Raw genomic sequence first — 57,671 nt, 5'->3', positions numbered from 1 at the left:
CCACTACATTTTGTCCTTTTTGCAAGAAACCTTCCACTTGGTTTTGACGCCCGTGTTTCTTAGCTTCTGGTCTAACATAGACAAATGGAAGCCCCATGCTCTCGGCAACAAGCATTCCAATTCCTATTGCTCCAGTGGCTACACCGGCAATAACATCTGGTTTTCCAAATTGTTTTTCTATATTTTTAGAAAATTCATCTCTAACGTAATTTCTTATCGCTGGAAATGAGAGGATTAGTCGGTTATCACAATAAATAGGTGATTTCCATCCAGAAGCCCATGTAAAAGGATTTCCTGGATTCAATTTAATTGCATTTATTTGTAAAAGCAATTCGGCTGTTTTTTCGGCAGTATCTTTATTAAAAATCATAATACAAATGTATAAAGTTTTTGTTAACGACAAACCACTTTTTTTGACAAATATAATTTCAAAAGAAACAGATTTTCAATTGTTCTTACTCGAGAGTATAGACATTGAGCAACTTATCGTAAAAATATTTCAAAATAAAATTCAAAAAGCCTATCTCTATCATCCCGATGAGAAGGAAATTATGAAGACTTTGAAAGCTAAGATTCCTGTTTGTAAGGCTGGAGGAGGGCTTGTTCATAATAAAAACGGCGAGATTTTGTTTATTTTCAGGAATGGAAAATGGGATTTACCCAAAGGCGGAATCAATAAGGGCGAGGCGATTGAAAATACCGCGATGCGAGAAGTAGAGGAAGAAACGGGTGTAAGTAATTTACGAATTTTAAGTAAACTCCAAAAAACATATCATGTTTTTAAACGCAATGGGAAATACAAACTAAAAATCACTCATTGGTTCGAAATGTATTCTGACTTTGAAGGTACGCCTGTAGGTCAAATAGAAGAAGGCATAGAAAAAGTAGCCTGGTTGAAGCCAGACGACATTCCAGAAGCTCTCAAAAACTCCTACGAAAACATAAAATTATTATTTGAAGAAGAAAAACTCCTAGATTAAGAGTTTTTTTGTTAATAAGTTCGGCGTATACTAGATAGTTTGGCGTATTTCGCTTTAGTTTCTTAATTTTTTTTAGCCACGAATTGCACGAATTTCCACAAATTAATTAGTGCTAATTCGTGGCTAAATTTTATCCTAGCAGACTTTCGTCGATATTTCTTTTAGTTTATAAAACGCGATAAATTGGATATTGCAAATGTGCTTTTTCATAATACACAGAATGTTTGTATACCCATTCTAACTGTACTTGTGGATTATTAGCAAATTTGGGGTCCTGTTTCTTTTTCTGATCTAGTTCTGCTTTCAGTTTAGGATTGTCTTTTAGGATTTGGGCTGCTGTATCTTCAAATACATAGTCAGAATAACCTTCTTTTTGTTGTAACATTGTATCGAAGAAATTCCAATTAAAAAAAGAATCAATTCCCTCTGGTTCTAGGGTTTCTAGTAGATATTTGATGCCTTTTTGTTCTGTAGCGACAACATAGTCTCCTTTGGCGAAAGCCAGCTTTTCCTTTTTACTACTTATTTTAGTGTCTCGATGGATGTAATGTCCTTCATAAGCGGAACTCGATGTTTTAAAGTCTGCGATTTTGTAGCTCTCGACTTCGATTAGGGAGTCTTTTTTTAATTGGGTATAAGCGATTTTGTTACTTTTTAGTAAGTCGATAACATTCCAAAATGCCTTTGGGATAATATAAGCCGTTGGTATCGTAATTTCTTTTACAGATTTGTATTCTTTTAGATAGGGAATTTCTTTTTCGAATGGTTTAGCTCTGTCGTAGAAAAGTCTGTCACCGCTTGTCGCCTCACTTTTTTTACGTCCGGCTTCGAAGCCTAAAAATGAAAATTTAGAGACTTTTGTGGTGTCAAGTTGCCATTTGATGGTGTACGATTTTCGTGGTTCGAATTGTTCTTCGTTTTTAGAACGTTTTTGTTTGATTTTCTGGTAATTTGCATCCATAAAGTCAATGGTTGAAGTCATGTATTCGTAGGTAACTTTAACCCTATCAGCATATTTTTTTAGCATATGTGTTTCCACAACAAAGCCAATGGTATTAAATAAGGAAGTGTAGCCTGTGGAATATCTAGGGCTGTCGAAAAATTGCGCAAAACCATTGTCTGGTGTTTCGCTAAAAGCATTCACATAAGGAGTTGTTGGGATGTTTTTTTTCTGTAAATCAAGAACTATAGAAGGCATCATTTCTCCATCTAAATAGGTGCCTAAGACACTTCCTAGCTGGTTTTGCTGTGTCATAATGTAGGTTAGTTTGTACTGATAATCAGCTCCGTTGCTTACATGGTTGTCTATAAAAACATCGGGGTTCAATTTGTGAAATATTTCAGTGAAGCTTTTCATATTTCGAGTATCTGACTTTATGAAATCCCTGTTCAAATCATAATTCCGGCCATTTCCTCTAAAACCATAAATTTCAGGTCCATCTTGATTTGCTCTTGAGTTCGAATTTCTATTTAAAGCTCCGCCAATATTATACACTGGAATCGTGGAAACAACAGTGTTCTTTGGAATTTTAATTTTTCCTAAAGCCAAATCCCGAAACAACTGCATAGTGGCATCAATTCCGTCTGGTTCGCCTGCATGGATACCGTTATTTATTAATAGAACGGCTTTATTCTTCTGTATTTTGTCAAGGTCGAATGACTTTTCGGGATTAAAAATCACAAGATGCAAGGGGTCGCCACTGTCGGTTGCGCCCATTTCTATCATTTTTATGGATGCGAAATCCTTAGCTAACAAGCTGTAATATGCAATGGTTTCTTGATAAGTTGCTGTTTGATTTCCGTTTCCTTTTTCGAAATGTGTGCTGTACTTAGCATCTTTTTGAGCAAAAATTGAAATTGTGAGAAGTAATAGCGGAATAGTGAAAAATTTCATGTTTTAGTTTTTTACAGAAATCAAATATAATATTTTTTTAATGGGGATTTCAACGGCAATGTCAATTACAATTTCAATGGCAATGTCAATTACAATGATAATATCAACGGGAATATCAATTGCAATATCAATAAAAATAGTAATACAAATTACAATAGTAATAAAACTCGTAATTCATAACCTATAAATCATATTTCATATTTACCTTTGCAAAATGAATAAGAGACACCATTCGAATAATATACTATTGAATTTAGGAATCGAAAACCTAAATGAAATGCAGGAAGCAGCGCAAGAAACGATCTTAAATGATAACAATGTACTGTTGCTTTCACCTACAGGATCAGGGAAAACCCTGGCTTTTTTATTGCCAATATTAGAAATGTTACAACCCGAAATCCTTTCGGTTCAATGTTTAATTCTAGTTCCTTCGAGAGAATTAGGGCTTCAAATTGAGCAGGTTTGGAAAAAAATGGGTACAGATTATAAAGTAAATGTATGTTACGGTGGACACTCTATTGATACCGAAATCAAGAATTTAAGCAATCCGCCAGCTGTTTTAATAGGAACTCCTGGGCGTATCGCAGATCATATTGACAGAGGAACTTTTAGAACTGATAAAATTCAAACCTTGATTTTGGATGAATTTGACAAGTCATTGCAACTGGGTTTCCACGAGCAAATGTCGTTTATCATTGGGAAATTGACCAAACTAAACAAACGCGTTTTAGTTTCGGCAACTTCAGATATTGAGATTCCAAAATATACTCGAGTTGTTAACCCAACGATTTTAGATTTTATTCCAGAAAATGAAGAAGAAAATAATCTCTCTACAAAATTGGTTGTTTCTAAGGAAAAGGACAAAATAGGAAGTTTGTTTGCGCTTATTTGTTCGTTGAAATCACAATCGGCTATCGTTTTTTGTAATCATAGAGACGCAGCAGAGCGTATTAGTGACACTCTAAATGAAAAAGGAATTTATTCGACCTACTATCATGGCGGAATGGATCAAGACGAGAGAGAACGTGCATTAATCCAATTTAGAAATGGAAGTGTGAGTTATTTAATCACTACAGATTTAGCGGCTCGTGGTCTTGATATCCCCGAAATGAATCATGTTATTCATTATCATTTACCATTAAAAGAGGATGAATTTACACATAGAAACGGTAGAACAGCTCGTATGACTGCTTCGGGAACTGCTTACATCATTGCGCATGAAAGTGAGAAGAAGTTAGACTATGTAGATTATGGAATGGAAGTTTTTAAAGTAGCAGAAAATGTTTCTTTGCCAAAACCTCCAGAGTTTCAAACCATCTATATTAGTGGTGGAAAGAAAAACAAATTGAATAAAATTGATATAGTAGGTTTCTTTTCTCAAAAAGGGAAGTTAGAAAAAGGCGATTTAGGATTAATCGAAGTGAAAGATTTTATTTCTTTTGCGGCCGTAAAATTCAATAAAGTAAAAGACTTGCTTCACAGCATTCAAGATCAAAAAATGAAAGGCAAGAAGTTTAAAATTGAAGTGGCGAGGAAAGTGATTAAGAAAGAAGAAGAGTCTTAGTTTATAGTGATCAGTCTCAGTGTTCAGTTATTGAATGCGCTGAAAATGAAAAGAGTCATTTGATTTTATAAATAGAATGCATAAAAAAACGTTAGCAGAAAATGTACCGCTAACGTTTTTTTTATGTTTTTATCTCGCTAATCCTGTTAACGGAGACTGAATACTTTTTCAGCCCAAACACTTTAAACTGAGACTGATTACTATATTTTCTTCACGTATTGTGTAATAATCACGATCGTTTGACCATCTACTTTACCTTCAATGAATTCGGCATTTTCATGATCTAGTCTGATGTTACGCACGGCAGTTCCTTGTTTTGCAACCATACTAGAACCTTTTACTTTTAGATCTTTGATCAAAACTACTGAGTCACCAACTTCTAGAATAACTCCGTTGCTGTCTCTGTGAACAACTTTGTTTTCATCGTCTTCTCCTTCACCTGTTGCTTGTGCCCAAGCTAGAGTATCTTCATCAAAATACATTTGGTCGATTAATTCTTGAGGCCAACCTGCAGAACGCAAACGGCTCAAGATTCTCCAAGACACAACTTGTACTGCGGTATGCTCGCTCCACATGCTGTCGTTAAGACATCTCCAATGGTTTAGATCTTCATTACCCGGAGTTTCGATTTGGTCAATACAGGTGCTGCAAGCCATGATGCTTTCGTCTATTCCACCTTTTTTAGTAGGTAGTACTTCGTATACTTTTAGGTTTTCAGTTGCTGCACAAAGTTCACATTTCGATCCGCTTCTTTTGTTTAATTCTCTTTCTATACTCATTGTTGAAATTTGTTATGATTGTGCGAAAATACGCTTATTAAGTACTTCCTGCAAGTTTGTAATATGCGGTATTTAGTTTATTTTTCAATAATTAGTGATGCTATTTTTTAACCACATCCATTCATAGATTTTATAGGTGTAAAAAGGCATTTCATTTTGATTAGAATACAAGGCTAACTATGTTCTGAACAACTATCTACTGACCCCTGAATACTACTTAACTCGCACCGCTTTTGGAACTAACATTTGGTATTCGCCGCCATTACGGAGAACGTCTCTCACGATACTCGAACTGATGTAAGAAGTACGCGCTGCAGTTAGTAAAAATACGGTTTCTATTTTTGATAAATGTCTGTTCGTGTGGGCAATGGCTTTTTCGAATTCAAAATCGGCGGGATTGCGCAAACCACGCAGAATAAAATCAGCTTTGATTCTTTGACACAAATCAATGGTTAAACCTTCATAAGTAATCACCGATACCTTTGGTTCGTCTTTGAAGGTTTCCTCGATAAAACGCTTTCGGTCTTCTATAGAAAACATGTATTTTTTATCGGCATTAACACCAATAGCAATAACTATCTCGTCAAAAAGAGAAACGCCTCTTTTTATGATGTCTTCGTGTCCTAATGTTATAGGATCAAACGATCCAGGAAATATGGCTTTTCTCATTATACTTTTTTCTATTTTGTCATTTCGACGAAGGAGAAATCTCTTAATATGGGTTTTCTCCTTCGTCTAAATGAAAAGTTTGTGTTATATGCAGTGAGGATATAGTCCCTTATTTTAATGCCAACTCAATCGCATTTGCAAACAAATCTTCGAGTGAAATTCCTGCCGCAAGTGCTTGTTGTGGTAATAAACTTTCGTTAGTCATTCCAGGAACGGTGTTCATTTCTAGCATAATAGGTTCGTCGTTTACAATGATAAACTCGCTTCTCGAGAATCCTTTCATTTTTAGTAATTCGTATGCACGCTTTGCGATAGCTCCTACTTTTTCAGTCATTTCATCAGAAATACGGGCTGGGGTGATTTCCTGTGACTTTCCAAGATATTTAGCTTCGTAGTCGAAGAAATCATTTTCGGAAACAATTTCAGTGATGGGTAAAACTGTTATTGTGCCTTTGTAATTGATAACACCTACTGAAACTTCAGTTCCGTCAAGGAAACTTTCTATGATGATTTCGTTGTCTTCTTTATAAGCCATTTCAATAGCAATAGGCAACTCAGCTTCGGTTTTTACTTTCGAAATCCCAAAACTTGAACCTGCTTTATTGGGTTTTACAAAACAAGGCAACCCTACTTTTTGTACGATTTCATTGGTGTCGATTTTGTCTCCTTTGTTTAAGTAGTAAGAAATGGCACTTTTAATTCCGTATGGTTTTAAAACAGACAGTAGATCTCTTTTGTTGAAAGTAAGGGCCGCTTGGTAATAATCACATGATGTTTGCGGAATCCCTAGCAATTCTAGATAGGCTTGCATGAGTCCGTCTTCACCGGGAGTACCGTGTATGGCATTAAAAACGCAATCAAATTTGATTTTGTCGCCGTCAATCGTTACTGAGAAATCATTTTTATCGATGGGAAATTCATTTTCGGCTTCGTCTACATAGACCCATTTTTCAGGTAGTATGTGTACGCAAAATCCCTTGTATTTGGTTTTGTCCAGGTATTGGTTCACAACATTCCCGCTGATTAGTGATATTTTATATTCGCTGGAATAACCGCCCATGATAATGGCAATATTTTTCATTCTTTGTTGTTTAAGGTTTTAGGTTTAAATTTTTAGATTTAAACTCAATTTTAAGGTTTGTTGTTTTGAAAACAAATGTGTTTTAGCCCCGGTAGAAGCGACATCCTTTTTCTTTTTTCGTTTTTTAACGAAAAAAGAAAAAGATATAGCGGATAACGGGAAATAGCTCCTAATTAATATCAACTCTATAAAAGTTCCACTTTTGGCTGAACCAGTGTTGCGCTAACTTAAATGTAGCTTCATTTCTTATTAATCAAAAATAGAAATGTTTTCGCACTTTCTCTAAAGTCCGACGTTAAATACTATTAAACAAAATTATCATTTTTTTTGAAACGAATATGCTATATCTTTGTCGTATTATAAAAATAAATTTATGAGTTTACGTAAGTATCTTACCAGCCGTGTTTTTCTTGTTCAAGTATTTCTAGCCGTTTTGATTATTGCCGTTCTGGGATATCTCTTTATGCATTGGTTGACTTTTACAACTGATCACGGAAATGAAATTACAGTTCCTAATTTAAGCCGATTAACAGAGGAGCAAGTCGAGGAAAAACTGGATGCGTTAGATCTTCAATATATATTACTGGATAGTGTAAATTATAGAAGTGATTATCCTAAGTTCTCTGTCGTACAGCAGGATCCATTGCCAGGAGAGAAAGTAAAAGTGGGTAGGAAAGTCTATATTAAAATTAATAGTTCCGGTTTTTCATCAGTGAAAGTCCCGGATTTAGTAAATAGAACGTATCGCGAAGCGGTACCTACCTTAAGAGCTTTAGGACTAGAGGAGGGAACAATAACGTACATACCAAATCTTGGAAAAGACATGGTGCTCGAAATGCGTTTTAAAGGAAGGAACATACAAGCGGGGGATAAAGTCTTGAAATCTTCTAAAATCGATCTGGTTTTAGGTGATGGAAAAGCAAGTTATGAAGAAGATACAGTAACGGATAGTATTGCTAGTCCAATAGAAGAAATGCCAAATGAACAATAATGTAGAGTCGATTGACTTAGAAGAAGAATTATACGAACACTTTAAATTTGAAGTTCCAAAAGGACAAGCGCCTTTGCGAATTGACAAATATTTGATGAGTCTGATTCAAAATGCCACCAGAAACAAGATTCAAACTGCAGCTACTGAAGGGAATATTTTTGTAAATGACGCTATTGTAAAGTCGAATTATAAAGTAAAAGCTTTTGATGTGGTGCGTGTGATGTTGACGCATCCACCGTATGAAAATCATATTATACCAGAGAATATCCCTTTGGATATTGTTTATGAAGACGATACCTTGTTGTTGATTAACAAACAGCCAGGAATGGTAGTTCATCCCGGACACGGAAATTATACTGGAACTTTAGTGCATGCCTTGGCTTATCATTTTGATAATTTGCCAATGAACAGCAGCGAAAGACCAGGATTAGTACACCGAATTGATAAAGACACTTCAGGATTATTAGTGATTGCCAAAACCGAAGCGGCGATGTCGCATCTAGCCAAACAATTTGAAGCCAAATCTTCTGAAAGAGAGTATGTAGCTTTAGTTTGGGGAAATGTTGTGGCTGATGAAGGTACAATTGAAGGAAATGTGGCACGTCACGTAAAAGACCGCATGCAAATGGCCGTTTTTGCTGATCCTGAAATAGGGAAGCCAGCGGTAACGCATTACAAGGTTTTGGAACGTTTTGGTTATGTGACTTTGATTTCGTGCCAACTGGAAACAGGAAGAACGCATCAAATACGCGTTCATTTAAAGCACATAGGTCATACTTTATTTAATGACGAGCGTTATGGCGGTCATTTGATTTTGAAAGGAACTACGTTTACTAAATACAAACAGTTTATTGACAATTGTTTCAAAATATTACCAAGACAAGCTTTACATGCTAAAACCCTTGGATTTGTTCATCCTACAACGGGCGAGATGATGCGTTTTGATACTGAATTACCTCAGGATTTTCAGGATTGTATTGAGAAATGGAGAGGATATTCTAAAACGAATTTAACCGAAGAAGGAGAATAACCGCCTTACTTAAATAGTCTAATTTACAACTAATAAGCCCTCTTGATAGCAATCGAGAGGGCTTATTTGTGAAGTTAAATACCAATGTTTTGGATCTAACTTATTTTCTACCTGCTCTAGTGTTGCAACTTATTAGAGAGATTAGATTCAGTATTTCTTTTATTGTGGGCACAGATTTCCGTGCTATCAGGTTCTTAGCTTTTAGTCGCAGTTAATTTTTTGTTTTCATGATAATCAATCCAGTTTTTTATTCTTCCAACAAACATTTTCAGATAGTTTTCTGTTAAAAAAATATTAGACCAATCAAATCGTTGAGCCTGTACGCCAAGATAGAAAATGAAAATTGATGCTCCAGCTTCTGGAATTAAACTTATCTCTGTATCTGATAATTTTCTAAATTTTTTGTAGCCATCAATAAAGCTTTTGGCTTTAGATTCATATTGCTTTTTGTCTTGTTCGATAAAAAATAATTGTTTGCAGAAATAGCCAATGTCTAAAATAAGATTTCCATTTCCACAATTATCAAAGTCAAATAGTGTGATTTCATTTTCTGCAGTTATGCTAAAATTATCATACCAAATGTCAAGATGAACTATTCCTTTTTGATTTTCGGCTAAATTGGTTTCTGCAAAGGTTTTTTCTATTTCTATTCCTGTTTCTTTCAAAAAAATCATTTCATTTAAATCTTCAGAAAAGAAGGGTTTCAAATAATTATAAGATTTTTCTAAAAGTATTTCAGAAGTATAATTTATTCTATTGATTTTTTTGTTTTCTGTTAGATTATGAATCTTTGCTATAATCGAACCAACTTTAAAACAATTCTCATTGGTCATAAATCGTGTCTTTTCCCCTTTTGCAAATGAAAAAAGCACAACATAACGAACTCCTTCGGGAGCATTAATTTCCTGGATTAATTCATCATTTTTATCAGAAATTGGGTATGAAATCGAAAGATTATTGTTTTTAAGTATCGTTAAAAGTTGCAATTCTTCTATTATTTCTGTTTTGCTTCTCCAATTATAGCAGTAAACTCTAACAACATATTTTTTGTCTGAGTCTGAAATAAAATAAGTGTGATTTACTCCAGTTCTATATAATTTACATTCAAAACTGCTATTTAAGTTGTATTTTTCTATTATAAATTTACCTAAATCTTTTTCTGATAATGTGGAAGCTAGTACGGGAAAAGTTGTCATGTGATTGGGTTGCGTGATTAATTTAGGTGGTCGGTTTGATTTAATATTTCTTTTATTGTGGGCACGGAAAAGATTTCCGCGCTATTGGGTTTTCCAATACTATATTCAATTTCAATTTCTTGTTTTGTTGCAGAACTTCTTAAAAATTCTTCATAAACAAATCTTTTAAATTCTTCACTATATCGATCATGTCATTTTGATGATGATTTTTCAGAAAACCCTTCCATTTTGTTAAATCTTTGTGTAAACCTATTTCAGGACAAGACATTGAGCTTTTAACTAAAACGCCTTTACTTAATTTGTTGCAATTCGACTTTTTTGTTATTAATAAACATCCTGCAACTCACGCGAAAGAAACCAGAGAGATTGGTTTTAATATCCATTTGTTCTCCATTTTTAGCTATTAGTTTTCCAGTCATTTGGCTTGGTGTAATGAAGTTTAATTGCTCGTCCTGCAATTCATTATTTACAAAAAGTTTTTCGCCAGAGAACCAGCTATTGGTTACTTTTATTTCAGATCCTTCGTAGTTTGTGGCCCATTCACTTTTCATAGTTGGTTTTTTTAGTGGTTGTTTAGGTCTAATATTGTTTCTTAAAAATAAAAGCTATTATCGAACATTAAAAAGCCGTTTTTTTTAGGGTATATAGATAGTAGTAAAGAAACACTTTAAATTCGAATAAGACAATACCTACTTTTAATGATATCTTAAATACTTTTTTAAAGTATAAAATCTTACTTCAAATCAATTGTTCTAAAAGTAAGATTCACTCTAGGCGTAGTAACACGTGTAGTGGGAGGGAGGCGGTGCAGCCAGTGGGTTTGGGTTTCGCCTTTCATAACCAGTAGGCTTCCGTGGGCTAAGATTTGCGATACGGTTTCTTTAGTTTCTTTGTGTTTAAAGGCAAATTTTCGTTCAGCACCAAAGCTTAGTGAAGCAATCGCACCGTTTTTCTTTAAATCTTTTTCGCCGTCACTGTGCCAAGCCATGCCTTCGCTGCCGTTATGGTATAAATTAAGCAGGCAGGAATTGTAAGTTTCGCCGGTTTTTTCTTCCACCATTGCTTTTAAATCTAGTAATTCCGGAGTCCAGATTAAGGCGTGCTTCGTTGTATTAGAATAAGTGTAGTTAAAATTTGTATTTCCGTACCAGGCGACTTTTCTTTTTGTAATAATGAGTTTGCCAAAAATTATAGCTTCGTCGTTTTTCCAAGCGATGGTTTCCAGTAAATTCTTCAGGTAGAAGTTGGCTTGCTGCACAGTCATAATATGGCCGTAATAGTTTACGACGCCATCTTTCGGGAGCAGGTTTTTATTTTCTCCAATTTCAGTGCTGAATAAATCCATTAGTTGCTATGCTATTTTAAGGAATGACAAGGTCGGAAAATGTTTTGAATTGTTTTTGGCTAAAGTAAAAATAAAACGATTTTTAATTGCGGTGGATTTACGGATATTTTACATGCTGTTGTCTTTTTGTTTAGCATACGTGCTGTGATTGACTTTGCCTTGCGTGAGGGGTTGTCGTGAAAATCCTCTCTTGTATTATGTTGTTTTTGGTACTAGACGTGATAAGAGAGATTGTAACAGAAAACCCGACCCATAGGGGCATGCCCAAAAAATCATAACAATTGTTAATTATAAGTTAAAATATTAGATAAAAACGAGAAAGGATGGGGTTAAAATTATTTTTGAGCTTGATTAATCAATTAACAACCTACAAATGAAGAAATTATTCATTTTGACCACTTTGGCCGCCTTTATGTTGGCTCCAAATACTCAATTTGCGCAATCGAAGCGTAAGAAAAACAAAAAAACGGAAGCAGTTACTCCGCCCGAAAAAAAGCCTGAAGTTACTATTAAGGACTATGATAAGGTAATTACTAAGGGCGCCATCACTGATGATGGTTTGTTTAAAGTTCATAAAGTAGATAAAAAATATTATTTCGAGATTCCCAATCGCTTATTAGATAAAGACATGCTTCTTGTAAGTAGGATATCTAAATTACCATCTAATCTTGGAGGTGGTTATGTAAATGCAGGTTCAGAAACTAATGAGCAATTGATCGTTTGGCAGCGTTTTCAAGATAAGATTCTAATCAAATTAAAGTCCTATAATGCAGTTGCCAATGATAGTTTACCTATTAGTATTTCAGTGAAAAACAATAATTACGAACCGACCTTATTTGCATTTGATATTGCTGCTTTCAGCAAAGACTCTGCTAATACCGTTATCGATGTAACTAAATTTTACGGAACTGATGTTAAGGCTATCAGCGGATTATCTGCTAGTATGAGAGAGACGTACAAGGTAAAAGGCATGGATGATTCTCGTAGTTTTATCACTACGATGAAGACTTTTCCAATGAATATCGAGGTAATTCAGGATTTTACCTATAATGCGAGTAAGCCGCCAGTGCAGGAAGATACAGAGACGATAAGCATGCAGATGAATCAATCGATGATTTTGCTACCTGAAAAATTGATGCAGCCCCGTCTTGCTGATCCAAGAGTAGGTTGGTTTACAATGAGTCAGTACGATTATGGTAGTGAGGAATTAAAGTCGGATCAAAAGACTTACATCCGCAGATGGAGATTAGAGCCGAAAGATCCTGTGGCTTACGCCAAAGGTGAACTCGTAGAACCTATTAAACCAATCGTGTATTACATAGATCCGGCTACGCCAGAAAAGTTGCGTAAGTACATTAGACAAGGAATTGAGGAATGGCAAAAACCATTTGAGACCGCAGGTTTTAAAAATGCGATTATTGCAAAGGATGCTCCCACAAAGGAAGAAGATCCTGAGTTTAGTCCAGAGGATATACGTTATTCGGTAATTCGTTATGTTGCTAGTACGACTCGTAATGCAGTTGGTCCTAGTGTTTCTGATCCACGAACGGGAGAAATAATCGAGAGTGATGTTATCTGGTACCACAACCACCTGCGTTCGTATCGCAACCGCTATTTGTTAGAAACAGGCGCTGCAAATCCTTCTGCAAGAACTTTAAACACCAGTGATGAGGAAATGGGAGAGATGATGCGATTTGTTATTGCTCATGAGGTGGGACATGCGCTTGGTTTTCCACACAATATGGGAGCGAGTTGCGCTTATGATACAGAGAGTTATCGAGATGGTGCTTTTACACAAAAAAACGGAATTGCAGCGAGTTTAATGGATTATGCTCGTTTTAATTATATCGCTCAGCCTGGCGATAAAGGAGTTCGTTTCATTCGTCAAATGGGACCTTATGATCACTATGCACTAAACTGGGGGTATAGAGTAATTCCAAACTCGGTTTCTCCAGAATCAGAAGTTGCTACATTAGACAAATGGATTCTTGAAAAAGCGGGCGACCCAATGTATAAGTTTGGGAAGCAAAGCAGTAGTTTTGATCCAAGTTCACAAACAGAAGATATTGGAAATAATTCGATGAGAGCCAGTAGCTACGGACTTAAAAATCTAGAATATGTTGCGGCACATTTATCAGAATGGACTAGTGATGTGACTAATAATTATGAAGACTTAAGTGAATTGTATGACGAACTTTTAAGTGTGTGGAGTCGCTATGTTGGTCACGTTGTAACCAATGTAGGAGGTGTATATGAAGACACTAAAAAACCAATTCAAACCGGAGTTGTTTATACGGTAACACCCAAAGCACAACAGCAAGAAGCGATGAAATGGTTGCAAGCAAATGCTTTTACTTCGCCTACTTGGTTAGTAAATCTAAAAACGCTTAAAAATATCGATTACGCTGGTTATACAGAGCGTTTTAGAAATTTACAGGCTAGACATCTGAATAGTGTTTTGAGTTTTGAACGTATCGGTCGATTGATGGATGCTGAAATTCTAGGCGCTACTAATTACAGTGCTTTAAATTTATTAAGTGAGCTACGTAAAGGAATCTGGAAAGAAGCTAGTGCTGCTACTCCAGTTACTATTTATCGCCGAAACTTACAACGTGCTTATATTGAAAGAATGGAATACTTGATGAAGGAAGAAATAAAACCTAGCCGCTCTGGCGAATTTTATAATGTAGCACAATCTGACGTTAGGGCATTAGTAAGAGGAGAATTAACGGCTTTAAAATCAGTATTAGCAACAGCAAGAAATAGTGCTGCTACTACAGAAACGAAATACCATTATGCTGATTGTATTGAAAGAATTTCTTTGATTTTAGATCCTAAATCTTAAATAAATCAAATTACACACACATACATAAAAAAGTCTGCTCTCGAGCAGACTTTTTTTATATTGAATTCACAGGATACCTTTCAAGTATCTTTCTAGGTATTGGGGAGACGAACGGGACTGCGACTTTATATTCCTTGGAAGGAAACTCAAAACTATAGCTTTTACCAGTGAGATAGACCAGGCCATGTATTATCGATTCCGGCAGAAAACTGAATTTGTCTAAAAAGTAATCATAGGTTTTATTACAATAATTAGTAATCAGAAACGGAAATGAGTTTGGCACTAGATAGAGATCTTCTACATATTGCTTATCAACAATAACTTTTTTATTGAATTCATAATAGTGGATTTCTTTATTTTCTTTTTTCAATTCCAGAAGTTCAAAAACAGATAAAGGTACTTTAGAATTGGTATGGTAAAAAAATATAGATTTGGATACGTCGATTAGAATCCACTTCCGAAATTCCTTTGAGTATACTTCGTTAAACGAATGCCCACCGCGGGCCGCTTTGTTAGTGGTTGTCACTTTAATGCCCCACTCTTTAACTTTTAAATCGTTGATGACGCAAAAATTATTATAGATCTGCGAGAAATCACTACAGACACCGCCTTCCCCTCTTAACATTTTACGAAGTGCATTATTGGATGATTTTCCAAGTCCTGGACCTCCTTTAATATGGTTTCGAAGCCATTTTGCTATCTTTTTTGCTTTCTTAAGATCACTTAGTTCTGTCTTTGATTTCGGCAAAATCATACTGTTCAATTGAAAATAAATGGGCGGAATGTCATACTTTGGGTTTATAGTATTGTAACAAAAATTTTCAATACGATTCACAGATGCTTTCCTAGAAACCATTTTGAAACGTATCTTATATAATAAAGAATGTCTTCTAAAATACCAAAGTAAAGGTTTACTCATTTTTTATTTTATTAGAGGATTATACCATCTAAATTTAGATAATAAAGAGTTAAAATAATTAACTAATCGGTAAATGCCTGATAAAGACGATAAAGAGCGGAATTCGTAGTAAGGACTAAATTAATGGATCTCATTAAATAAATATATTCTCACATAAAAAAAAATGTGGTCAAGAAGTGTTTCGATTGGTAGTTTTTTTATTTAGGAAGTCGACTAATTATGACCTTGAGATTCAGTTTTAAAAACAGCAATAAACTGATAAAAAAAATCAAATAAAAGATTGCGCGAAGCGTGTGGATTGTAGGAACTAAACAAGTCAATATAATTGCATAAAAAGTCTGCTTAAGAGCAGAATTTTTATGCATATGTTTAGAAAAACTATTTTTGTACTACCTTTTTTGGCTGCATTTTTTTGAAGGCTTTAAGAGGTCTTCTGTATAGTTCAATATCTTTTTTAGCTAATCGTTGTTGTAGCCATAAAGTCATTTTCTTTGTATATTCGTTTTCTAGTGGTGCTTTACTAGTGTAAATTAGTACAGGCACCGTAGTAGTACTGTCTGAATTTTCATTAAAAGTATGATTGGACATTGAAATGTTATCTACCTCAGGAAATAAAATTTTTATTTCAGCCAGTAAGGCTTTGTTGTCATAAGTATTTGCAGCCAGTTGTTTTTTTAGGTTTAAAATCGAAACATCCTTTTGACTTAATTTTGACTTGTTAAAGTTGATTTCGTTCAGAATATCGCTCTTTAAGTCGGTTGTGTCCTGAATTACAATAAGCTTGGTGTCTTTAATTTCATACTCTTTAAGACTTTGGTTTAGCTTCTTAATTTCGTCTGGCTGGTACCTTTTCGAAAGAAATCCAAGTTCAAGTTTTTTTGGTTTCTCAATGAATTTGGTTTTCTTATAAACAACCGTAATGCCTTTATTGGTAAACTCATTATGAATAAAGAGATCAATCTGCTGTTGGTATTTTTTTTCTTCGATTAATTGATAAGCAAAATAGATACTTGGCAGTATTAATACTATGATTAAACCTGTTATTATGTATTTTACTCGTTTTTGTAATTTCTCATCTAGTTGTTTTTTCGTAGGATAATCTAAATATTTCACAATGAAAAAAGTCGAAATACAAATAAAAACACAGTTGATAGAATACAAGTAGATCGCACCAAAAAAGAATTTATAACTCCCCATTGCTAATCCATATCCTGCAGTACAAAGTGGTGGCATAAGTGCTGTTGCAATCGCCACACCCGGAATTGGGTTTCCTTTTTCTACTCTTGTTATTGCAATGGCGCCAACTAAACCACCAAAGAAGGCAATAAGGATATCATAAATATTGGGTGCAGTTCTGGATAGTAATTCAGGTTGGGCTTCTTTAAATGGGCTAATATAAAAATAGATGGTAGATACTACTAACCCTACGATGGTTGCAATCAACAGATTTTTTAGTGATTTTTTCAATAAATCGAAATCGTAAATACCTAGTCCAAAACCGGCTCCAATAATAGGACCCATTAATGGAGATATTAACATCGCACCAATGATTACTGCAGTAGAATTTACATTTAGCCCAACCGATGCCACAACAATGGCGCAGGCTAAAATCCACAAATTTGCCCCTCTAAAGGAAATACTAGATTTTACAAAATCCAATACTTTCGTTTTTTCTTCCTCGCCCTTACTAAGGTTAATGTAGGTGAAAATGTTATTTAATACTGTTCTCATCAATACTTTCTTTTAATGTGTTTTTCAAAAACATGAAGCCTAATAAGCCCGCAACTAAAGACGAAAGTAAAATAATGAATTTGGCGTTGCTAATAATGGTTTGGTCATCGAAAGCAAGCAAGGTAATGAAAATAGACATTGTAAATCCAATACCTCCTAAAAATCCTACACCTATGATCGTTTTCCATGTTAAGCCCTTCGGAAGTTTACAAATTCCTAGTCCAACAGCTAGAAGACAAAACAGAAAAATACCTAATGGTTTTCCTACTATTAATCCTAAAGCGATACCGATACTGTAATGTTGCGCAATCGTTGCTCCTATGTCTGAACTAACTACAATTGCAGTATTGGCTAAAGCAAAGAGTGGAAGTATTAAAAAACCAACTGGTTTGTGAAGAAAGTGTTGTAAAATGTATGAGGTAGAATTTTTCTCTCCATTTCCAAAAGGAATAACAAACGCTAATAATACTCCGGTAACGGTAGCGTGAATTCCTGAATTTAGCATAAACCACCACATGATTACTCCACCAATAAGGTATGGAATAAGACTTTTAACTTTCATACGGTTAAGCACAAATAAAATTAGCATGGTACCTAAAGCATAAAATAGATTTGCCCAAAGAATGGTTTTAGTGTAAAAAACGGCAATAACTAAAATAGCTCCTAAATCGTCTATTACAGCAAGTGCTGTTAAGAATATTTTTAAACTTAATGGTACTCGATTTCCTAATAGTGATAAGATTCCTAATGCAAAAGCAATGTCGGTTGCCATAGGGATACCAGCTCCAGCTTGTGCAATAGTTCCGTGGTTTAGTAAAAGATACAGTCCTGCAGGAACTAACATTCCTCCTAAGGCAGCAAATATGGGAAATAAAGCGTCTTTTATGTTTGACAATTCCCCTTTATAGATTTCTCTTTCTAATTCTAAACCAATTAGTAAAAAGAAGATGGTCATTAAACCGTCATTAATCCAGTATTCTACACTCTGTCCTCCCAGATCCATGTGCCAGGTGTGAATGTATTGTGAACCGAAGATTGAATTAGCCATAACCAATGAAAATAGGGTACAGGCGATAAGTATAAGTCCGGTTGATTTTTCATTCTCAAAAAATTCATTGAATAAATCTGAATTGTAAATGCGTTTTATTGTTTTTTTCATTTTTGTATGCTGTATTCTTTTATCGAATAACAGGAATTATTCCCGTTTTGGTTATTATTTTAAGATTCACAAAAATAGATAAATTGTTACTAATCTCCTCCTAGAAATTGATATTATTATTGAAACAAGGAACGCTAATTAGTTTTTAAGATTAATTTACACGCTGGTTTACTGCGGTTTTTATTATTTATTGCCCTTTCTTTTTATAAAAATACAGCGTTTTTTTTTCGAAAAGTTATGCTAATAAAAGTCAATAAATTATTTATTTTTCGAATGCTATACCCTTGAAAATTAAATGGGTATAAAAATCGAGATTTAGACAGTAATTAATGGATCACATTTCTATTTTCTATATCAGTATTAAACAAATTGATGTGGATTTATCAGTTTATTGTTTTTCAAGTAGTACTTTTGATTTTGTATTAAAAAAAGAACCTGAAACAGGATTATTTATGAAAATTGTTATATCGCCAGCCAAATCTTTAAACTTCGAAACAGCATTACCAACTTCAAAATATACGGAATCTGAATTCTTAAAAGAATCACGACAAATCCAGAAAGTATTGAAACAACAATCCCCAAATGACCTTTCTGAGTTAATGCATATTTCGACAAAATTAGCCGACTTGAACTGGCAACGCAATCAAGACTGGAAAACTCCTTTTACCGCTGAGAATGCTCGTCCTGCTGTTTATGCATTTGACGGAGATGTATATACTGGATTAGATGCATATTCAATCCCCACAGAAAAATTAGAAAACTTACAACATAGCTTACGAATATTATCAGGTTTATATGGAATACTTAAACCCTTGGATTTAATTCAGGCCTATAGATTAGAAATGGGTACAAAGTTGCCTATTGGCGACGATAAAAATTTATACGAATTTTGGAAATCGAAAGTTACAAAAGCGCTAAACAAAGAATTGGAAGAAGACGAGTTGTTTGTTAACCTAGCAAGTAATGAATATTTTTCGGCCGTAGATGCTAAAGCTTTGAAAGTCCCAGTAATCACTCCTGATTTTAAGGATTATAAAGATGGAAAGCTTAAAATAATCAGTTTTTTTGCTAAGAAAGCTAGAGGAATGATGGTGCGTTACATCATCGATACCGAAGCAAAAACGATTGACGATTTGAAAGGATTTAATTATGATGGCTATCAATTTGACGCCACGCTTTCAAAAGGGAATCATTTAGTATTTACCAGATAATCTTAGTTTAAGCAATAAAAAAAACTCCGACGTTGAGAATCGGAGTTTTTTGTGTTTTAATGCATGGCATCTGCTGGATTGATCTTGTTTTTCCCTTTCTTGATGAAGAAAATAATTGGAATACAACAGAGAAATAGAAGTCCCAAATACATAAAAATATCCATATAAGATAAAACAGTACTTTGTTTTAGAACGGAATAATCAATTGCCTGATATGCTTTTTTCATAGATTCATTGGCAGTAAAACCTTTAGACATAAACCCTTTTTGTAAAAGCAGTAGTCGCTGTTGTACTTCAAATTTAGTTCCATCTAAATGGGCAACTAAATTCACGCGGTGTTCCTGACTGAATCGGGTGATAAAAGTGGTTATTATGGCAATACCAAAAGAACCACCTAATTGTCTCATCATACCGGTAAACGCAGCTCCTTCACCAATATTTTTTCCTGATAAAGTAGATAGTGATAAAGTAGTGATAGGAACAAAAAGTAATCCTAAACCAACTCCTCTTAAAATTAATGCCCAGAACATGTGTTCTTCACCAGTATCTGGTGTCATTTTATTGTGCATCATTAAGGTAAATAAAAAGAATACTAAAAAGCCAAGTCCAATCATGTATCCCTGAGGAACTCCTTTTTGAATCAGTTTACCAATTATAGGCATCATGAAAGCTGTAGTTATCGAACCAGGAATCAGCAATAAACCAGCATCAGTAGCGGTCCATCCTAATACGGACTGTGTATATATGGGAATAATTAATGTGGAACCATACAAACCAAAACCTAAAATGAATGCCATTAGAGTACCAATTCTCAAATTCCCGTCTTTTAGAACGCTTAAGTTAACTATAGGATACTTATAAGTTAATTGTCTCCAGATAAATAGAATTAACCCAAAAAGAGAAACGACACTCAATAATACAATTAAGTTGTTGTTGAACCAGTCGTCTTGTTGTCCATGTTCCAATACAAATTGTAATGAACCAATGAAAGCTGCTAATAGAATGATTCCAGCCCAATCGACTTGATGCGACTTTAGTTTTTCTCCGTATTTTGGACTTCTTACAAATGTTAAAGTCAAAAGTGTGGCAATAATACCTAATGGAATATTGATGTAGAAAATGTAAGGCCATGAAAAATGATCCACAAGATAGCCACCTAATGGCGGTCCTAAAGTGGGACCTACAATGACACCCATTCCATAAATGGCTTGTGCCATTCCTCTTTTTGCAATCGGATAACTTTCAGTAATAATGGTTTGTGCAGTTACCAGCAAAGCACCTCCACCGAGACCTTGAATAAATCGGAAAGCTACTAGCTCCCAAATATTAGTCGCATTACCACACAAAAAAGAAGCAACGGTAAAAATAACTATGGAAACAGCAAAGTAATTCCTTCTTCCAAATTGCTGTGATAGCCAGCTTGTCATTGGTATAATGATCACATTTGCAATAGCATAAGCGGTTATTACCCAGGCCACATCAGTTAATGTTGCGCCAAGGCTTCCTCTCATATTTGTTAGCGCTACATTGACAATAGTGGTATCTACAATTTCCAATAACGCACAGAGTACAGCCGTAATTGTAATAATAACCCGTCTAAAGCCGTATTCGACTAAATCGTCTTCTCCTTGTTCTGTTACCATTTTATTTTATATGTACGTCAACATCCACATTCATTCCTGGACGTAATAATTTTATTTTCTCCATATCGTTATCAGCATCAATACTAATTTTTACTGGTAAACGCTGAATCGTTTTTACAAAATTTCCAGTAGCATTGTCAGGAGGTAATATAGAAAAACGCGATCCAGTTGCAGGCGAAAAAGAGACTACAGTTCCCTTAAAATCATGATCAGGATATGCATCTACTTTTAGAGTTACCTTTTGACCAACCATCATTTTGTTTAATTGGGTTTCTTTAAAATTAGCTACAACCCAGGCTTCATTATTATTAATTATATAAAAAAGAGATTGTCCCGGTTGCACTAATTGTCCCGGTTGAATATCAATTTTAGAAACTTGACCGTCAATTGCAGCAGTGATTGCAGTATAGCTCGAATTTAAAATTGCAGAGTTAAGCAATGCTTTCGCCCGCTTGATATTGGCATCAGCCACATCCGTTTGTTTGTCAGTGGCTTTAGATTTTGCTACAATAACCGATTTTTGAAAAGCACTCGCTTTTTCTTGCTGTTGCAAAATGCGAACTTGATTTTCAGCTTCTAATTTAGTTGCTAAAGCTTGCTCGTATTGCTGTTTAGTAATTGTACGGTTTTTATATAAATTATTATACCTATTGTAGTCACTAGTAGCACGATCTAATCTGATTTTTGCGCTTTCTATGTTTCCGCCGGCCGACTTTACATTGGCTTCAGATACAGAAATACTCGCTAAAAGACCACCGATGTCAGCTTTTGTAACCTCTAAGCTTCCTTCGGCTACAGCCAAATTTGCTGTTGCTTCATCAATTTTCAGTTGGTAATCTTTCTTGTCAATCGTAAATAAAGTGTCTCCCTTTTTTACAAAATCATTGTCTTTAATAAACACTTTGCTAACATATCCGGATACTCTTGGAATAATGGGGTTCATGTTTTTCTCAATCTGTGCGTCATCTGTGCCTTCGTGAGAAAGGGAATGAACGTATTTATAGGTTCCATAAGTAACACCTAGTAATACTAATGAAGTGATTATGATGATAAACTTGGTATTTGTCTTTTTCTTAGTCATTGTAGGTGCCGATTATATTTTTGAAAGATTGAAAGTTTGGTTTAGTTGTCCGCTTACTGAAAGCAATTCGTAGTATTTTTGAATAACATTAGCTCGCGCTAGTGTTTTATTGATAGTAGAACCCAGTTGTTCCACATCAGCTTCAAGAAGATCATTTGTATCAGATAAGCCGTTGTCGTATTTATCTTTTATAATTCTGTAATTCTCTAATGCTTGTTCCACCGCTTCATTGTAAACGAGATCTTGTTTGAGTGCCAAATCGTAATCTTCGATTGCTTTTTGGACTTGTGTTTTAATGTAATCAGTTAAAATCGCTTGATGATTTTGTACTTCAAGTGCTTTGCTTTCTGCTATTTTGACATTTGTTCCATTTTTTAGAATACCACTTAAATCATAAGATACTCCAATCCCTATATTCATAGCATTTTCTACAGTAATAACATTTTTTAAATCTAATGCTGTGTAACCACCAATAATTGAAATAGCAGGGTAGTAGCCACTTTTTGACATTTGAACATGAGCTAAACTTGCTTTTTCTTGCAAACGTATAGCTTCTAGATCTTTACGGTTTTCTAATGCCAGGGCATCATCAGTTGGAACATTATTCATTTGGAAGTCAATAAAATCACTTTCTTTAACCTCTAATTTTGTTTTTGGATCCATTTTCAATAAACTGACAAGCTCAAAATTGACAATGTTTAAATTGCTTATGGATTGGTCTAGTGATAGCTGGATTTTCGAAACTTGAAGTTGTGATTTTAGTAAATCATTTCTTGGAATGATTCCGTTTTTTTCCAATTCTAGAAAATCAGTGACGCGTTGTTGCGCGCTTTTTTGGTTTTCTTTTAAAAGCTCGACTGTTTTTTGTGCTTTATACAAACTGGCATAATAATTAACCACCATCATGGCAACTTCTTCCTTTGTTTGCATCGCACTAGCTGTTTCGGCCTGATATAAATTATCATAGGCTTTAATGCTATTTTTAATTTTAAAACCGGCAAATAAGGGAAGACTAGCATTTACTTGACCTATCATTAACTGGTCTACAACAGGAAGGGCTTCAGCAGTTGTACTTTTGTTAATTTTTAGATTAATAGATGCTTGGGCTAGACGCTGGTATTGACCTGAGATTTTCAAATCGGGATACTGCTTGTTTTTAACCGACTGTAATTCGAATTTTTTAGTGGCTACTTTTGTGTTGGCCAAGGAAACTTCGTTGCTTTGGGTCCAAGCCAAATGAATGGCTTCATCGAGAGTTAAACTCGTTTTTTCTTGCGCTTCTATTGGCGACATTCCGATGAAGAATATCCCAAAGAGCATGAATTGACTAACTTTCATAAATTAGAAGTGCTTTTATTGTTTGTTGAATGTGTTTTGTCAGGTCGACGGTGATATAATTGTTGTATGAATCTTCAGTAGGGAGCTGTAGTATATCCATGAAATACTCCTTGTTCATGTAGAAATGAAAAAAGGTACCCAAAATCGTAGGCGTTAAAAGCGGAATCGAAATGTCTTTTCTAAATACACCTTTATCCTGGCCTTCGGAGATAATGGCTTCAAGCGATTTTAAATTGCTTTTTCGTAAGTCGTAAAAGGATTTTATATTTAGTTCCTTTTTTTGGGTGGCCATCTCAAAATGAAGAATTCTAAAAATCCCTTTATTAGAATTGATTCTATTGATGTATAGGGCGATCAGCTTGTTGATCTTAGCAATGGGTTCTAGATCTTCAACCAACAAGTTTTCTATTTCAATCTTTAAATCTTTGGTTCTATAAAATATTAGCGATTCCAGCAAACGTTCTTTTGAGCCAAAATAATAAGAAACCATAGCGATATTAATCTTGGCTTCTTTTGCGATAGTTCGAATGGAAGTTCCTTCAAATCCTTTGTCGGCAAATAAGGTTTCTGCCACTAGTAGAATTTGTATTTGTTTTTCGGTAAAGTCGAAAGTAGCACACATAGAATTTAAATAGACTACAAAATTAAACAACTGTTTAATTAAACAGCTGTTTAATTAAGATTTAACATAAAATTAACATAAATAAAAAAAGTAGAGTGTATTGTGTTAGGTGTTCATATTCAGTTGTTTAAGATCAATTTTTATATTATAGTAAATTTCTATACTTAGATTAAATTTTATGTTTTATACTATTATTTAGGAACCGATTTTGGTTTTGTAACTTACTTCAAATAGTGATGAAATTGTATAAAACATTGGAATTAAAAACAATAGAAGCCGCTCTAAAAATTGTGAATATCTATTTTATGAATAACCGATTTTTTTTTCTTTAAAATCTATCTTTGGCATCCTAAAAAAGAAAGAGATGAGCACAACTTGGTACGAATGCAAAATAAAATATAGAAAAACAGACGAAACTGGCGGACAAAAGATTACGACAGAACCTTACTTAGTAGATGCTTTGTCGTACACGGAAGCCGAAAGTAGAATTACCGAAGAAATGTCGGCTTATATCAGTGAAGAGTTTAAAATCACGAATATAAAAGTAGCGAATTACGCAGAAATTCATCCTTTTGAAAATTGTGATCGCTGGTTTAAGTCAAAAATATCTTTGCTGGCTTATGATGAAGAAAGCGGAAAAGAACGTAAGAGCAGTATGTATTTCTTAGTACAGGCAAACGATGTAAGGGAAGCTTTTGACAATACCCTTGGAATCATGAAAACTACTATGGGGGAATATACTATTCCAGCAATTTCAGAATCTCCAATTATGGATGTATTTCCTTATTTTTCTGGAGAAGAAGAGGATTTGGAAAAAATCGAAAAATTTAATGCTTTGAAAGCGTCTAAACCAGAAATAGAGGTAGAAGCAGAAGATACCATGGAATTTGCCGTTGAAGCAGAAACGGTTTCCTAATAAAAATAATTTAATAATACTACAAATTCGCAAATTATGAGTTCCTAAATAGGATTGTAATTTGCGAATTTGTTGGTTATAATTAGATGAGGTTATAGCGGTATTGTAAAACCAGACAGTGTGCTATGCAGTGATTTTATCATTTGTTTCCAGAATAAAGTTCATTGTTGTTAAATTACTCTAAATAATTTACGTCAGGAATTGAAATATATTTGTTTTTAATTAAGTTTGCGCCATGAAACTTAGTCGAAAAAATTTTGTTAATTGTATAGTGCTCCTAGTAGGGATGTTGCTTTGCTATAACATTTGTTTTCAACAAAGTGATTCTTCCTCATTAAAAGAGTTAAGTTCCGAAGACGTTTCAATTTCTGATTGTTTTGATGCTGATTTTGAATTAAACGAAGAGGATCCAATTATTTGTTCGGTAGAATTTTCGTCAATTGTCGAAAACAGTACAAATATTGACCGATCTCATTTTAATAGTAGGTCCGTTCGACCTCATTTCCCTGTTTGGCAACCGCCAAAGCTTAGTTAATTTACTCTAATTTATTTTTTAGTGCTTGATTAATTTTCATTCGCTATAGCTGCATTACAGTATCGTAGTGTTGAAAAAATTTGTGTTATATAACTAAAATACAGTAGTATGGATTTTGAAGATTTTATAAATAAGAAAAGTAAGCATCATAAAAAAAATGTGATGCAAAGCTATTCCTCTAATGATAGTTACAAGAAGAAATCTTACTCTCGGAGTAATGCAAGTTTTAATCCAATGATGCTTGTTGAAAGTTTATTAAAGAACAAGAAACTAAAGTATGTTTTAGTTGGTATTTTAATTTTTGTGATCGCTCTAGTTATTGGAATAATAGCACTTGTTTTTCCGTTGATTGAGGGGATAATTAGTTTCATTTTGCAAAATGTTGTGTAAAGAGTAGTAGATGAAGATGTCAAATTTTTAAGCAAAAGATGGTATGGTAGATAATAATAAAATGATTGATTTTCGGATGAGAATGAAAAGATTACAATTACTGAACCGGTATTATAAAATGACACAGTTTTATTCTTTTTTGAAAGATACTGCTGTCAAAGGAGGTATTGTGATTGTAGTATTTGTGACAATTCTATTGGCTTTAGAATACTTTTTGTTAGACTTTAACGAGCTGCTTAATACGCTTGTCGCGACCTATTCTCCCCCTATAATTTTCTCCTTCTTTCTCCTTTCAGAAACGGTGTTGGGCTTAGTGCCGCCAGAGCTATTCATTGCTTGGGCTTCAAAATCAGAAACGCCATGGTTGTTTCTGTTTGTTTTGGCAACAATGTCTTATGTAGGTGGTATTATCGCGTATTTTTTAGGAAACCGATTGTTTTTAATACCTGCAATTAAGAATCACATCGAAAATAAGATCGCAATTCATATTGTCAATTTGCGAAAGTGGGGCGGTTTTTTTGTTTTTATTGGAGCAATGTTACCCTTACCACATTCCATCGTTAGTTTAGCATGCGGGCTCATAAAGTATAATTTCAAACAGTACCTTTTGGTGGCATTATTCCGGTACCTGCGATTTGTAATTTATGCATTTATAATTTTTCAAATATTTTAAAGAATGAATTGGTTACGAGATTTATACGATTGGGTTTTAAGTTGGGCACAAACTAAATATGGTGCAAGTGTTCTTTTCATTCTAGCTTTTGCAGAATCGATATTCTTCCCTATACCACCTGATATTTTATTAATTGCTTTGGCCTTAGGTCACTCAAGCAATGCTTTTAAGTACGCACTTCTTTGCACCTTAGGATCGGTTTCAGGAGCTTTTATTGGCTACTCAATAGGAAATTACAGCTGGCTTACAGCAACTGGAGAATTTTCAGCTTTCGCTAATTTCTTTTTTGATTCAGTTCCTGGGTTTTCAGTTGAGCTATATGAGAGTATTAGAAGTTTATTTGTCGAATGGGATTTTTGGGTAATTTTTACTGCAGGTTTTACTCCAATTCCTTACAAGGTGTTTACCATTACTGCAGGAGCTTTTAATATCAATATAATGATGTTTGCTTTAGCATCTATTATAAGTCGAGGAGCTCGTTTTTTTCTTATTGCCTGGTTAATTTGGAAATATGGAGCACGCATTAAGTTGTTCATAGAAAAATATTTTAATCTTTTGGCTATTGTAGTTACGGCTGTATTGATTGGTGGTTTTGTTTTAATTAAATATGTAATTTAAAAATATATGGTCATAGATGGTTTTGTATGGTTTTGTTTTTTAGGATTTGTCCTAGCAATGTTAGCTTTAGATTTAGGTGTTTTTCATCGTAAATCACACGAAGTAAAAATCAAAGAAGCCCTTATTTGGAGTGGTGTTTGGATATCCCTGGCGTTAATTTTTAATTATGGGATTTATATTTTTATGGGTGAACAGAAAGCAGTTGAGTTTTTAACTGGCTATGTTATAGAAAAGTCATTAAGTATTGATAATTTGTTCGTGTTTATCATGCTGTTTACGTACTTTAATGTTGATACAAAGTTTCAACACAAAGTATTGTTTTGGGGGATTTTAGGGGCTTTAGTAATGCGCGCTGTTTTTATTTTTGCAGGCGTTGCTCTTATTAATAAGTTTCATTGGATTATTTATATTTTCGGTGCCTTATTAATTTTTACAGGTATTAAAATGCTTTTTCATCAAGACGAAAAAATTGAACCGGATAAGAATCCATTAGTACGGTTATTTAAAAAATTATTTCCTGTTACAGAAGAAGAGCATGGTGATAAATTCTTTGTGAAATTAAATGGTCAAACCGTTGCAACACCGCTATTTGTAGTGCTTCTAATGGTGGAATTTACAGACTTGATTTTCGCAGTCGATTCAATACCGGCAATTATGGCAATTACAAATGATACGTTTATTATTTTTAGCTCTAATGTTTTTGCAATATTAGGTTTAAGAGCGTTGTATTTCGCATTGGCCGGAATTACAAAATACTTTCACTATTTAAAATATGGTTTATCGGCAATATTAGTGTTTGTAGGTATAAAAATGACAATTGTTGATTTCTATAAAATACCCATTGTGTATTCATTAATGGTAATAGCAAGTATCTTAATTATCTCTGTTTTACTTTCTGTTATTATTCCAAAAAAGAATGAATTATTAAATAACTAAAAATAAATAATATGAATTGTCCTAGTTGTAAAGTTCCGCTTGTAATGTCAGATAGACAAGGAATTGAAATTGATTATTGTCCGCAATGTCGCGGAATATGGTTAGATCGTGGTGAGCTTGATAAAATAATTGAAAGGTCAGTAAATGAGCCACAAGGAAATTTCCAGAGCAATCAACAGTCTTTTGGAGGTCAGCCTCAACAGGGTTATTACAAGGAACACAAGAAAAAGCATTGGTTAAACGAGTTGTTTGATTAAGCTATTGTAATACCTTTATTGAAGCCGCATTATTTTTATAAATAGTGCGGTTTTTTTTATAAAGATACTACTGTATAACATAGATTAAAACACAATCTTAGTTCAAATACAGTTATTGTCAAAAAAAAGCGGCATTCAAATCAAATTTATAAGCCGCTTATCTTATATAAATACCAACTGTTTTATAGAATCTCTTTTACAAACTCATCGATCTTAGTTGTTCCATTTTCGGTTAGATGGCTAACAAAAGCACTACCAATAATGGCTCCTTTGGCAAAGCGTGTCGCTTGTTTAAAAGTCTCTGCATTATTGATCCCAAAACCTATTACTTGTGGATTCTTTAAATTCATGTCGGCAATGCGTTTAAAGTAGTCTTCTTGCGTGCTTCCAAAACCAGATTGTGATCCGGTAACACTTGCGGAGCTCACCATATAGATAAAACCATTAGAAACACTGTCGATAAAACGAATGCGTTCGTCAGAAGTTTGTGGTGTAATCAGGAATACGTTGATTATGCCATATTTTTCGAAAATAGCTTTGTATTCATCGGCATACACATCGACCGGAAGATCAGGAATGATTAAGCCATCGATACCTATTTCTGCACATTTCTTGCAGAAATTCTCCAGTCCATATTGCAACATGGGGTTAAAGTAGCCCATGATTACAAGTGGAATAGAAACTATTTTGCGAATGTCTTTTAGTTGGTCAAACAAAACTTGAGTTGTCATTCCATTATGCAATGCTTGAGTCGAACTAGCTTGTATTGTTGGTCCATCGGCCAATGGATCAGAAAACGGTAATCCGATTTCGATCATATCAACACCGTTTTTTTCTAAATCTTGAATGATTTGTACAGTATCGTTAAGGTTAGGATATCCAGCTGAGAAATAGATTGAAAATATCTTTTTGTCTGCCTGTAATTTTTGATTTATTCTGTTCATTTTTATTATTTTATCAGATTCTGAATCTGTTATGCATGCTTTTTATTGTTAGTTTATATTTTGGCGCTATAAGCCCATACCGTTTGATTGGATTGCAGGGAAACTTTAATACGGGTATAAGAATTCCCTTCGTAGGTATCCGAAAGTTGGAGTTCTTCATAGGTTATTTCATATACTATTCCATCAATAGAGTCAGCTATATCTTCGGTAGGTGTAATTATCGGGTAGCTTTCTATTCCAAATTCTTCTTCAATTTGTATTTCTCTTACAGCATATCGCAATAATTTCTCTGGAACGCCTTTAAGGATTCGTCCAAAAACAGTTTTTTGTACTTCTTCTTCCCTTAAGGAACCGTAGGCAAATAAATTTTCCATTTTGTTGTGTATTTTACTTATTTTGTATCAGATATTATTGATTTCGATTGCTTTAGGTATGGAATTGGCAACGTGCAAATCTTGCGATCCCTCTAGCCCAGAATTAAATTTAGTATAAAAACTGAAAATTATTCAACATTTACCTTGAAATATAATCTTTCGACCTAGAAAATAATTCCACAGACCCTGAAATAAATTCAGGCAAGCCCAATTTATAATTTAAAATATTCAATATATGTATTTAAATCTTTATCACCACGTCCTGATAGATTTATAACAACAACATCCTCCGGTTTGAATTTCATTTCGTCCAGAACGGCAAAGGCATGAGCACTTTCTATCGCTGGAATAATTCCTTCCATGTTCGAAAGTTTGAGTCCCCACTGCATCGCTTGGTCATCAGTAATTGAGATAAATTGTGCTCTTCCTGATGCATACAAATGCGCGTGCATAGGTCCGACACCTGGATAATCCAATCCTGCTGAAATGGAATACGGCTCGGTAATTTGGCCGTCTTTAGATTGCATCAACAAGGTTTTGCTACCATGAATTACACCTACTTTCCCTAGTACGGAAGTGGCGGCACTTTCCCCAGAATCCACTCCGAGACCTGCTGCTTCCACTGCGATTATATTTACTTCTTCATCATCCAGAAAGTGGTAATAAGCTCCGGCAGCGTTGCTTCCACCGCCTACGCAAGCAATCACATAATCAGGGTTTTCCTTTCCTTCTTTTTCCAATAATTGCGTTTTAATTTCTTGGGAAATGACACTTTGAAAGCGCGCTACCATATCAGGATAAGGATGAGGTCCTACCACAGAACCAATAATGTAATAGGTATCCACGGGATTATTAATCCAGTCGCGAATGGCTTCGTTTGTAGCATCTTTTAAGGTTCTAGAGCCTGAAAGCGCTGGGCGAACTTCGGCTCCTAGCATTTTCATTCTTGCCACATTTGGCGCCTGACGCTCGATGTCAATTTCGCCCATATAGACGATACATTGCAATCCCATCAAGGCACAGACAGTTGCAGTAGCCACGCCGTGTTGACCGGCACCGGTTTCAGCAATAATACGGTTTTTACCTAGTCGTTTGGCTAATAAAATTTGGCCAATAGTATTGTTGACCTTGTGCGCTCCGGTATGACATAAATCTTCTCTTTTCAAGTAGATTTTTGTTTTGTATTGTTTAGATAATCTTTCTGCAAAATAAAGTGGAGTAGGACGACCTACATAATCTTTTAAAAGTGCATCAAACTCAGCTTGAAAGCTAGGTTCAGCAGTTATTTTAAGATACTGCTGGCGTAATTCTTCAACATTTGGATATAACATTTCAGGAATGTAGGCTCCTCCAAATTCACCGTAATAGCCTTTTTCGTTTACGTGGTATGACATTATTTTTTGGTTTAAGGTTTAAAACTGCAAGTTTTCTCGTAGCTCTGTCACTAATTTTAAATTTTTTAATCCCGGCGCTGTTTCAAATTTACTATTTACATCAATAGCGTAAACAGCTAATTCCGTTTTTATTATTTCTTTAACTGCTTCTAATTCTTCGAGTCCTATGCCGCCACTTAGAAAAAACGGCTTTGTGGACGGATAATTTTCTAATACTTTCCAGTCGAAAGTAGTTCCGTTTCCACCGGGTAGTTTCCCTTTGGTATCAAAAAGGAAATAATCACAAACAGCTTCGAATGGCTCTAGAATGCTAAAGTCAAATTCATCTTGAACAGAAAATACTTTAATGATTTCGATGTCTTTTGGAAGTATTTTGCGCAATTCTTCACAAAAAGCAACCGATTCGTGACCGTGTAATTGAACGGCTTGTAAGTCATGTTTTGAGACTTTTTCGAAAATAATAGCTGCTGTTTCATTGACAAAAATCCCCACTTTTTTTATGGATTTTGGTAACTCTGGAATCACACCGTCAAAATACCGAGCTGATTTTTCCCAAAAGATAAAACCCATATAATCGGGTAGGAGTGCCGCTACTTCGAGAATGTTATCAGGGTGCTTCATACCGCAGATTTTGATTCCTAATCCTCTGTAAGGCCTGGGATATTTTGCGTCTTGTATATTTATGGATTCCATATTGTTGGTATTTCAACCCCTTCAGAGTTTTGAACTCTGAAAGGGTTATTCGGTATTATAATTTTGAAATAAATTCCTTTGCTGCTTTTCCAGCATTATCTGTTTTCATGAAGTTTTCGCCTATAAGAAAACCTTTGTAGCCATAGGGTTTTAATTCCATTATCGCTTCGATTGACGAAATACCACTTTCTGAAACTTTTACAAATTCATTCGGAATTTGTGCAGCTAATTGTTTGCTGAAATCTAAACTTACTTCAAAAGTTTTCAGGTTTCTATTGTTCACTCCAATCATATCCAAAGTAGGCATAATTGATTTTTCTAACTCTTCTTTACTGTGTACTTCCAATAGCACTTCCAGACCTAGACTCTTTGCAAATTCCGATAAAGATTTAATCTCTTCTCGTGTTAACACTGCCGCGATTAGTAAAATTAAATCGGCTCCGTAGGCCTTGGCTTCGAGGATTTGGTATTCATCTACAATAAATTCTTTTCGAAGTAAAGGAACATTAACCGAGGCTCTTGCCAAAAGTAAATCGTCTAATGAACCTCCAAAATATTTCCCGTCTGTCAAAACAGATATTCCGCAGGCTCCCGCGTCTTCATATCCTTTTACAACTTCTTCCACCGTAAAACCGTGGTTGATTACTGACTTTGAAGGCGAACGGCGTTTGTGTTCGGCAATAATTCCTGTAGCGCTATTTCTTAAGCTTTCACTTAATGAGATAGTTTTTTTATCGAAAAAAATGGAGGCCTCTAATTGTGAAACCGGAATGATTGATTTTTTGAGAATGACTTCTCTTTTTTTATCATCTATAATTTTATCTAGGATATTCATTTGTTTTAATTTAGAGTTTTCTTTGTTTCAGGTTTGACGTTGAGCAACTAGTAAACAACTTTACACCTTAAACTTTACACATTTTTATCTACTCAATTCTTGCAATTTATTCAAAGCAGATAATCCTTTTCCAGAAAATAAACTTTCTTTAGCTAATTGAAATCCTTCGAGCGGCGTACATTTTGTTACCGTTGCGATAGCCATTCCAGCATTGGCACAAACCACATTGTTTTGGGCTGCTGTTCCTTTTCCTGAAATAATATCATTAAACATTTGCGCTGATTCTTCGATTGTTTTTCCACCTTCGATTTCACTTTGTGCTAAGAGACTAACTCCAAAATCCTCTGGGTTTAGTACTCCTTCCATCGAACTGGTAATAATCTTTGTTGGTCCAGTCAATGATACTTCATCATAGCCATCTAATGAGTGTAGAATGGTAACATTCACATCGGTATTTTGATATAAATAGGAGTAAATTCGAGCTAGTTCCAGATTAAAAACCCCAACTAATTGATTTTTTGGAAAAGAGGGGTTAACCATCGGCCCGAGCATATTAAAAAAGGTTTTTACCGCCAGTTCTTTTCGAATAGGACCTACGTTTTTCATTGCAGGGTGAAACAAAGGAGCATGTAAAACAGCAATACCAGCTTTGTCAATACTTCTTTCTAGGAAGTCAGCATCATTGCTGAATTTAATTCCGATTTTTTCCATCACATTACTGGACCCAGAAATAGAAGAAACACCGTAGTTACCGTGTTTAGCAACTTTTATTCCTGCTCCCGCAGCTATAAAAGAGGCTAGTGTAGAAATATTAAAAGTGTCTTTTCCGTCACCGCCAGTCCCACATAAATCGATGGTGTTATACTCTGATAGATCCACACGGATACACAAATCCAGTAAAGCTTCTCTAAAACCAGAAAGCTCTTCAATACTAATGCTACGCATCATGAAGACCGTCAGAAAAGCAGAGATTTGACTTGTATTATAACTACCGTTGGAAATATTGACCAACACCTCTTTTGCCTCCGCTGCGGTGAGTATTTCGTGATTGATCAATCTGTTTAATATATTTTTCATTTTTTATATGTTGTAGTGTTTATCCTCCCCCGGCACCCTCCGAAGGAGCGGGTGACTGGGTGTGAAAACTTTGTCTAGAAACTTTGTTTGTAAATTTCGTCTGTAAACTAAGACCGTAAATAATTATAAGTAATCCATATCCGTTTTGGCTCCCCTTCCTTCAGAGGGAGTCGGAGGGAGGATATTTATCCAGTTTTCTAATATCTTTTTCCCATTTGGTGTCAACACGCTTTCTGGGTGAAATTGTACTCCGCGAACATCAAACGTTCTGTGACGCAACGACATTACTTGACCATTTTCATCAAAGGAAGTAGCTTCCAGTATTTCCGGTAAAGTTGCATCTACAACCCAAGAGTGGTAGCGACCTACTTCAAACTCTTTTTCTAAACCATCAAACAAATGTTCGTCATTTACAGATTGCGTTACCATGGTGGCAACTCCGTGATATACTTTATCTAAATTTGATAGTGTTCCTCCAAATACTTCACCAATTGCTTGCTGCCCTAGGCAAACGCCAAGAATACTTTTGGTAGAACCATATTTCCGAATCACCTCTTTCAACAATCCGGCTTCATCAGGAACTCCGGGACCGGGAGAAAGTAGAATTTTATCAAATTCTGCAATGTCGTCGATATCAAATTCATCGTTTCTATATACCGTCACTTCGCAATCTAAATCTTCCAGATAATGGACTAGATTGTAAGTGAAACTATCGTAATTATCTATAACTAATACTTTTTTCATTTGGTTTTGTCATTGCGAGGCACGAAGCAATCTCACGTTACTATTATTTTTAGAAACAACTCACAAGTTGTTATTACTTTATATGGTCTCCGCCAAGTCCAGTGCTTTATTCAGCGCAAGGAGTTTGTTGTAGACTTCTTGCATTTCACTTTCTTCATCTGAACTGGCCACAATTCCGGCTCCTGCTTGGGAATGTAATTGATGATTTTTGCTCAAGAATGTTCGAATCATAATCGCATGATTAAAATTCCCTTCAAAATCCATAAAACCGATGGCACCGCCGTAAAAATTACGATTTGTTTTTTCATATTCTTCGATGAGTTGCATCGCTCTGTGTTTTGGTGCACCGCTTAGAGTTCCTGCTGGAAAAGTATCGGCGACTACCTGCATGGTGGTAGCTTTTTCATGTAAATGCCCAGTTACTTTAGAAACTAAATGAATTACATGCGAGAAAAACTGTACTTCTCTGTATTTTTCTACGTTAACATGATGACCATTTCGACTTAAATCATTTCGGGCTAAGTCGACAAGCATCACGTGCTCGCTGTTTTCTTTTTTGTCTTCGGATAATTGTTTCGCTAATATCGCGTCTTTTTCATCATCACCTGTTCGTTTAAAAGTACCAGCGATTGGATGAATTTCAGCTTTTCGATCTTTGACAATAATTTGGGCTTCGGGTGAAGAACCAAATATTTTAAAATCTCCATAATCAAAAAAGAACAGATAGGGGGAAGGATTAATGCTTCTCAATGCTCTGTAAACATTAAACTCGTCTCCTTTAAAACCTTGGGTAAACCTTCGAGATAATACTAACTGGAATACGTCACCGCGGAAACAATGCTTTTTGGCCAAAGCCACATTATGTTTGAACTCTTCGTCAGTCAAATTTGAAAAACCGTTACCTTCTTTCGAAAATTTATAGGAAGCAATATTTCTAGATTGCAACAGTTGTTCGATTTCAGAGATGTTGTTTTTTCCGTCTACACTATGGCAAAAGATATATGCTTCATTTTTAAAATGATTGATTGCGATGATGTTTTGGTACACCGCATAATATACATCTGGAATTGAAATACTATTGTCTTTTTTGGCAATGCTTACTTTTTCAAAATAACGAACGGCATCATAGGAAATGTATCCAAACAAACCATTATTGATGAATTTAAAGTCGTTTTTCTCTGACTTAAACTGTCCCGAGAATTCTTGAATTAGTTCAGGAATATTCGTGTTAGCATCAATAATTATCTTTTCGGAAGTGCCATCGGGAAAGGTTTTAAAAATCGCTTCGTTTTCTATTTTGATAGAAGCGATTGGATTGCAACAGATGTATGAAAAACTGTTGTCACTCCCGTGATAATCACTACTCTCTAGAAGTAGGCTGTTTGGGAATTTATCGCGTATTTTTAGGTACACACTAACGGGAGTAATGGTGTCAGCGAGTATTTGTTTGTAATTTGTATTAAATATAAATGGTCTCAATTTGTAAGTTTTTAAGGTTTAAAGTCTTAAGTGATGTTAAAAATAAATTAGCACAAAAAAAAGGCTTGTCGTGATGACAAGCCTTTTATATTTATAGTAAATAGTACCATAGGAGCTTAGTTCACGACGTTTGACGTAAATTGTTCCACCACCAAGTATTGTTCATTGTTATTTTCATATTACAAATATATAAATGTAATTTGGTTATTCAAATGGAAAGGAATAAAAAAAAACTAAAATTTCAGTCTTTTTTGTTAGATTACTTTACAGAGAGCAATAAAAAACCCCAACAATTGCTTGATGGGGTTGATATACTAATTTGAAAAATATTAGAATTTTAAGGCTACAGCCAATTCAAATTCATCTGAGATCGCTTTGTCTCCTAAGTTGTCAAAGAAACTTCCTGAGCCATATTTAATGTCATATTTAGTTCTGTCAACATTGAACGTTGTTGTAGCAGTATTTCCTTTTACAGTAATATCAAATGCTACTAAATTTTTTGTGCCTTTGATAGTTAAGTCTGCAGTTATTGCATATACATTTTTAGCCTTAGCTGCAACAGTTTTGAAAACTAAAGTAGCAGTTGGGAATTTTTCAGTTCCAAAAAAATCTTCTGATTTCAAGTGACCGTTTAATTTTCCTTGGGATTCACCAGAAAGATCAGTTGTATTTAATGAAGTCATATCAACAGTGAAAGTTCCACCAGCTAATTTATCTCCTTTGAAGATTAAAGTTCCCGCTTTTATGTTTACAGTACCACTATGCTGTCCTGTTACTTTTTTCCCAACCCAGTTGATTGTACTTTTTGAAACATCTACTTTTTTCGTTTGTGCAGATACTGATAGTGTAGAAAATACTACTGTTAATGCTAATGCAATTGCTTTTAAATTTTTCATGTGCTTAATTTGTTTAATTTGTTTAATTTGATTTGAAATAATAATTATAGTGTAATAAATAAATCCTCGTTTGATTTTCTAACTTTTTTGTAATATTGAGTAGCATCTTCATCATGTCTGTATCCCAAAGTTGCTATTAAAGAAGCGTTAAGCCCTAGTTTCTCTAAGCCTAATATTTCGTTTACTAGTTCAGGTACAAAACCTTCCATAGGAGTAACGTCAATTTTTAGTTCAGCAGCTGCATTCAATAAGTTACCCATTGCTAAATAAGTTTGTTTTGACGACCAAATATTTTTTGAGTCATTGTCAAGGGTTACTATTTTTGACTTCATGAAGTCGGAGTATCCGCTTAATGAATCGAGAGGGATGTTCCTAGTTGTACTTATGTTTTCTACGAAATTATCAATAGATTGCTCTTCTATTTTAGTTTCATTTGCAAAAATGATAAGATGTGAAGCTTCAACTATTTGTGATTGCCCCCATGCGGCAGGCTGAATTTTAGCTCTTAACTCTGGATTTTCAACAATAATAACTTTGTATGGCTGTAATCCATAAGAAGAAGAACTTAAACGAATCGCTTCTTTTAAAGTATTTAAATCTTCTGTATTTATTATTTTGCTAGCATCAAATTTCTTTGTTGCGTATCTCCAATTCTGATGTTCTAAGAAAGTACTCATAACTTATATATATTGATTTCTGTATTTTTCTAATAATGTGTTTAATTGCTCTAATTCTTCGTCATTTAAATTCTTCGAAAAATAATTCCCATGTTCAATTACTTTAGGATCTAATTCGTGTAAAACATCCAATCCTTTTTGAGTAATCAATACTTCAATTTTTCTTCTATTTTCTGGACAAACCTTTCGGGTAACTAATTCTTTTAACAATAACTTGTCTACTAATCTGGTTGTGTTACTCGTTTTGGCAATCATGCGCTCTTGAATTACACTCATATTAGCGGGATTTCCTTTTTGACCTCTTAATATGCGCAACACATTGTATTGTTCTCCTGACAAGTCGTATGGTTTCAAAACTTCATTGAACTTCTCATTGACTACATTTTGAGCATACATTATATTTAGTATAATTCGATTTGAATTACTCAAAACAGCAGTAGTTTTTATAATGTCTTCAATTTTCATACCAGCGTTCGTTTGTTTGTTGGTACAAATGTAACACTTTTTATATTTGTATATACAAGTATAATATTATTTTTTTGTTAAAATTAAATTAGTTGTTTCGAAATAGTAGGTGTTTGCTATTTTAATTAATTTAAAATCAGTATGTTGTAGTTTTATTTCTGAGTGCTTATAGCAGTATTATAGTGTTTTAAATAAGAGTAGCTTTTGTTTATAGCTGATTATGATAGTAATTATTGGCTTTATAATTCAGTTTTTTCTTTTCTATCCAAATTTTATTTGCAAGATCGTACCAATACAATTTAAACTCGCAGTACACCACGGAATCCTCTGGCTGCATAATAGGAATCGGCGTTATTGTGATACGCAAATACGGTATTGTATCTAAAATCACAAAATAGTGCACCTCCTAAAGTTCTAATTTCTGCGGGTGTTTGTATCCAACTTGATGTTTTGGTATCGAAATTTCCAAGTTGCTGTAATTCGCGATATTCATCTTCTGTTAAAAGGGAAATTCCCATAGCAGTTGCCACATCAAGAGCATTGTTTTCTGGTTTGAATTTTTTTCTTGATTCGAATGCTTCTCGGTCATAACAATAACTTCTTCGACCTAGCGGACTTTCGGCAGTACAATCATAAAAAAGAAATTCGTCCTTTTTTGTATCATAAGCTACAATATCTGGTTGGCCGCCCGTACTTTCCATCTTATAGAGTGACCACAGTTTTTCAGGATTGGCTTCCAGCTTAGCTTGGACCGTTGTCCAATCCAGATTTTTATGGCGGTTTTTGTTTTTCTCAAAACGCGTTTTTAGTACGTCAAATAGTTCTTTATTTTGTTGGTTTGTCAACTCTTTTTTGGTGTTGTTCGTCATAATGCCCTTTTTTTAGTGGAGAATCTTGCAATAAGTTAGCGCTGACTATTTAAAAGTTCATAGATAGAATTAGAATCATTGTTTTGATCTTTGCGGTTTTCCATAAAGTGAAAGCCATTTTTTTCTAATAATTTTTTAGAACTCTCATTTTTATGATGTGTGAATGCCTCAATCTTATCTAGTTCTAATTCGTTAAACCCAAATTTAACAACGCATTTTAACGCTTCAGTCATAATTCCTTTGTTTTGGAATGCGGGATTTAGGTCGTAACCCACTTCGGCAATTGTATTGTTCTCAGAAAAATTCCATAAACAAATCGAACCAATCAGTTGCGGTTCGTTTTTATACATGATCCCCCAAGTCAGTGATTTACTGTTTCGGAAGTTTTCTGTTATTTCACTAATAAATTGGATCGCCTGAGCGACAGTCTTTGTTTTTCGGTGTTCTGGTCTTTCTATAAATTGATTGATTGTTTCGTCAGATCGTAAATAGAGGATAACGGCAGCATCAGATTCTTCAATTTTTCTTAGTATTAGACCTTCTGATTTTATTTCCGGAAAAGATTCGAAATTCATATTATTGCGTTTTGTGTGGAACTAATTTATGAAATAAACGGGTATAATTAAAATATTGATTTTTGGTAACCGTATTTTATAAATGTAAAAACTTTTGCTTTCGACGAAAGAGAAACCTGAACTAGATTTAGGTGTACGTTTGGTGGTTTTTCAGCAGTCATTTAGTTAGATTGTAGAGAATACACGACAAAAAAAAGAGGTTTGAGTTGACACCCAAACCTCTTTTAATTTTTATAATCTTAGTTATTAATCAATTAATGTAACTAAATCTTCTTTACTTTTTCGCACTTTGGTCAGGTTAACTAACCAGTCATTTTCAGTGTCTCTATAGCCCAATGGCAGCATAACGCAACTTCTAAGTCCTTTGGCTCTTAATCCTAATATTTCGTCTAGTGCATTAGCATCAAAACCTTCTAGAGGCGTACTGTCAACCCCTTCAAATGCAGCAGCAGCTATGGCTTGAGAAAAAGCAATGTAGGCTTGCTTAGCGGCATGGTTAAAGTTTTCTTCGGCGTCCTTTTGTGGGTAGCTATTTAAAAGCATTTGACGGTAATTTTCCCAGCCTTCATTTTTAAATCCACGAATGGTATTTGTCAAATCAAACATTTTGTTGATACGGTCAGCTGTGTAAGTATCCCAGGCAGCAAATACAAGCAAGTGTGAACAATCTGTGACTACAGATTGATTCCAAGAAATAGGTCTAATTTTCTCTTTTATTTCTTGATTTGTAATTACAATTAGTTCAAAAGGTTGAAGGCCACTTGAGGTTGGTGCAAGAGACACAGCTTCGATTATACGGTCTATTTTTTCTTGTGATACTTTATCACCATTCATTGCTTTTGCAGCGTATCTCCAATTTAATTTATCTAATAATTCCATTTTGTCTATATTTATTAATTGTATTTATTTTAAATTTTTGTCGTTCTCTGTTAGTATTCTGATCCACTCATTTAACATGTCTTTTAACTGTATGACATCAGATAAATTAATGTTTTCAGTAAGTAATATTTTGATGAGGTTCTCGGGTATGGGTCTAGCTTGGGCTTTTAGATTTTTTCCTTTTTCTGTCAAGTGTACAATAACACTTCTTTCATCTTCAGAGGAACGATTGCGATGCAATAGCTCCATTTTCTCCATGCGTTTGAGTAAAGGCGATAGCGTATTAGTGTTAAGAAGCAGTTTTTCAGTAATTTGATTTACCGTAAGGCCATCGTTTTCCCACAATACCATTAGTACCAAATACTGTGGATAAGTAATCCCCATTTCCTCTAGATAAGGGCGATATGCTTTAGTGATAAGACGAGAAGCAGAATAGATTGGAAAGCATACTTGGCTGCTTAATTTTAATTGAACGTCTTCCATTAGTTTTCTTTTTTATTGTTTTTCCAAGCTTTAAAAGATCCCGCTGACCACAAAGCCCAAACTATAAGTACCGGTTGAAAGAACAGACGTATAAAACGCGCTCTATCTGAATTTAAAACTCCAAAAGCATCTTTGCCGTCTAAATATTGAGCGATATTTCCAGGGAAAATTAAAACGAAAAATAAGGCAAGTGCCCAACCGAACCTCGCTCTTTCCTTTTTCCAAATCGCTAATCCTAAACCTAGCGCCATTTCTACTATGCCTGATAATAGTACTACTAGATCTTTATTTAGCGGAATCCAATCTGGTACTTGTGCCTGAAAGTCAGCTCTATTAAAAGTCAGATGACTAAAACCAGCATAAATCATGAATAGGGCTAATAGTATTCTGAAAATATTTTGCGTTAATGTTGTTTCTAGCTTTTGTGTCATCTATTTAATTTATATCGCAGTCATTAATATCGTGCACGATGCAAATGTAAGTATTATTAACTATTCGATAGTCTATTTAACGAATATTTTGTATTTGTGTTATCGCGAGATGATTATTTGCATGTTGCAACCTTATACATTGCTGTTCATTGTAAATCAGTTGCAATCTGTGTTTGCTGGAGGTAGGAGTAATTAGGATATATTCCTTTTTGTTAGTTTTAATTTTTTTTTCAACTGCTGCAGAACTAATCTCATTTGAAAAATTAAATAATTCTTTTGTAACTTTTTTTGACTATTGATATTGTTTTGTCTTTCTTTTTTACGAAATATAAGTTCTGATTTCGATAGTTTCGCTTTAATTTTCTTTTTTAGATTAGAAGGAAAAATTGAAACGATTGTGCACTTGCAACAGAAGAAGTGTCGCAATACAACAATTGTTAATTTCTTTTTTAAATAGGGGACTCTTATCTTGTATCTAATCATATATTGCTATATTTAGCCTTTACAAGTGAAAGAGTAATTGATAATTATCTGCGTTTATGAGTATGAATGAAGCCAAGCCAAGCTATGAAGATTTACTCAAGGTTATAATAAATCAAGAGGAAGTAATAAAGAAACTTAGAAAAGAACCGTTAGAGTTAGGCAATTTTGAATTAAATATTAAAGAATCCGAGGATCTGGATCTATTGTGCATTGCAGGAATGGATGGGGTTTTTAAAGAGGTTAATACATCCTTCTTAAAAAAGTTAGGATATACTGAAAAGGAATTGACCAGTACTAGTTTCACTTCTTTTATTCACCCAGAAGATGTTGCAAAAACAAATCGTGAAATAGAAAGATTGTCGAATGATCATACTTCTATTAGTTTCGAAAATAGATATATTAAAAAAAACGGTGCCATTGTATATATTCATTGGACAACTAATGTCGATTATGGAAGAAAACTTATTTACGGAATAGGAAGGGATTTAACCCAAATAAGAGAAGCCCAACAGAATTTAATTACCAGCGAGCGACTCTTAAATTACGCCCAAAAAATAGCTAAGATTGGAAGTTGGGAATTCGATATGATCACTAATAAAATGATTTGGTCGGAAGAATTATATTCTATTTATGAAGTCGAAAAGAAACCGAATGAGGAGTTGTTTCAGTCCTACTTAAAGTGCTTTTCAAAAGAAAATCTTATATTATTTCAAGATAAAATCAATCAATGTATGATTGATAAGGAGCCTTTTGAAATAGAGGAGGCGGCACATTTTTCTAATAATAGAATAAAATGGCTTAATGTAGTTGTGGTTCCTGTAACAGATATAAATGGAGATGTAATTGCCCTTAGAGGAAATACACAAGATATTTCTTCGAAAAAAGAAATAGAAGAAACCTTAAAAGCCAAGGAGCAAAATGAAATTGCTCTTATTGCGAAGTTAATTAAAGAGAAAAGCAACGCTAAATTCAGAAATTATATAGATAATGCCCCTGATGGCGTTTTTGTAGTCGATAGTAAGGGAAATTATTTAGAAGTTAACGCAGCTGCATCTTCAATAACTGGATTCTCAAAAGAAGAACTACTGGCTATGAAATTTGGCGAGTTATCCTCTCCAGAGACTGTCGATAACTCCAGAAAGCAATTCAAAGAGCTGCTGGCAACAGGTAAATTGAAAGGAGAGCTAACAATTATCCACAAAAATGGGACAGTCGTTAATGTGTTAGTTGATGCCGTAAAACTCTCGGCAAATTCATTTCTTGCGTTTGTAAAAGATATCACCCAAAGTAAAGCCGCAGCTGAGCTGCTGAATAATACATTCGAACGGATCAGTGATGCTTTCGTGGCACTAGATAATAATTGGTGTTACACCTACATGAATAAAAAAGCAGCAGAGATCTATAATAGAAATCGTCAGGATTTGATTGGTAAGAGCATTTGGACAGAATATCCTGAAGCTATAAATCAATCTTTTTTTAAAGCGTGTCACGAATCAATCGCGGAGCAAAAATATGTTTTCGTTGAAGAGTTCGACTGTTACTCAGGTTTGTGGTTTGAAAACCATATTTATCCTTCGGCTGATGGTCTTTCTATTTTTTTTAGAGATATATCTGAAAAGAAAAGAGCTGATGAAATTATTAGAAAAAACGAAGACCGCTTTAGAGCTTTAGTAGAAAATAATCAAGGAATAATTACTGTTATTGATGAAGAATTAAAAGTTGTTTATAGGAGCATTTCATCGGCCCGTGTTACTGGATACACCAATGAAGAATTTGATGCAATTACAGATGAAGCCTATTACCATCCGGATTATTTAGAATATGTACATATTAAGATTAAGGAGTCTATTGACAATCCTAATATTCCTATTGCTCTTTTGTTTCAGGTTAAACATAGAGACGGAAGGTACATATGGTTAGAAGGAGTGCTGAATAATAAACTTGCTGATCCTAGTATAAATGGTATAATTACAAATTTTAGAGATATTACGGAGCAAAAAAATACGGAGTTAAAAGTCATAGAAAACGAAAGATATTTTCGTGCCTTGGTCGAAAATAATGAAAGTATTATTGTTGTATTAGACAAAAATTTAAAGACAATATTTCGCAGCCCTTCTTCCACTCGAATTACAGGCTACAGCAGTCAAGAATTTAAGGAATTGACTGATAAAGATTATTTCCACCCCGATTATTTAGAGTATATGAAACTGCAAATCCAAAAAACTTTGGATTATCCAGATACTCCAAATCCAGTTTTGTTTAAGGTTAAACATAAAAACGGGGGATATATATGGCTAGAAGGGATTTTGACAAATTTGATTAATCAAAGAGGTGTTTTAGGAGTTATAGCTAACTTAAACGATGTCACTGAAAGAAAAGAAGCAATCGAGTTATTAGAAAATGAAAGAGATAAATTCTTTAAAATAGCAACAACAGCTCCGGGCTTGATTTATTCGATGCGTAAAAACAAAGACGGTACATTGAGTTATCCTTATGCCAGTGATGCGATAAGGGATATTTATGGACTTGAATTTGAGGAGGTCGAAAAAGATTCCAATAGTATTTTTAAACGAATCCATCCGGATGATTTAGCGATGGTTATTGATAAAATCAACAAAACTAAAACAGAATTAGTTCCATTAAAAGGGACCTATCGCTATTTACATCCTACAAAAGGATTGGTTTGGCATGAAGTGAATTCATTACCTGTTGTAGAGCCGTCAGGAACCGTAATTTGCCATGGTATTATTACAGATATCACTGAAGGAATAGAAGCGGAGCAAAAAATTATAAAAGCGAATAGATTGTATCATTTTATCAGTCAAATTAATCAAATGATTGTTCGTACTGCTGATGAAGAAACACTCTTTAGAGAGACCTGTACTATTGCTGTTGAAACGGGCAAATTTAAAATGGCTTGGATAGGGTTAATAGATGAGTTTACTAATGCATTAGTACCTGCAGTGGTTACAGGAGAAGATAGAGGGTATCTCTCTGCAATTAAGACAATTTCGATTAATGAAACACCACAAGGAAGAGGACCCGCAGGAACAGCAATAAGGGATGCGAAGTATGTTATTTGTAATGACATAGAAAACTGTACTCTAATGACGCCTTGGAAAGAAGAAGCGCTAAGTCGAGGGTATAATTCTGTAATGTCATTACCTATAAAAAAGAGCAGTAAAATTATTGGAGTTCTATGTCTCTATTCGACTGAAAAAAACTTTTTTGATGCAGAAGAAATTGCATTATTAGATAAAGCGACTGAGGATGTATCTTTTGCACTTGATGTTTTTGAAATAGAAATTCAAAATAAAAAAGCGGAAGAAGCTGTTTTTCAAAGTGAAAAAAGGTACCACGCACTTACAGAAGCTTCTCCAGTGGGGATATTCCGTACTGATGCAACTGGGTCAACTACTTATGTTAATCCAAGTTGGTCCACTATGTCAGGACTGTCATTTGAAGAAGCATTGGGTGACGGTTGGCTTAATGCTGTTCATAAGGACGATCGAAAAGTAATTATTAATGGATGGGATGATGCCACCGTAGCACATCAGGAATCAATTTCTGAGTATCGTTTTGAAAGATCTGATGGTACAATTGTGTGGGTGATGGGACAAGCGATTCCTGATCGAAATGTAGATAACGAGATTGTTGGCTACATCGGTACCGTTACTGATATTACAAATCGAAAAATCGCTGAAGATATAATTTTTAAAGAAAAACTACTTTCCGAGACGATAATAAATGATCTACCCGGTTTGTTTTATCTCTGTGATCAATTTGGTAAATCTTTAAAATGGAACAAAAATTTTGAACATGTTACAGAATACACAGGTTCTGAAATTAGTCAAATGACTCCTTTGGATTTTTTTCATGAAGAGGACCAGGAAGAGGTCAATTCAAAAATCATGATCGTATTAGATGAAGGATATGCTAGTATTGAAGTTGATATTTATACAAAAACAAATAATAGAGTACCCTATTATATTAGTGGAACAGCTATAGAATATGAAGGAAAAAGATGCCTTCTAGCGATGGCATTAGACTTAACGGAGAGAAAAAAGGCCGAAGAAATAATTAAAAGCGCAAATGAACGCTTCGAATTAATTTCGTCGGCAACAAATGATGCTTTGTTTGAGTTAGATTTTGTGACCGGTAAAAACTGGCATAATAAAGTATCTTATGATAATTTAAATTCTGACAATCATGATTTGTCAACTGAAGAAAATAAATTATTGTGGAGATCAAAGCTACATCCTGACGATAGAGATAGAGTTATTAAAAGCATTGAAGCATGTTACGCTGGAACCTCAAATTCCTGGGCAGAGGATTTTCGTTTTTTAAGACCTGATGGTACTTATGGTAGTTTTTACGAACGTGCTAAAATTTTAAGAGACGATAAAGGCAATCCGACTCGTTTTATAGGATCGATGTTAGATCTTACTGACGTAAAAAGGGCCGAAGAAGAATTCAAGAAGGCTAATAAAAGGTTGGAAGCAATCATCGATGCCATACCAGATCTAATGCTAGAAGTAGGTTTAGATGGAACCATCTACAACTATCATTCCCATCGTAAAGATTTATTTACGGAATCTACAGATCGATTTATTGGCAAGAAAATATCAGAAGTATTACCTGCTGAGGCTGCTAATTTAGCTTTTTTGGCCATCCGGGAAGCTGCTGAAAATGGGTTTTCGACCGGGAGACAATACACCTTGGAAAAGAAAAATGAAATACGTTGGTATGAGTTGTCGATCGCACCAATGAAGGAAACGGAGGAACATGAAATTCATTTTATATGCCTTTCGCGTGATATTACAAAAGTCAAACTTGTTGATGAATCACTTGCAAAAAGTGAAGAAAGGTATCGCGGATTGTTAGATAATTTGGATGCAGGTATTGTCGTTCATGCAGCAGATACTTCCGTCATTATGAGCAATAACAAAGCCTCGGAATTATTGGGTTTAAGTACCGAACAAATTATAGGTAAAAAAGCGATAGATCCAATTTGGAAATATTTAAATGAAGATAATTCGATTTTAGATATTGAAAAACACCCGATAAGCCTTATTTGTAAAACAAAAGAAGCGGTCAAAAACTTCACCTTAGGAATTAATCATCCTAATACTGAAACGATAGTATGGGTTTTAGTTAATGGCTTTCCAGTTTTAGACACTAAAGATGAAATTACTGAAATTGTAATTAGTTTTATTGATATTACGCAGCGAAAATTAATGGAAATTGAATTATTGCAGTCAAAAGAACAATCTGAAGCAGCGAACAAAGCCAAGACTGATTTTCTGGCTAATATGAGTCATGAAATTAGAACTCCCTTGAATGGAATCATTGGGTTTACCCATTTGCTAATGAAGTCCGGACTGGAAAAAAATCAGTCAGAATACATGTCTACCATTAATGATTCTGCGACTTCTTTAATGCAAATTGTAAACGATGTTCTGGATTTTTCTAAAATTGAATCTGGGAAATTAGAATTGCATATTGAAGAAGTAAATTTGTATGAATTGACGCGTCAGGTTATCGACTTATTCAGCTATCAGGCAACCCAAAAGAATCTTGATTTAGTTTTAAATCTCAATGGGAATGTTCCAAAATATATACTAGCGGACTCTGTTAGATTAAAACAAGTTTTAGTGAATTTATTGAGTAATGCATTAAAATTCACAAGTTTTGGAGAAATACGTCTTGATGTTTCTGAAATCGAAGTTGTAAATCGCAAAATTACAACTTTACAGTTTTCTGTAAAAGATACCGGTATTGGAATTAAGGAAGATAACAATGAAAAAATATTTAGCTCCTTTGTGCAAGAGGATAATTCTACCAATCGAAAGTTTGGAGGAACTGGGCTAGGATTGGCTATTTCAAATCAATTATTGGACTTAATGGACAGTAAATTACAACTGGTGAGTAAGTATGGAGACGGAAGTGATTTTTTCTTCGAAATTAAATTCGAAAAATCCAAAGCCAGAAAGAAGCCAGCTCCTGAAAACATTACTACACCTGAAAAATTAGTAATCGAAAGCTTTAGCGATAAAAAGGTTTTAATTGTTGAGGACAATAGAATCAACATGCTTTTAGCAAAAACATTGGTTAAAAAATTAATTTCTAATTGCAGAATCTACGAAGCTAGGGATGGAAATGAAGCTGTGGAACAATATGAAAAAGAAAGACCGGATATTATTCTAATGGATATCCAAATGCCAAATAAGAATGGATACGAGGCGACTCACGAAATTCGACTGTTAGATGGCGGCTTAAACACTCCAATCATCGCGATAACAGCTGGTATAATGACTGGTGATAAAGAAAAGTGTCTGGAGTCAGGTTTAGATGATTATTTGTCAAAACCAATTATTGAAGGTGATTTAGAACAAATGTTAATGAAATGGCTTCATAAATAAGGGACTATTTATTCAAGGTTTATTTTAAAATTCACGTTAAATATTAATCCTGTTTTGTAAAGTGAAGTCCTTTTTTATTAATGTGTATCAAAGGAATATAATTGTCAATGGCAAATGAAATATAATCATGTGTGAAGTTTTTTATTTTTTCAAAAATAGAAGCTTCCGAATTAAATTTCGTTGATCTGTTGAGCTATTTGACTAAAGGCATTCATAAAGACAGTTTCAAATAGTAATTATTTGTTTTTAAAACAATAATGGAGGATTACTTTGTTTATACCGGCGGCGGCGGCGATTTCTTTCATACATGCTCGCGCGAATCCCTTTTTTTGGAACACGGATCCAGCGGCATAAAATATTTTTTCTAGGGAGTCATTAAGTTTAACTTTTTGGTTTAACCGTTTGGTTGATAGAGGTAGAAAAAAAAGCAACTAGAGTTACTTTTTTTACATACATATTAAGTAGAAAACTGCATATAAGGCTTCGATGTAAAGTGAAGTTAGGCGGTTTTAATTTGATTTTGAAACCACAACTTATACAACTGACGTCGTGGTTCTACTTATATCGCGCAATGGTTCCTGCGTTTATTCCTTTTCCCGCAAGGATTATTACGTTTTTTGTCATTTATTGCTTTTTTCTAGAATGATGTCGATTATGGCTTTCTTTTCCACAACTCCTGATTGACGCCATAATTGTTTTCCATTTTGGAAAAGAATCATCGTAGGTACACCACGAACTTGGTATTTAGAAGCAAGCGGTTGGTTTTTATCAATATCTATTTTTATAATCGAAATTCGGTCACCTAAATTATCTTTCACTTCTTTTAAAATGGGCCCAAGAACTTTACATGGTCCACACCAGGTTGCATGAAAATCAATCAATACCGGTTTTTCTGAATTTATGAGATTGTCAAAACTATTGTTCATTTTTATTTTTTTTTAGAGGTGGTACTGCGCATCCATTTAGGCTGCAGCCAGTATTAAAAATGGATTGGAATAGAAAAAATGCTGCCATGAAACCAAATAACCATTCTTGATATTGTACCGCTTGTTGTATTAAAAACAGTCCAATAACAAGCCGAATCCAGCGCATGCTATGCCAGTTTGTTAATAGTAATTGTTTCATTTCGTTATCTTCTTAATTTTATACTTCTCATCATAAGAAACTATTGTCTGAAGTTCTTCTAATGGTATTTCTCTATTACTCACAATGAGTACTTCGGCAAAATTGCTGCTCATACTTACATTGAGTACGTCATTAAGTGCCGCAAACTTTTTAGTAACGGTATCCATGCAGCCACTGCAAGTAATTCCTTCAAATTCATAAAGGTTCACCAGAGTAGTACTATTTTTTTTAAATTCGAAAAATAATTCTGAATTACTTCTTGGAGCAATAGAATTGTTGCTTTTTTCTAATGAAGTAAAGTCAAATGCGTGCTTAAAAAGAAGTTCGTATTCTTCTTGGCTTCCGCCAAAAGGAGGGCTTACCTCAAATATTCGATTAAAAAGCAAGCCAGAAATTTTCCCGTCTTTTGCTAAGAGCTCGTGCATTTTCCAAACATACTTTTGACGCATTGTAGGTGGCAAAGCACAGAAAAATGTTTGTTCGATAATCAAATCATATTCTCCTTTATGGCTGAAAAAATCACCCAATAATACTTGGATATGAGTATTAGTGATAAATTTTTCTGCAATAATTTTTACTAATGTAGGAGCAATATCTATGACTGTAACATTTGTAAATCCTTGTTCTAGAAGGTAGGCGGCTTCATAGCTGTTTCCACATCCTGGTATTAAAATAGCGATGTCTTTATCTTTTAAAGTATCTATATAAGTTTTGATTGGGGGAGAGACCAAGCCTAAATCCCAGCCAGTGGCGTTTGCTTTGTACTGTGCATCCCAATATTCTTGGTCTAATGGCTTTTCGCAGGATACCACACAACATGATTCGTTATTCATAATAATCTAATTTATAATCTCCAATATGTTTTTCATTTTTAGTAATCATTTTTCTGTGTTTAAAATAATTAAAAAGGCCTAAAATTAGAATCACAAATGCAATTGTGTAAAACGTAATTTCAATGAAAAGACCGTTTTCAATCTGCAATAGATTTCTAGTGCTTAAACCTGCTACAAAAAAATACATTGCTGTGCGTACAAAAGCTAAAATTGTGGTTTGATTTGCTAATGTGGTTCGCTGCAAGGCGAGCTGTTCTCTTAAGATCAAGTCCTTATTGACTGTGTCCTTCATAGATTAAATGTTGGTTTTGTTTCTTCGACTACTATGTCCAAATATGCTATAGGCGGGACAATAGCCTATCAAACTTGTAATAAACAAGATGAGGGCAATGCTACCTAAAACTATAGCGGTAGTGCCACTTATGATGTTTACGAAATACATTATGGCAATAATAGCTGCTATAGTTGCTCTTATCAATTTGTCAGTTGTACCTAAGTTCTTTTTCATAATTTTGATTTTTAATAAAAATTAAAATTCTTAATATGTTCCCATGAAAGTACGGCATATATGGCTAATAACCAAGTCCTTTAACAGCCTATTGTCATTTAACTGTATTTTATAAAACTTTACTTTGACACACAAAATCAGTTTTTGGTGTCGTAGTTTTTGCGATAGCATTAAATCCTCCCTCAACTTCTGAGAAGTTTCTGAATCCTCGCGCTTGCAATATCGATGCAGCGATCATACTGCGATATCCACCGGCACAATGAAGAAAAAAGGGCTGTTTAGGGTCTATGTCTTTGATCCAATTATTGATACTTGCTAAAGGTTTACTATAAGCATCTTCCACATGTTCTGCGGCATATTCCGTGTCTTTACGGATATCGATTACTTTACTTTCTCCAATTTTCACTGTCTTTGCAAACTCTTCGGCCGTAATCCTATTAATTGTATCCGTTTCTTTACCTGCTTTTTCCCAACCTTGAAATCCGCCTTCAAGATGTCCTACTAAGTTATCAAATCCTACACGACTTAAACGAGTGACTGACTCTTCTTCCTGGCCAATTTCTGTAACGAGAATAATTGGTTGTTTTACATCAGCAATCAATGCACCTACCCAAGGAGCAAAATCACCTTCAATTCCTATGTTTATAGATTGTGGAATAAATCCTTTAGCAAAATCTCCATTTTTTCGGGTGTCTAAGATTAAAGCTCCAGTATCTTCGACTACCGCTTCAAAATCAGTTGGATTTACTGCTCTCATACCGTTGTTTAAAACAGTCTCAAAGCTTTCGTATCCTTTTTTATTCATAGCGACATTCATTCCAAAATAAGCTGGCGGAGGCAATAGACCGTCCGTTACTTCTTTGATGAATTCCTCCTCGGTCATATTTGCTCTCAAAGCATAGTTAGTTTCTTTTTGATTACCAATGGTCGAAACTGTTTCTTTACTCATATTTTTTCCACAAGCACTTCCAGCACCATGAGCTGGATATACAATTACATCATCTGGCAACGTCATTATTTTATCTCTTAAAGAATGAAATAATATTCCTGCTAATTGTTCCTGAGTCATAGCAGCTGCTTTTTGTGCTAGATCTGGTCTTCCGACATCGCCTATAAACAAGGTATCTCCAGAGAAAATAGCATGCTCTTTACCGTCTTTATCAATCAATAAATAAGTTGTACTTTCCATAGTATGTCCAGGAGTGTGCAATGCTTTTATTTTGATATCTCCAAGAACAAATTCTTGACTATCAGTTGCGATTATTGCTTCAAATTCAGGATTTGCATTTTTACCGTACACAATTGGTGCTCCCGTAGCTTTGCTTAAATCAAGATGTCCCGAAACAAAATCAGCATGGAAATGAGTCTCAAAAATGTATTTTAGTCTTACATTATCGCGTTCTAATCGGTCAAGGTAAGGCTGTACTTCACGAAGGGGATCTATAATTGCCGCTTCGCCATTTGAAGTTATGTAATACGCACCTTGTGCTAAACATCCTGTATATATTTGTTCTATTTGCATGATTCTGTTTTTTTATTTTTATTCTAAACAAAGATAAATCTTGTAAAGCGATTTATCAGTGACTATTGTTACTTAACATTTATTTAAAGAAGATTTCTTTAGTGATAATATACAATCCCATTACTAATACGAACCAGCCAAAAGCAGGTTTCAATTTTGCGCCGTCAATTTTTCTTGATAATTGCGTTCCAATAAATAAACCAATTATCGCCAGGAATGATAGGGTTAAAAGTAATTCATAATTAAGTTTAACTCCGCCAATAATATCGCCGCTAAATCCAATAATGGAATTCACAAAAATGATGAAGAGTGAAGTTCCTACTGCTTTTTTCATTGGTAAATTAGCAAAAAATAAAAGCGCAGGTATAATTAGAAAACCTCCTCCAGCACCTAGAAAACCAGTTACTAATCCCACAACTAGTCCTATAAAAGATAATTTCACAAAATTTACTTGAACATCTTCTTGTTGTGGCTTTGATTTTCTTACCATCGAAACTGATGTTGCGATCATTAGAACAGCAAAAACAAGCATGATGAGAAGATTCTTTGTTATTTCAAATGTCCCAATGTAAAAAATGGAATCAGGAATTATAGGCAATAAAATTTTTCGAATAAATAGTAAAGAAATAATCGAAGGCACGCCAAAATATATGGCCGACTTTATTTTTAGATTTCCTAACACATATTGACTGTAAGATCCTACCATGGAAGTAATTCCAACGATAAATAAAGAGTAACTTGTCGCTTGTTCTGGGTTTACTTTAAAAAGATAAACTAAAATCGGCACGGCAAGAATAGATCCTCCGCCACCTATAAGACCTAAAGTAAGACCTATTATAATTGAAGCTAAATAACCAAAATATTCCATCTATAAATTTTTCTTACAAAGGTTGGTTGTATTTATTTCTCTTACAGTAACAATTGTCACATAGACCTTTTTTTTAGTTCAAAAGCTCAATGTGATTGCGATGCAATTGCACTAAACCCCGTTGTTCCATTTTTTTGAGTAATCGAGAAATGACTTCTCTTGAGGTATTTAAATCTCTTGCAATCTCTTGATGGGATAATTTTACATCTTTACATCCACATGCATCTGAATGACGTTTTAAGTAAAACTCTAAGCGTTCGTCCATTGCTCTGAAGGCGATGTTATCTACTACTTCTAGTAATTCCTCAAATCGAATACGATAAGTATAGATTACAAATTCATTCCAACTGCGGTGCTCCATCATCCATTTCTCCATTAAAGAAAGCGGAACGATTATTAACTCTACATCATCAACTGCAACAGCTGTAATTTGACTAGTTTGACTTTTAGTAGCACAAATCATAGAAACGGCACAAGCTTGTCCAGGTTGCAAAAAATACATTAGAAATTCACCGCCATTTTCTCCTTCTCTAAAAACCTTAAGCTGACCTTTAGTAACTAACATTGTATTATTGATATATTGACCAGTTCGCATCATGACATCACCCGCTTTAAAAGATTGAATTGATGCATGCTCTTGAATTTCTTGAATCAATTCATTGGAAAAAGTAGGGAAAGTTTTTTTTAGAGAATCTTGCATTTTGAGTTCTTATTTGATTTTAATTTAGTACGCATTAGTGTAAAAGTACATTAAAAATTGAATAAGTTTAGGAAACGGAATGCGTACTTGGTCGTGCTATTATTTTTGCCATGGACTTTACAGCATCTTCAATTTGTCTATCGATTTAGTGGACTATATTTCGTAATTAGTAGTAAAAAAGATAATTCACTGATTATTAAATGGTCGCGAAAACGTTTTTTACGATATATTATTTAATTCTAAAGTCACGGTTTTATTGTTATCGAAAAGTATTGTAATTTTACAAAAAACACGATTATGAATTTAACACAAGAAGATTGGGCTTCTAATCTTGAAGCAGATACCAATGCAGTGATCCTGGATGTAAGAACTGAGGACGAATTTAATGACGGAATCATTCCGAACGCGGTAAATATCGATATCCATCAAGGACAATTTTTTATTTCAGAAATTGAAGCCTTGGACAAGAATAAAAACTACTATGTTTATTGTCGTTCTGGAGTCAGAAGTGCCAAAGCATGCGAAGTAATGAATGAATTAGGTATTGAAAACGCCTTTAATTTAACAGGCGGCATTTTAGCATGGAATGGAGAGATCGTATCTCCCTGATAATTAAAAGATAATATAAATATTTTCTATACCTAAAAAAACAGAATGTCAAAAACAACCACAATGATTACAATACCAGAAGAATTTCAAATAAAAGATTTATTAAACCAAGATAATTATTTAGTAAACGGTGAATTAAAAAAATGGGAAGGGCAAACATCAGCCGTTTTTTCAACTATTTCATCTACTGAAGAATACGCACCAACAATATTAGGATCTATCCCATTTATGGGTGAGAAAGAAGGCTTGGAAGCAGTGGAAGCTGCTGATTTAGCTTACAATAACGGTCAAGGGCTTTGGCCTACAATGAGAGTCAAAGATCGTATCAAGTGCATGAGTAGTTTTGTTAGACAAATGGAAACTACAAGAGAGGAGGTTGTTAAATACCTAATGTGGGAAATTGGGAAATCACTCGGTGATTCACAAAAAGAATTTGACAGAACCGTTGAGTATATCTATGATACCATTGAAGATTACAAGAAGCTAGATCGTGATAGCGCTAAATTTATAAAAAGCCAAGGAGTAAATGCGATGGTCCGTAGAGGACCTTTAGGAGTGGTTTTGTGTCTAGGGCCATACAATTATCCATTGAACGAAACTTTTGCTTTGCTCATTCCTGCGCTAATTATGGGGAATACTGTAGTTTTTAAACCTGCTAAACATGGAGTTCTATTAATTTCACCTTTATTAGAAGCATTTAGAAACAGCTTCCCAGCTGGAGTAATAAATATAGTCTATGGTAGAGGTAGAGAAGTGGCTTCGCCAATAATGAAATCTGGAAAAGTCGCGGTTCTTGCATTAATAGGAAATAGTAAATCTGCGATCGCATTACAAGATCAACACCCTAACAAAAACAGACTGCGTTTAATTCTAGGACTTGAGGCTAAAAATCCTGCAATTATATTAGCTGATGCTGATTTAGATCTAGCAATTCAAGAATGTATTTCAGGAACACTATCTTTTAATGGTCAACGCTGTACTGCACTGAAGATTTTATATGTTCACGAAGATATAGTAGAAGAATTCAATAAAAGATATGCGGCAAAAGTAGATGCGTTAGTTTTTGGAAACCCATGGGAAAAAGGAGTTTCACTTACTCCATTACCAGAGAAGGGAAAACCAGCTTACATTCAAGAATTAATTGATGACGCGGTAAGTAAAGGAGCTAAAGTTATTAATGAAAAAGGAGGAGAACACAGTCCTAATTATATTTTCCCTGCGGTTTTATATCCAATAAATAAGGAAATGAGGGTATATAATGAAGAGCAATTTGGGCCAGTTGTGCCTATTCTTTCATTTAAAGACATTCAAGAACCTCTAAACGATATGGCCGAGTCTAATTATGGTCAGCAAGTAAGTTTATTTGGCAAAGACATAAAAACAATTGCCCCGCTTATTGATACGCTTGTAAATCTAGTTTGTCGCGTCAACTTAAACAGTTCATGTCAAAGAGGACCGGATATTTATCCTTTTACTGGACGCAAAGATTCAGCGGTAGGAACATTAAGCATCCATGATGCTTTGCGTTCTTTCTCAATAAGAACTTTTGTTGCATCCAAAGATAATGACTACAACAATCAAATCTTACAAAGTTTATTAAATAGTGATGAGTCTAATTTTATTACAACTGACTATATCTTGTAGGATGTATTTTAATATTTTTAAAAAGCCGTTTTGTTTAATTTAACAAAACGGCTTTTTTTGGTTTAGGAACAGGAACTTTATGGCTATATACTTTGAAACACTATTGTTAAAGTTTAAAATTACATATAAATGATTGATAATCAATGATTTTATCTTAAATTTATATTGCGATTTAACTTAAAATGATAAGGGTATGAAAAATAGTAAACATTTTATGAGACCAGTTTTAATAGTATTTATTGCTGTTGTGTTTTTATCTTGTAAAAACGATAAAGCTGAGAAAGAAGATCCGGCGATGACGGAAAACGATTCCGTAAGTGATGATTTTGAGCCATTTAAAGTAATTCTTATTAAGCATGAAGTAGCTGATTATAATGAGTGGAGGTCTGAATATGATGCTCACGATTCCATTAGACGGGTACACGCTATTTCTCATTTTGTTATTGGTCGAGAAATGGATAATGATAATATGATAATTGTTATTGATAAAATCAGTGATGTCAATAAAGCAAAGGAGTTTAGTATGCTTCCCGATTTAAAAGAAAAAATGAAAAAGGCAGGAGTTAAAGGTCTAGCTATGTTTTCTTATTATGATGTAATACGAAATAATGATGCAAGAATTAATTTGCGAGACAGGCTGATGGTTATTCACCGTGTAAAAGATTTTGACGCATGGTTAAAAGTGTATGACAATGAAGGAATGACTAAAAGAATGGAAGAGGGCTTAATAGATAGGGCAATGGCAAGAAGTATTGACGACCCCAATGTCGTTGCATTGGTATTTGCAGTTTCAGACATGAATAAGGCAAAAGCAAGTATTACTTCAGCAGAAAAGATGAAATTAATGAAAGAGGCCGGTGTAGAAGGTAAACCTGAACTCACGTTTTATAAACTAACAGAATAATGTCTGCTTGATTAATATAGAGTCTAGGAGTTCCCCATTATATAAAAGAGAGGCTGTACCTATATAAAAGGAGTAGCCACTTTTTCTCAGAATCTATCCCGATCGCTACCGGGATCCGCTCCCGAGACTTCTGGGTGCTACAATCTACCTCTCCGTCGCTTCTTGTCCGAAAAGACGATAAGGGAGGAGAGATAGGATTTCCACTGCTATGGGGGCTAGGGGAGTTGTTTTCAGCGGTGAGATTTAGTGAGTATTAGTAAAATCTCCAAAAAACCACACCTATATATAGTGGTATAGCAAGCAGAACTACTAATTATAGTAGTTGTCAAGAGTAGGAAGCTTGTCCTGCTAATTACAAAGTAATAGCAAACGCTCCGTATTTTCAACGAAACAACGCAAACTACGTCCACAAAGTCACCCCCTCCTTTGGAGAGGGTCGGGGAGAGGAAAAACTTTCCTTTTCAAAACACGTATTTCCAGCGAGTTAAACCCAAGGTTAAGAAAACGTGAAAAAATAGTCTATCAAAAGTATTGAATAACGGTATAAAGGTGCTACTTTTGCACCCGCAACAGCGAATAAGTTCATAAGAATATTGACAGGTTATAGAGGGGTTTAGGATTGGAATTATTTCTAAAATAAATCAAAATAAAGCTTGTGAGATTCGAAATTGCTTATTACATTTGCAGCCCGCAAAACGCGCAATGTTCCTTGAAAGACTGCAAAGAAAAGATAAAGAAATGAGGATTTAAATCTTCGAAAAAAAACTTTAAATTTTTCTTGCGAGAAACAAAAGACTTTGTTACTTTTGCACCCGCTTCGGGAAACATGTTTACA

General features: G+C 34.4%; 56 protein-coding genes (1 of these 56 running past the window's edge). 16 read left to right on the top strand and 40 right to left on the bottom strand.

Features of this window, described 5'->3' with window-relative positions; all coding sequences use genetic code 11:
- A protein-coding gene (gene pyrE, locus E0F98_RS13655; RefSeq protein WP_132112405.1) for an orotate phosphoribosyltransferase crosses the window boundary here: on the bottom strand, nucleotides 1-370 show its 5' portion. 281 nt of this gene lie to the left of the window's left edge; 370 of the gene's 651 nt are visible here — the first part of the coding sequence; it begins with the start codon at nucleotides 368-370; the stop codon falls past the left edge of the window.
- A gap of 7 nt (nucleotides 371-377) precedes the next feature.
- Between pyrE and E0F98_RS13650 the strand changes: the two genes are divergently transcribed.
- Entirely contained in the window at nucleotides 378-980 is a 603-nt protein-coding gene (locus tag E0F98_RS13650; RefSeq protein ID WP_132112403.1) for an NUDIX hydrolase, read from the top strand.
- 166 nt (nucleotides 981-1,146) lie between these two features.
- On the opposite strand, the gene E0F98_RS13645 is transcribed toward E0F98_RS13650, so the two are convergent.
- Complete coding sequence (locus E0F98_RS13645) at nucleotides 1,147-2,874, bottom strand: M14 family metallopeptidase (protein WP_132112401.1); 1,728 nt, start codon at nucleotides 2,872-2,874, stop codon at nucleotides 1,147-1,149.
- Between the two features lie 214 nt (nucleotides 2,875-3,088).
- Here E0F98_RS13645 and E0F98_RS13640 point away from each other — a divergent pair, with 214 nt between their 5' ends.
- Entirely contained in the window at nucleotides 3,089-4,438 is a 1,350-nt protein-coding gene (locus E0F98_RS13640; RefSeq protein WP_132112399.1) for a DEAD/DEAH box helicase, read from the top strand.
- Between the two features lie 200 nt (nucleotides 4,439-4,638).
- Here the strand turns inward: E0F98_RS13640 and E0F98_RS13635 are convergent, their stop codons facing one another.
- The 3 genes from E0F98_RS13635 to E0F98_RS13625 all read right to left on the bottom strand — a co-directional run bounded on the left by E0F98_RS13635 (nucleotide 4,639) and on the right by E0F98_RS13625 (nucleotide 6,967).
- Nucleotides 4,639-5,217, bottom strand: coding sequence for a PhnA domain-containing protein (locus E0F98_RS13635; protein ID WP_132112397.1), 579 nt, complete (start codon nucleotides 5,215-5,217; stop codon nucleotides 4,639-4,641).
- Nucleotides 5,218-5,430: 213 nt separating this feature from the next.
- Nucleotides 5,431-5,886, bottom strand: coding sequence for a pantetheine-phosphate adenylyltransferase (gene coaD, locus E0F98_RS13630; protein ID WP_132112395.1), 456 nt, complete (start codon nucleotides 5,884-5,886; stop codon nucleotides 5,431-5,433).
- Nucleotides 5,887-5,995: 109 nt separating this feature from the next.
- Nucleotides 5,996-6,967: a D-alanine--D-alanine ligase gene (locus E0F98_RS13625; RefSeq protein ID WP_132112393.1), complete on the bottom strand. Its 972-nt coding sequence runs from the start codon at nucleotides 6,965-6,967 to the stop codon at nucleotides 5,996-5,998.
- A gap of 373 nt (nucleotides 6,968-7,340) precedes the next feature.
- Between E0F98_RS13625 and E0F98_RS13620 the strand changes: the two genes are divergently transcribed.
- Together E0F98_RS13620 and E0F98_RS13615 are read left to right on the top strand one after the other, a co-directional pair.
- Nucleotides 7,341-7,958, top strand: coding sequence for a PASTA domain-containing protein (locus E0F98_RS13620; protein ID WP_132112391.1), 618 nt, complete (start codon nucleotides 7,341-7,343; stop codon nucleotides 7,956-7,958).
- Nucleotides 7,948-8,988, top strand: a complete 1,041-nt coding sequence (locus tag E0F98_RS13615; RefSeq protein WP_132112389.1) for an RluA family pseudouridine synthase — start codon at nucleotides 7,948-7,950, stop codon at nucleotides 8,986-8,988. Before E0F98_RS13620 ends, E0F98_RS13615 begins: the two co-directional genes overlap by 11 nt.
- A gap of 194 nt (nucleotides 8,989-9,182) precedes the next feature.
- Here the strand turns inward: E0F98_RS13615 and E0F98_RS13610 are convergent, their stop codons facing one another.
- From E0F98_RS13610 to E0F98_RS13600, 3 genes are all read right to left on the bottom strand, one after another.
- Nucleotides 9,183-10,184 (bottom strand): phosphotransferase, encoded by a 1,002-nt coding sequence (locus tag E0F98_RS13610; protein WP_132112387.1) that lies wholly within the window; start codon nucleotides 10,182-10,184, stop codon nucleotides 9,183-9,185.
- 290 nt (nucleotides 10,185-10,474) lie between these two features.
- Complete coding sequence (locus tag E0F98_RS13605) at nucleotides 10,475-10,735, bottom strand: hypothetical protein (protein ID WP_132112385.1); 261 nt, start codon at nucleotides 10,733-10,735, stop codon at nucleotides 10,475-10,477.
- A gap of 182 nt (nucleotides 10,736-10,917) precedes the next feature.
- Nucleotides 10,918-11,529 (bottom strand): alpha-ketoglutarate-dependent dioxygenase AlkB family protein, encoded by a 612-nt coding sequence (locus E0F98_RS13600; RefSeq protein WP_132112383.1) that lies wholly within the window; start codon nucleotides 11,527-11,529, stop codon nucleotides 10,918-10,920.
- A 373-nt stretch (nucleotides 11,530-11,902) separates the two neighbouring features.
- Here E0F98_RS13600 and E0F98_RS13595 point away from each other — a divergent pair, with 373 nt between their 5' ends.
- The gene (locus E0F98_RS13595) at nucleotides 11,903-14,374 is read left to right on the top strand and encodes a zinc-dependent metalloprotease (RefSeq protein WP_132112381.1); all 2,472 of its coding nucleotides are present in this window, start codon (nucleotides 11,903-11,905) and stop codon (nucleotides 14,372-14,374) included.
- Nucleotides 14,375-14,429: 55 nt separating this feature from the next.
- Here E0F98_RS13595 and E0F98_RS13590 read toward each other — a convergent pair whose 3' ends face one another.
- The 3 genes from E0F98_RS13590 to nhaA form a co-directional block, all read right to left on the bottom strand.
- Nucleotides 14,430-15,293 (bottom strand): transglutaminase-like domain-containing protein, encoded by an 864-nt coding sequence (locus E0F98_RS13590; RefSeq protein WP_243699249.1) that lies wholly within the window; start codon nucleotides 15,291-15,293, stop codon nucleotides 14,430-14,432.
- Between the two features lie 378 nt (nucleotides 15,294-15,671).
- Nucleotides 15,672-17,024 (bottom strand): TIGR00341 family protein, encoded by a 1,353-nt coding sequence (locus E0F98_RS13585; protein ID WP_132112379.1) that lies wholly within the window; start codon nucleotides 17,022-17,024, stop codon nucleotides 15,672-15,674.
- Complete coding sequence (nhaA, locus tag E0F98_RS13580; protein ID WP_243699248.1) at nucleotides 17,005-18,183, bottom strand: Na+/H+ antiporter NhaA; 1,179 nt, start codon at nucleotides 18,181-18,183, stop codon at nucleotides 17,005-17,007. Before nhaA ends, E0F98_RS13585 begins: the two co-directional genes overlap by 20 nt.
- Before the next feature lie 452 nt (nucleotides 18,184-18,635).
- Between nhaA and yaaA the strand changes: the two genes are divergently transcribed.
- Nucleotides 18,636-19,394: a peroxide stress protein YaaA gene (gene yaaA, locus E0F98_RS13575; RefSeq protein WP_132112469.1), complete on the top strand. Its 759-nt coding sequence runs from the start codon at nucleotides 18,636-18,638 to the stop codon at nucleotides 19,392-19,394.
- A gap of 56 nt (nucleotides 19,395-19,450) precedes the next feature.
- Here the strand turns inward: yaaA and E0F98_RS13570 are convergent, their stop codons facing one another.
- From E0F98_RS13570 to E0F98_RS13555, 4 genes are read right to left on the bottom strand one after another with little or no spacing between them, the layout of a single operon-like run.
- Nucleotides 19,451-21,037, bottom strand: a complete 1,587-nt coding sequence (locus E0F98_RS13570) for an MDR family MFS transporter (protein WP_132112377.1) — start codon at nucleotides 21,035-21,037, stop codon at nucleotides 19,451-19,453.
- 1 nt (nucleotide 21,038) lies between these two features.
- Nucleotides 21,039-22,118 (bottom strand): HlyD family secretion protein, encoded by a 1,080-nt coding sequence (locus E0F98_RS13565; protein WP_132112375.1) that lies wholly within the window; start codon nucleotides 22,116-22,118, stop codon nucleotides 21,039-21,041.
- Between the two features lie 12 nt (nucleotides 22,119-22,130).
- Nucleotides 22,131-23,456 carry a TolC family protein gene (locus E0F98_RS13560; protein ID WP_132112373.1) on the bottom strand — a complete coding sequence of 442 codons (1,326 nt, stop codon included), beginning with the start codon at nucleotides 23,454-23,456 and terminating at the stop codon, nucleotides 22,131-22,133.
- Nucleotides 23,446-24,078, bottom strand: a complete 633-nt coding sequence (locus tag E0F98_RS13555) for a TetR family transcriptional regulator (protein WP_132112467.1) — start codon at nucleotides 24,076-24,078, stop codon at nucleotides 23,446-23,448. The genes E0F98_RS13560 and E0F98_RS13555 overlap by 11 nt, the downstream gene beginning before the upstream one ends.
- 364 nt (nucleotides 24,079-24,442) lie before the next feature.
- Between E0F98_RS13555 and E0F98_RS13550 the strand changes: the two genes are divergently transcribed.
- The 6 genes from E0F98_RS13550 (at nucleotide 24,443) to E0F98_RS13525 (ending at nucleotide 28,403) form a co-directional block, all read left to right on the top strand.
- Entirely contained in the window at nucleotides 24,443-24,994 is a 552-nt protein-coding gene (locus E0F98_RS13550; protein WP_132112371.1) for a DUF4494 domain-containing protein, read from the top strand.
- A 643-nt stretch (nucleotides 24,995-25,637) separates the two neighbouring features.
- Nucleotides 25,638-25,919: a hypothetical protein gene (locus E0F98_RS13545; protein ID WP_132112369.1), complete on the top strand. Its 282-nt coding sequence runs from the start codon at nucleotides 25,638-25,640 to the stop codon at nucleotides 25,917-25,919.
- Between the two features lie 43 nt (nucleotides 25,920-25,962).
- Nucleotides 25,963-26,592: a YqaA family protein gene (locus tag E0F98_RS13540; protein ID WP_207917107.1), complete on the top strand. Its 630-nt coding sequence runs from the start codon at nucleotides 25,963-25,965 to the stop codon at nucleotides 26,590-26,592.
- Nucleotides 26,593-26,595: 3 nt separating this feature from the next.
- On the top strand, nucleotides 26,596-27,210 hold the full coding sequence (locus E0F98_RS13535; RefSeq protein ID WP_132112367.1) for a YqaA family protein: 615 nt from the start codon (nucleotides 26,596-26,598) through the stop codon (nucleotides 27,208-27,210).
- 6 nt (nucleotides 27,211-27,216) lie between these two features.
- Nucleotides 27,217-28,146: a TerC family protein gene (locus tag E0F98_RS13530; protein ID WP_132112365.1), complete on the top strand. Its 930-nt coding sequence runs from the start codon at nucleotides 27,217-27,219 to the stop codon at nucleotides 28,144-28,146.
- Between the two features lie 11 nt (nucleotides 28,147-28,157).
- Nucleotides 28,158-28,403 (top strand): TFIIB-type zinc ribbon-containing protein, encoded by a 246-nt coding sequence (locus E0F98_RS13525; RefSeq protein WP_132112363.1) that lies wholly within the window; start codon nucleotides 28,158-28,160, stop codon nucleotides 28,401-28,403.
- A 182-nt stretch (nucleotides 28,404-28,585) separates the two neighbouring features.
- Here the strand turns inward: E0F98_RS13525 and trpA are convergent, their stop codons facing one another.
- From trpA to E0F98_RS13445, 16 genes are all read right to left on the bottom strand, one after another.
- Nucleotides 28,586-29,347 carry a tryptophan synthase subunit alpha gene (trpA, locus tag E0F98_RS13520; RefSeq protein ID WP_132112361.1) on the bottom strand — a complete coding sequence of 254 codons (762 nt, stop codon included), beginning with the start codon at nucleotides 29,345-29,347 and terminating at the stop codon, nucleotides 28,586-28,588.
- A gap of 53 nt (nucleotides 29,348-29,400) precedes the next feature.
- Nucleotides 29,401-29,721, bottom strand: a complete 321-nt coding sequence (locus E0F98_RS13515) for a gamma-glutamylcyclotransferase family protein (protein ID WP_132112359.1) — start codon at nucleotides 29,719-29,721, stop codon at nucleotides 29,401-29,403.
- Between the two features lie 212 nt (nucleotides 29,722-29,933).
- Nucleotides 29,934-31,115 carry a tryptophan synthase subunit beta gene (gene trpB, locus E0F98_RS13510; RefSeq protein ID WP_132112357.1) on the bottom strand — a complete coding sequence of 394 codons (1,182 nt, stop codon included), beginning with the start codon at nucleotides 31,113-31,115 and terminating at the stop codon, nucleotides 29,934-29,936.
- Nucleotides 31,116-31,133: 18 nt separating this feature from the next.
- Complete coding sequence (locus tag E0F98_RS13505) at nucleotides 31,134-31,808, bottom strand: phosphoribosylanthranilate isomerase (RefSeq protein WP_449404273.1); 675 nt, start codon at nucleotides 31,806-31,808, stop codon at nucleotides 31,134-31,136.
- 55 nt (nucleotides 31,809-31,863) lie between these two features.
- Nucleotides 31,864-32,643 carry an indole-3-glycerol phosphate synthase TrpC gene (trpC, locus tag E0F98_RS13500; protein WP_132112355.1) on the bottom strand — a complete coding sequence of 260 codons (780 nt, stop codon included), beginning with the start codon at nucleotides 32,641-32,643 and terminating at the stop codon, nucleotides 31,864-31,866.
- An 84-nt stretch (nucleotides 32,644-32,727) separates the two neighbouring features.
- The gene (trpD, locus tag E0F98_RS13495) at nucleotides 32,728-33,720 is read right to left on the bottom strand and encodes an anthranilate phosphoribosyltransferase (protein WP_132112353.1); all 993 of its coding nucleotides are present in this window, start codon (nucleotides 33,718-33,720) and stop codon (nucleotides 32,728-32,730) included.
- Between the two features lie 123 nt (nucleotides 33,721-33,843).
- Entirely contained in the window at nucleotides 33,844-34,464 is a 621-nt protein-coding gene (locus tag E0F98_RS13490; RefSeq protein WP_132112351.1) for an anthranilate synthase component II, read from the bottom strand.
- A 78-nt stretch (nucleotides 34,465-34,542) separates the two neighbouring features.
- Nucleotides 34,543-35,943 (bottom strand): anthranilate synthase component I family protein, encoded by a 1,401-nt coding sequence (locus E0F98_RS13485; protein WP_132112349.1) that lies wholly within the window; start codon nucleotides 35,941-35,943, stop codon nucleotides 34,543-34,545.
- A gap of 329 nt (nucleotides 35,944-36,272) precedes the next feature.
- Nucleotides 36,273-36,839, bottom strand: coding sequence for a YceI family protein (locus tag E0F98_RS13480; protein WP_132112347.1), 567 nt, complete (start codon nucleotides 36,837-36,839; stop codon nucleotides 36,273-36,275).
- Between the two features lie 44 nt (nucleotides 36,840-36,883).
- On the bottom strand, nucleotides 36,884-37,516 hold the full coding sequence (locus tag E0F98_RS13475) for an NAD(P)H-dependent oxidoreductase (protein ID WP_132112345.1): 633 nt from the start codon (nucleotides 37,514-37,516) through the stop codon (nucleotides 36,884-36,886).
- Nucleotides 37,517-37,519: 3 nt separating this feature from the next.
- Nucleotides 37,520-37,981, bottom strand: coding sequence for a MarR family winged helix-turn-helix transcriptional regulator (locus E0F98_RS13470; RefSeq protein ID WP_132112343.1), 462 nt, complete (start codon nucleotides 37,979-37,981; stop codon nucleotides 37,520-37,522).
- A gap of 299 nt (nucleotides 37,982-38,280) precedes the next feature.
- Entirely contained in the window at nucleotides 38,281-38,850 is a 570-nt protein-coding gene (locus tag E0F98_RS13465) for a DUF4256 domain-containing protein (protein WP_132112341.1), read from the bottom strand.
- Nucleotides 38,851-38,885: 35 nt separating this feature from the next.
- On the bottom strand, nucleotides 38,886-39,425 hold the full coding sequence (locus tag E0F98_RS13460; RefSeq protein ID WP_132112339.1) for a GNAT family N-acetyltransferase: 540 nt from the start codon (nucleotides 39,423-39,425) through the stop codon (nucleotides 38,886-38,888).
- Between the two features lie 246 nt (nucleotides 39,426-39,671).
- On the bottom strand, nucleotides 39,672-40,304 hold the full coding sequence (locus E0F98_RS13455; protein WP_132112337.1) for a nitroreductase family protein: 633 nt from the start codon (nucleotides 40,302-40,304) through the stop codon (nucleotides 39,672-39,674).
- 24 nt (nucleotides 40,305-40,328) lie between these two features.
- Nucleotides 40,329-40,787 (bottom strand): MarR family winged helix-turn-helix transcriptional regulator, encoded by a 459-nt coding sequence (locus tag E0F98_RS13450; protein WP_132112335.1) that lies wholly within the window; start codon nucleotides 40,785-40,787, stop codon nucleotides 40,329-40,331.
- Complete coding sequence (locus E0F98_RS13445) at nucleotides 40,787-41,218, bottom strand: DoxX family protein (protein WP_132112333.1); 432 nt, start codon at nucleotides 41,216-41,218, stop codon at nucleotides 40,787-40,789. Before E0F98_RS13445 ends, E0F98_RS13450 begins: the two co-directional genes overlap by 1 nt.
- 539 nt (nucleotides 41,219-41,757) lie before the next feature.
- Here E0F98_RS13445 and E0F98_RS13440 point away from each other — a divergent pair.
- Entirely contained in the window at nucleotides 41,758-48,123 is a 6,366-nt protein-coding gene (locus E0F98_RS13440) for a PAS domain S-box protein (RefSeq protein ID WP_132112331.1), read from the top strand.
- Nucleotides 48,124-48,359: 236 nt separating this feature from the next.
- Here E0F98_RS13440 and E0F98_RS16330 read toward each other — a convergent pair whose 3' ends face one another.
- From E0F98_RS16330 to E0F98_RS13395, 9 genes are all read right to left on the bottom strand, one after another.
- On the bottom strand, nucleotides 48,360-48,428 hold the full coding sequence (locus tag E0F98_RS16330; protein ID WP_394345851.1) for a hypothetical protein: 69 nt from the start codon (nucleotides 48,426-48,428) through the stop codon (nucleotides 48,360-48,362).
- A gap of 315 nt (nucleotides 48,429-48,743) precedes the next feature.
- Entirely contained in the window at nucleotides 48,744-49,049 is a 306-nt protein-coding gene (gene trxA, locus E0F98_RS13430) for a thioredoxin (RefSeq protein WP_132112327.1), read from the bottom strand.
- Entirely contained in the window at nucleotides 49,039-49,248 is a 210-nt protein-coding gene (locus E0F98_RS13425; protein ID WP_132112325.1) for a hypothetical protein, read from the bottom strand. Before E0F98_RS13425 ends, trxA begins: the two co-directional genes overlap by 11 nt.
- Nucleotides 49,245-50,081, bottom strand: a complete 837-nt coding sequence (locus E0F98_RS13420) for a methyltransferase domain-containing protein (RefSeq protein ID WP_132112324.1) — start codon at nucleotides 50,079-50,081, stop codon at nucleotides 49,245-49,247. The genes E0F98_RS13425 and E0F98_RS13420 overlap by 4 nt, the downstream gene beginning before the upstream one ends.
- Nucleotides 50,074-50,373 (bottom strand): DUF202 domain-containing protein, encoded by a 300-nt coding sequence (locus E0F98_RS13415; RefSeq protein ID WP_132112322.1) that lies wholly within the window; start codon nucleotides 50,371-50,373, stop codon nucleotides 50,074-50,076. Before E0F98_RS13415 ends, E0F98_RS13420 begins: the two co-directional genes overlap by 8 nt.
- Nucleotides 50,374-50,376: 3 nt before the next feature.
- Nucleotides 50,377-50,589, bottom strand: a complete 213-nt coding sequence (locus E0F98_RS13410) for a YgaP family membrane protein (RefSeq protein WP_132112320.1) — start codon at nucleotides 50,587-50,589, stop codon at nucleotides 50,377-50,379.
- A 109-nt stretch (nucleotides 50,590-50,698) separates the two neighbouring features.
- Nucleotides 50,699-52,111, bottom strand: a complete 1,413-nt coding sequence (locus E0F98_RS13405; protein WP_132112318.1) for an MBL fold metallo-hydrolase — start codon at nucleotides 52,109-52,111, stop codon at nucleotides 50,699-50,701.
- 79 nt (nucleotides 52,112-52,190) lie between these two features.
- Entirely contained in the window at nucleotides 52,191-52,979 is a 789-nt protein-coding gene (locus E0F98_RS13400) for a sulfite exporter TauE/SafE family protein (RefSeq protein WP_132112316.1), read from the bottom strand.
- Nucleotides 52,980-53,052: 73 nt separating this feature from the next.
- Nucleotides 53,053-53,679: a Crp/Fnr family transcriptional regulator gene (locus tag E0F98_RS13395; RefSeq protein WP_132112315.1), complete on the bottom strand. Its 627-nt coding sequence runs from the start codon at nucleotides 53,677-53,679 to the stop codon at nucleotides 53,053-53,055.
- A gap of 297 nt (nucleotides 53,680-53,976) precedes the next feature.
- On the opposite strand from E0F98_RS13395, the gene E0F98_RS13390 reads away from it, so the two are divergent.
- The 3 genes from E0F98_RS13390 to E0F98_RS13380 all read left to right on the top strand — a co-directional run bounded on the left by E0F98_RS13390 (nucleotide 53,977) and on the right by E0F98_RS13380 (nucleotide 56,836).
- On the top strand, nucleotides 53,977-54,288 hold the full coding sequence (locus tag E0F98_RS13390) for a rhodanese-like domain-containing protein (protein ID WP_132112313.1): 312 nt from the start codon (nucleotides 53,977-53,979) through the stop codon (nucleotides 54,286-54,288).
- A gap of 63 nt (nucleotides 54,289-54,351) precedes the next feature.
- On the top strand, nucleotides 54,352-55,932 hold the full coding sequence (locus tag E0F98_RS13385) for an NADP-dependent glyceraldehyde-3-phosphate dehydrogenase (RefSeq protein WP_132112311.1): 1,581 nt from the start codon (nucleotides 54,352-54,354) through the stop codon (nucleotides 55,930-55,932).
- A gap of 193 nt (nucleotides 55,933-56,125) precedes the next feature.
- A complete protein-coding gene (locus E0F98_RS13380) occupies nucleotides 56,126-56,836 on the top strand; it encodes a hypothetical protein (RefSeq protein ID WP_132112309.1) in 711 nt (236 codons plus the stop codon).
- Nucleotides 56,837-57,671 lie beyond the last annotated feature (835 nt).

The sequence above is a fragment of the Flavobacterium hiemivividum genome, from assembly GCF_004349145.1.
In the GTDB taxonomy this organism is placed as follows: Bacteria; Bacteroidota; Bacteroidia; order Flavobacteriales; family Flavobacteriaceae; genus Flavobacterium; species Flavobacterium hiemivividum.
This window is presented reverse-complemented; position numbering and strand designations above follow the sequence as displayed.

What these genes read in the sequence shown, in the direction of transcription:
- E0F98_RS13555 (WP_132112467.1), bottom strand. Translation starts at nt 24,078, where the DNA reads ATGTGTGCTACTTTCGACTTTACCGAAAAACAAATACAAATTCTACTA.
- E0F98_RS13425 (WP_132112325.1), bottom strand. Translation starts at nt 49,248, where the DNA reads ATGAAACAATTACTATTAACAAACTGGCATAGCATGCGCTGGATTCGG.
- E0F98_RS13390 (WP_132112313.1), top strand. Translation starts at nt 53,977, where the DNA reads ATGAATTTAACACAAGAAGATTGGGCTTCTAATCTTGAAGCAGATACC.
- E0F98_RS13455 (WP_132112337.1), bottom strand. Translation starts at nt 40,304, where the DNA reads ATGGAATTATTAGATAAATTAAATTGGAGATACGCTGCAAAAGCAATG.
- E0F98_RS13565 (WP_132112375.1), bottom strand. Translation starts at nt 22,118, where the DNA reads ATGACTAAGAAAAAGACAAATACCAAGTTTATCATCATAATCACTTCA.
- E0F98_RS13385 (WP_132112311.1), top strand. Translation starts at nt 54,352, where the DNA reads ATGATTACAATACCAGAAGAATTTCAAATAAAAGATTTATTAAACCAA.
- E0F98_RS13380 (WP_132112309.1), top strand. Translation starts at nt 56,126, where the DNA reads ATGAAAAATAGTAAACATTTTATGAGACCAGTTTTAATAGTATTTATT.
- trpC (WP_132112355.1), bottom strand. Translation starts at nt 32,643, where the DNA reads ATGAATATCCTAGATAAAATTATAGATGATAAAAAAAGAGAAGTCATT.
- E0F98_RS13405 (WP_132112318.1), bottom strand. Translation starts at nt 52,111, where the DNA reads ATGCAAATAGAACAAATATATACAGGATGTTTAGCACAAGGTGCGTAT.
- E0F98_RS13620 (WP_132112391.1), top strand. Translation starts at nt 7,341, where the DNA reads ATGAGTTTACGTAAGTATCTTACCAGCCGTGTTTTTCTTGTTCAAGTA.
- E0F98_RS13470 (WP_132112343.1), bottom strand. Translation starts at nt 37,981, where the DNA reads ATGAAAATTGAAGACATTATAAAAACTACTGCTGTTTTGAGTAATTCA.
- trpB (WP_132112357.1), bottom strand. Translation starts at nt 31,115, where the DNA reads ATGTCATACCACGTAAACGAAAAAGGCTATTACGGTGAATTTGGAGGA.
- E0F98_RS13410 (WP_132112320.1), bottom strand. Translation starts at nt 50,589, where the DNA reads ATGAAAAAGAACTTAGGTACAACTGACAAATTGATAAGAGCAACTATA.
- E0F98_RS13395 (WP_132112315.1), bottom strand. Translation starts at nt 53,679, where the DNA reads ATGCAAGATTCTCTAAAAAAAACTTTCCCTACTTTTTCCAATGAATTG.
- E0F98_RS13625 (WP_132112393.1), bottom strand. Translation starts at nt 6,967, where the DNA reads ATGAAAAATATTGCCATTATCATGGGCGGTTATTCCAGCGAATATAAA.
- E0F98_RS13550 (WP_132112371.1), top strand. Translation starts at nt 24,443, where the DNA reads ATGAGCACAACTTGGTACGAATGCAAAATAAAATATAGAAAAACAGAC.
- E0F98_RS13535 (WP_132112367.1), top strand. Translation starts at nt 26,596, where the DNA reads ATGAATTGGTTACGAGATTTATACGATTGGGTTTTAAGTTGGGCACAA.
- E0F98_RS13615 (WP_132112389.1), top strand. Translation starts at nt 7,948, where the DNA reads ATGAACAATAATGTAGAGTCGATTGACTTAGAAGAAGAATTATACGAA.
- E0F98_RS13560 (WP_132112373.1), bottom strand. Translation starts at nt 23,456, where the DNA reads ATGAAAGTTAGTCAATTCATGCTCTTTGGGATATTCTTCATCGGAATG.
- E0F98_RS13640 (WP_132112399.1), top strand. Translation starts at nt 3,089, where the DNA reads ATGAATAAGAGACACCATTCGAATAATATACTATTGAATTTAGGAATC.
- E0F98_RS13445 (WP_132112333.1), bottom strand. Translation starts at nt 41,218, where the DNA reads ATGACACAAAAGCTAGAAACAACATTAACGCAAAATATTTTCAGAATA.
- E0F98_RS13400 (WP_132112316.1), bottom strand. Translation starts at nt 52,979, where the DNA reads ATGGAATATTTTGGTTATTTAGCTTCAATTATAATAGGTCTTACTTTA.
- E0F98_RS13600 (WP_132112383.1), bottom strand. Translation starts at nt 11,529, where the DNA reads ATGGATTTATTCAGCACTGAAATTGGAGAAAATAAAAACCTGCTCCCG.
- E0F98_RS13650 (WP_132112403.1), top strand. Translation starts at nt 378, where the DNA reads ATGTATAAAGTTTTTGTTAACGACAAACCACTTTTTTTGACAAATATA.
- E0F98_RS13460 (WP_132112339.1), bottom strand. Translation starts at nt 39,425, where the DNA reads ATGAATTTCGAATCTTTTCCGGAAATAAAATCAGAAGGTCTAATACTA.
- E0F98_RS13515 (WP_132112359.1), bottom strand. Translation starts at nt 29,721, where the DNA reads ATGGAAAATTTATTTGCCTACGGTTCCTTAAGGGAAGAAGAAGTACAA.
- E0F98_RS13490 (WP_132112351.1), bottom strand. Translation starts at nt 34,464, where the DNA reads ATGAAAAAAGTATTAGTTATAGATAATTACGATAGTTTCACTTACAAT.
- E0F98_RS13505 (WP_449404273.1), bottom strand. Translation starts at nt 31,808, where the DNA reads ATGGAATCCATAAATATACAAGACGCAAAATATCCCAGGCCTTACAGA.
- E0F98_RS13540 (WP_207917107.1), top strand. Translation starts at nt 25,963, where the DNA reads ATGGTAGATAATAATAAAATGATTGATTTTCGGATGAGAATGAAAAGA.
- E0F98_RS13610 (WP_132112387.1), bottom strand. Translation starts at nt 10,184, where the DNA reads ATGACAACTTTTCCCGTACTAGCTTCCACATTATCAGAAAAAGATTTA.
- E0F98_RS13440 (WP_132112331.1), top strand. Translation starts at nt 41,758, where the DNA reads ATGAGTATGAATGAAGCCAAGCCAAGCTATGAAGATTTACTCAAGGTT.
- E0F98_RS13420 (WP_132112324.1), bottom strand. Translation starts at nt 50,081, where the DNA reads ATGAATAACGAATCATGTTGTGTGGTATCCTGCGAAAAGCCATTAGAC.
- E0F98_RS13590 (WP_243699249.1), bottom strand. Translation starts at nt 15,293, where the DNA reads ATGAGTAAACCTTTACTTTGGTATTTTAGAAGACATTCTTTATTATAT.
- trxA (WP_132112327.1), bottom strand. Translation starts at nt 49,049, where the DNA reads ATGAACAATAGTTTTGACAATCTCATAAATTCAGAAAAACCGGTATTG.
- E0F98_RS13465 (WP_132112341.1), bottom strand. Translation starts at nt 38,850, where the DNA reads ATGACGAACAACACCAAAAAAGAGTTGACAAACCAACAAAATAAAGAA.
- E0F98_RS13545 (WP_132112369.1), top strand. Translation starts at nt 25,638, where the DNA reads ATGGATTTTGAAGATTTTATAAATAAGAAAAGTAAGCATCATAAAAAA.
- E0F98_RS13570 (WP_132112377.1), bottom strand. Translation starts at nt 21,037, where the DNA reads ATGGTAACAGAACAAGGAGAAGACGATTTAGTCGAATACGGCTTTAGA.
- E0F98_RS13635 (WP_132112397.1), bottom strand. Translation starts at nt 5,217, where the DNA reads ATGAGTATAGAAAGAGAATTAAACAAAAGAAGCGGATCGAAATGTGAA.
- trpA (WP_132112361.1), bottom strand. Translation starts at nt 29,347, where the DNA reads ATGAACAGAATAAATCAAAAATTACAGGCAGACAAAAAGATATTTTCA.
- E0F98_RS13585 (WP_132112379.1), bottom strand. Translation starts at nt 17,024, where the DNA reads ATGAGAACAGTATTAAATAACATTTTCACCTACATTAACCTTAGTAAG.
- E0F98_RS13480 (WP_132112347.1), bottom strand. Translation starts at nt 36,839, where the DNA reads ATGAAAAATTTAAAAGCAATTGCATTAGCATTAACAGTAGTATTTTCT.
- E0F98_RS13525 (WP_132112363.1), top strand. Translation starts at nt 28,158, where the DNA reads ATGAATTGTCCTAGTTGTAAAGTTCCGCTTGTAATGTCAGATAGACAA.
- trpD (WP_132112353.1), bottom strand. Translation starts at nt 33,720, where the DNA reads ATGAAAAATATATTAAACAGATTGATCAATCACGAAATACTCACCGCA.
- E0F98_RS13605 (WP_132112385.1), bottom strand. Translation starts at nt 10,735, where the DNA reads ATGAAAAGTGAATGGGCCACAAACTACGAAGGATCTGAAATAAAAGTA.
- yaaA (WP_132112469.1), top strand. Translation starts at nt 18,636, where the DNA reads ATGAAAATTGTTATATCGCCAGCCAAATCTTTAAACTTCGAAACAGCA.
- E0F98_RS13450 (WP_132112335.1), bottom strand. Translation starts at nt 40,787, where the DNA reads ATGGAAGACGTTCAATTAAAATTAAGCAGCCAAGTATGCTTTCCAATC.
- coaD (WP_132112395.1), bottom strand. Translation starts at nt 5,886, where the DNA reads ATGAGAAAAGCCATATTTCCTGGATCGTTTGATCCTATAACATTAGGA.
- E0F98_RS13595 (WP_132112381.1), top strand. Translation starts at nt 11,903, where the DNA reads ATGAAGAAATTATTCATTTTGACCACTTTGGCCGCCTTTATGTTGGCT.
- E0F98_RS13530 (WP_132112365.1), top strand. Translation starts at nt 27,217, where the DNA reads ATGGTCATAGATGGTTTTGTATGGTTTTGTTTTTTAGGATTTGTCCTA.
- E0F98_RS13475 (WP_132112345.1), bottom strand. Translation starts at nt 37,516, where the DNA reads ATGAGTACTTTCTTAGAACATCAGAATTGGAGATACGCAACAAAGAAA.
- E0F98_RS13645 (WP_132112401.1), bottom strand. Translation starts at nt 2,874, where the DNA reads ATGAAATTTTTCACTATTCCGCTATTACTTCTCACAATTTCAATTTTT.
- E0F98_RS13415 (WP_132112322.1), bottom strand. Translation starts at nt 50,373, where the DNA reads ATGAAGGACACAGTCAATAAGGACTTGATCTTAAGAGAACAGCTCGCC.
- nhaA (WP_243699248.1), bottom strand. Translation starts at nt 18,183, where the DNA reads ATGAAAAAAACAATAAAACGCATTTACAATTCAGATTTATTCAATGAA.